This window comes from Streptococcus pasteurianus, assembly GCF_004843545.1.
Taxonomy (GTDB): Bacteria; Bacillota; Bacilli; order Lactobacillales; family Streptococcaceae; genus Streptococcus; species Streptococcus pasteurianus.
The window spans coordinates 2,077,302-2,134,972 of the sequence record NZ_CP039457.1 but is presented as its reverse complement, the minus strand read 5'-3'; the positions used below and the strand labels follow the sequence as shown (position 1 = coordinate 2,134,972).

Genomic DNA, 57,671 nt, shown 5'->3' with positions numbered 1-57,671 from the left:
GGGTAAGAGAAAGGAAATAAATTGCTTCTAAGAAATTTGTCTTTCCTTGAGCGTTTTTTCCGATGAAAACATTAAGTCCAGGAGAAAATTCAAGCTCACTAGTCAGATAGTTACGATAATTTTTTAACGTTATTTTTTGAATCCACATGCTTAAGTTCCTGGGAAACGAACGGGTTTACGTTCATTTGTTTGTTTTGTTTTTCCTTGATTTTGTTTTTTAACTTTTTTATTTTTCTGATTGAGCTCTTTGACAATGGCAGCGACACGTTCTTTTTCAGCAATTGCTTCTAGGTGCTCTTGTTTTTCAGCTGATGTTGGTTCGACAATCTGAATCTCAACATTTTCTTCGGGAATGGTGATGGTATCGCCGATACGAATTTTTTTGCCACGACGTTTTTCATCTTGACCATTAAAAAGAACAGTTGTTTCTGCTAAATACCCTTTTATAGCCCCACCACTTTGGATAATACCAAGTTCTTTTAGTAATGCTTGTAATGTGATATAGTCATCAAATAATTTGTATTCCATTGTTTTCTCCATTTTATAATTCAAGTAATTATAACATAAACGTGGTATAATTTTAGCTAATAATGTGTTTTTTAGTAAGGAATTTGCAATGAAATTAGTTGAGGGTGTTGAATTACATCTTATCAAAAGTGAAAAATTTAAAATGAATCACCTAACTTTTCGCTTTTCTGGTGATTTTAGTCAAAAGACGGTTGCACGACGTGTTTTAGTCGCGCAAATTTTAGCGACAGCCAATGCGGAATATCCAACAGCTCAGCGTTTTAGAGAGCGTTTAGCTAGTCTTTATGGTGCAACGTTGTCAACCAAAGTGTCAACCAAGGGACTAGTCCATATCGTTGACATTGAGTTGGCTTTTATAAAAAATCAATTTGTAATGACAGATGAAAATCTGTTGGAAGAAATGATTGATTTTCTTTACCAAAATTTATTTTCTCCACTTGTGACGGTTGAGCAGTATCAGTCTAAACTTTTTAATATCGAGCAGACCAATTTGATTAATTATTTGAACGCTGATAAAGACGATAGTTTTTATAGCAGTGAGTTGGGGCTTAGGAAACTTTTTTATGAAGATTCTGCTTTTCAAACTTCAAAATATGGAACAGCTGAATTAGTAGCTACTGAAAATTCTTACACGGCTTTTCAGGAATTTCAGAAAATGTTGCGGGAAGACCGTTTAGACATCTTTTTATTAGGTGAGTTTGATGATTATCGTATGCTACAGTTGTTTAATCGTTTTCCATTTGAAGAACGTCATAAAGATTTAATATTTGACTACCAACAAGAATTCACAAATGTTATTAGACAACAATTTGAAACAAAAGATGTTAATCAATCAGTTTTACAGCTAGGCTATCATTTTCCAATACGTTATCAAGATGAAGAATACTTTACACTACTAGTCTTTAATGGGCTGTTTGGAGGTTTTGCTCATTCTCGTCTGTTTACAGAATTACGTGAGAAAGAGGGCTTGGCATATACCATAGGAAGTCAATTCGATATTTACACAGGTTTACTGAATGTTTACGCTGGGATTGACAAGAAAAACCGAAATAAAACACTTCAATTAATCAATAAACAATTTTCGGATATTAAGATGGGGCGCTTCTCTGAATCACTTTTAAAACAAACGAAAAAAATGTTAAAGGTTAATTTAAAATTGGCTTGTGATTCCCCAAGAGTAATTATTGAACGTGACTACAATCATCAGTATCTTACAGGTGATTTTAGTGTTGATAAGATGATTGACAAAATTGACAATGTTAGTAAAGAAGATGTTTTAAGATTCACAAGAAAAGTAAAATTACAGGCGCTTTATTTTTTGGAGGGAAAATAAATGACGGAATTAAAGGAGCAAATTTTTTCGGAAATAAATGAAAAAATTTACTCGGCTGAGTTAGAAAATGGATTGAAAATTTTTTTGATTCCAAAACAAGATTTTCAAGAAAGTTGTGGAATGATGATTGTAAATTTTGGCTCTCTTGACACAAAGTTTACATATGATGGACAGCCCAAAGAATACAACGAGGGGATTGCTCATTTTTTAGAGCATAAATTGTTTGAATTGGAAGATGGTCAGGATGTTGCGGAGCTATTTACTAATGCGGGAGCAAATAGTAATGCCTTTACAACATTTGACAAGACTTGCTACTATTTTTCTGCGGTTGACAACCTAGAAGAAAATGTGACACTTCTTCAGCAGTTTATATCAGAAACCTCCTTTACAGAAGCCTCTATTACGCGTGAAAAAGATATTATTGATCAAGAAATTGACATGTATCAAGATGATGCAGACTACCGTCTCTATCAAGGAATTCTTGAAAATTTATATCCTAACACTGCCCTTGCTCAAGATATTGCTGGCACGCAAGAAAGTATTGAAAATATTTCGGTGGCAGATTTAAAAGAGAATCACAATATTTTCTACTCTCCACAGGAAATGACATTGTTGCTTGTTGGAAATTTCGATAAGGACTTGCTATTTAATCAAATCAAAAAAGAGCAAAAAGAAAAGGCAAGTAAAAAACACGTTGTTAAGCGACAAGGTTTGGTGTATGAGCAGGTAGTGCCGAAAAAGAATATTCAAATGGATGTCACTCAACCTAAATTGGCAATTGGTTATAGAGGAGCACAGTTACCCAAGGGAACTTCAAGTTTACGTCAAGAATTGGCGTTGCGATTATTCTTTACCATGTTGCTTGGCTGGACATCAAAACGTTATCAGCAGCTTTATGAAAGTGGACAGATTGATGACTCTTTTGATTTTGAAATTGAAGTTTGTCCAGATTTTCAGTTTTTGATTATTTCTTTAGATACTTTGGAACCAATTGCGATGGCAAATAATATCTGTCAATATTTGAATAAAGTATCCCAATCAAGCAATTTGGATGACTTATCAGAAGAACACTTTGAAATTGTCAAAAAGGAACTGTATGGAGATTTCTTCAAAAGTTTAGATTCTATTGATAACTTATCAGCACAATTTATTAATCATTTATCAGCAAATGAAACTTATTTAGATGTTCCAAAAATATTAGCAACGTTGGGTTTTGCAGAAGTCTTGAAAATCGGTAATGATTTTTTAGCACATGCTGATGCAACAGAATTCACAATCTTACCAAAATAAATCGAAATACTTTCTAAAATTTGCTATAATAGACTTGATTACATTTTATTAAAGGAAACCCGCATGAGAGAACAAACGATTGGTGAGATTTTAAGAGAAGCTCGGGTGGCAAAACACCTGACATTAGAAGATGTTGAAGAAAAAGCAGCGATTCCTTCGCCACATCTTTTGGCTTTGGAGCTTGAACAATTTAAATTAATCCCTAAGGATAAGGTTGAAACTTACCTACAACAATATGGCGAAGCTGTTGAGCTTGACACTGCTGATTTGTTGGAAAAATATCATGAGCAAGAAGTTGGTTCATCAGATGAGGAGCAAGAAGAGCATGTAGTAGAATCTACTACTAATATTGAGAGCATTGTGAAAACACCACAAGATGAAACAATTAGCATTGCAAAATCAGTTAGCGATGATAGTATCATTATTGGTTCACGCTCAAGCCGCTACAAAGGAAAGGAAAAAACAAATTCTTACCTTCCGATTGTGATGCTTTGTTTGGTAGCCTTGGGAATTTTAGCTTTTGTTTCTTTCGTGACTTGGAATCAATTACAAAGTGATAGCAAGAATGCAAGTACAAGCTACTCCGTTGTTCATAGTAGTAGTGCAACAACGACAGACTCAACATCCTCAGAAAGTGCTTCTTCAACAAGTGAGTCATCATCTTCTAAGGAAGATACTTCTTTGAAAATGTCCACTGAAGGAAGTGGTAACAGCTTGACGGTAAATTTGTCAAATGTGACAGATAGTTTAACTGTTGAAATTAGCTTATCTGGTGCAAACAGTAGTTGGGTATCTGTGACAAATTCAGAATCTAATGACTCTGGGACGCTTCTTTCATCAACTGGAACAACAAGTTACACTGCAGTGCTTCCTTCTGGAACAACAAGTTCTTTAATTACTTTGGGGGTTACTGAAGGTGTGACAGTAACCATTGATGGACAAGAAGTTGATACTTCTGCATTAACAAGTACAGCACTAAGTTATATTACAATTAATATTCAGTAGGTAGAAAAATGAAAATCGATTTTACAAAAAAAGAAAACATTCCTAATTTATTAACATTAGGACGTATCGTGATGATTCCGCTCTTCATTCTCATCCTTTGTTTCTGGAAGAGTTCGACAGGACATGTTGTTGCTGCAATTGTTTTTGCATTGGCAAGCATTACAGACTATTTAGATGGTTATCTTGCAAGAAAGTGGAAAGTTGTTACTAACTTTGGTAAATTCGCTGACCCATTAGCTGATAAAATGTTGGTAATGACAGCATTTATTATGCTTGTTGAATTAAAAATGGTTCCTGCTTGGATTGCTGCTATCATTATTTGTCGTGAATTAGCTGTTACAGGACTTCGTCTTTTACTTGTTGAAAATGGTGGAACAGTCTTAGCAGCCGCTATGCCTGGAAAAATCAAAACATTTACACAAATGTTTTCAATTATTTTCTTACTATGCCACCTTTCAATCATTGGTACACTCTTGCTTTATGTAGCATTGATTTTTACTGCTTATTCAGGATATGATTACTTTAAGGGGGCAGGATTCCTTTTTAAGGATACATTTAAATGACATTGAATAGCATTGACGTTAAACATTTAAAATTCAAATATGATGACAATCAGGATAATTACACCTTGGATGACTTATCGTTTCACGTGAAACAAAGTGAATGGTTGTCTATTATTGGGCACAATGGTTCAGGAAAATCAACAACAGTTCGTTTGATTGATGGGCTATTAGCCGCTGAATCAGGCGATATTTTTGTTGAAAACGAACTTTTAACGGAAGACAATGTATGGAACATTCGTCAGAAGATTGGAATGGTTTTTCAGAATCCGGATAATCAATTCGTTGGAGCAACTGTTGAAGATGATGTCGCCTTTGGACTTGAAAATAAAGGAATTCCTCTTGAGGAAATGCAGTCACGTGTTAAAGAGGCACTTCAATTGGTTGGAATGTCTGACTTTGCTGACCGTGAGCCGTCACGTCTTTCTGGTGGACAAAAACAACGTGTTGCGATTGCTGGAGCAATTGCTATGCGTCCCAATATTATTATTTTGGATGAGGCAACAAGTATGCTGGATCCAGAGGGACGTTTAGAATTAATTCAGACGATAAAAGAGATTCGTGATCAGTATAATATGACGGTTATTTCTATCACTCATGACTTAGATGAAGTTGCGTTGAGTGACCGTGTGTTAGTTATGAAAAGAGGAAAAGTTGAGTTCAGCTCAACACCGCGAGAACTCTTTGCTAGAGGAGAAGAATTATTGACGTTAGGACTAGATATTCCTTTTTCAGCCAATCTTATCTCTACTTTAAAAAATAAAGGGTTTGAATTTACAGCGAATTATCTTACGGAAAAGGAATTAGAAGATCAGTTATGGGAATTACTCTTGAAAGCGTAAACTATACTTATCAAGCGGGGACACCTTTTGAAGGGCGTGCCCTTTTTGACATTAATCTTAGTATTAAAGAGGGGTCTTATACTGCTTTTATCGGACATACTGGATCAGGTAAGTCAACGATTATGCAGCTGTTAAACGGGCTTAATGTGCCTACGGAGGGCGCCGTTATCGTAGATGATATAAAAATTACAGCTGACTCTAAAAATAAAGATATCAAACCTGTGCGTAAAAAAGTAGGACTTGTTTTTCAATTTCCTGAAAGCCAACTTTTTGAGGAGACTGTTCTTAAAGATGTCGCTTTTGGTCCACAAAATTTTGGTGTTTCCATAGAAGAAGCTAAACAACTAGCGCGTGAAAAACTAGCTATGGTTGGCATTAGTGAGGAATTTTTTGAAAAAAATCCATTTGAATTATCAGGTGGTCAAATGCGCCGTGTTGCGATTGCTGGTATTTTAGCCATGGAACCAGAGGTGCTAGTCTTAGATGAGCCAACAGCAGGCTTAGACCCTAAAGGACGTCGTGAGCTTATGAGTTTATTTAAGGAATTGAATCAAAATGGTATGACGATCGTTTTAGTAACTCACTTGATGGATGATGTTGCTAACTATGCAGATTATGTCAATGTCCTTGAAAGTGGAAAATTAGTTCGTTCTGGTTATCCTAAAGAGGTTTTTCAGGATGTTGATTTTCTTGAAAGCAAACAGCTTGGTGTGCCTAAAATCACCAAATTTGCTCAGCAGCTTGTCAAACGTGGTTTACAGCTAGAAAGTTTACCAATTACTATAGAAGAATTTGCAGAGGTGGTGAAACATGGATAAATTAATACTCGGACGTTATGTTCCAGGAAAATCTTTGATTCATCACCTAGATCCACGTAGCAAACTTTTAGCAATGATTTTGTACATTGTTATTGTTTTCTGGGCTAATAATGTGGTGACAAACATTATTATGGTTGCATTTACCTTGATAGTTGTTTTGCTATCAAAGATTAAGTTGAGCTTTTTCTTAAAAGGTGTTCGGCCAATGATTGGTATTATTTTATTCACGACTTTGTTTCAAATGTTTTTTACACAAGGTGGTCAAACCTATTTTCAATTTGCTTTTCTTAAAATAACAAGCTACGGTTTTAGCCAAGCAGTTTTGATTTTTATGCGTTTTGTATTAATCATCTTCTTTTCAACGTTGCTGACTTTGACAACAACACCGTTAAGCCTTGCAGACGCTGTAGAATCGCTTCTAAAGCCATTTGTTCGTTTTAAGGTGCCTGCACATGAAATTGGTTTAATGCTCTCACTAAGCCTGCGATTTGTTCCTACGTTGATGGATGACACGACACGTATTATGAAGGCACAGCGAGCGCGTGGTGTGGATTTTGGGGAAGGAAATCTGATTCAAAAGGTAAAATCAATCATTCCAATTCTTATTCCACTTTTTGCATCGAGTTTTAAACGAGCAGATGCTCTTGCTCTTGCTATGGAAGCACGTGGCTACCAAGGTGGAGATGGACGAACTAAGTACCGAGTTTTGCAATGGCACCTAAAAGATACTTTGGTTTTAATAGTGTTAGTTATTTTAGGAATTTTGCTATTTTGGCTTAAGAAAAGCTAAAGCCCACTATTTGTATGCGCTTTCTTTATGTTAACACAATCTAATTGTAATAATTTTAATAAAAGACTAAAGTTCAGGTAACATTAACCTTGTATTATATATCCTATACTAATTTGTAAAAAGGAGCATATAATGCAAAAAAATACTTTAAAAAGTAAATCGAAAGCTATTAAGTTAGGAGTTGCTAGCGCAGCTTTTGCAGCAGCACTGATTGCCCCAGCAGTTGCTAATGCAGATTCTTACACAGTTAAATCAGGTGATACTCTTTCTGAAATTGCCTCAACTTACAATACGACAGTTGAACAATTATCAGCCTTAAACGGTATCTCTAACGTTGACTTCATTACTGTTGGTCAAATCTTAGAATTGGATTCAACAGCTTCAACAACAGAAACTACAACTTCAGCAGCTACTACTGATGATTCATCATCAGCAACATCTGCCGCTGAAAGTACAGATACAACTACTACAAGTTATTCATCAAACTTGAGCTCATCAGATGCAGCTGCTAAAGAAACAATCGCACAACGCGAATCAAGTGGTAGCTACACAGCTCAAAATGGTCAATACTACGGACGTTACCAATTAACGATTTCTTACTTGAATGGTGACTTATCAGCTGAAAACCAAGAACGTGTTGCAGATGCATACGTTGCAAGCCGTTATGGTTCATGGTCAGCTGCCCTTGCCTTCTGGAATGCAAATGGTTGGTATTAAGATTTTAGATAATTAGTTAAAAAGATTTGAGAGTTTCTCTCAAATCTTTTTTGTTTGCTCAAAATGGCTTTAAAACAGTATTTTTTAGGAAAATTAGGGTAAGTTTCAATGTTTTTGTAACATTTTTAACATATTTTCAATCTCCGAGTAACAATTAAATTATATGATAGCAAAAGGAGTTCTAGAGAGGTATATAGTTTATATTTATGTATAGTAGGATTGCTAAAGCAAAACAAAGAAAAATAAGAAATATTATCGTTAGTGTGCTCGGAGCAACTTTGAGCTTGGCTATGATTATTTTACTTATTCCTAAAATAGAATTATTCTCAGATACGTTTACAACACGTGCTGAGGCAGAAGTTGTAAAAGCAACATCTACAAGTTTTTCATCGACTTTAAACGAAACATCAATAAGCACGATATCATCTGAATCTAGTTCGGTAGAAGTCAGTGAAGTGTCTGAAGAACCTGCTATCGAAGAAGTTTATACAGAATCAGAAGAGCCGGTTGGTGAAGAGACAACTGTTACAGATTCAGAAGTAGCTGATACAACAACATCAAATGGAAACACTGCTGGTACTGTCGGTACAGCAGCTGCAGCGCAAATGGCAGCGGCAACAGGTGTTCCTCAATCAACTTGGGAAGCAATTATTGCACGCGAATCTAACGGTGATCCAAATGTGACAAATGCTTCTGGGGCATCAGGGTTATTCCAAACAATGCCTGGTTGGGGATCAACAGCAACTGTTCAAGATCAGATTACAGCTGCTATAAACGCCTATAATGCTCAAGGCTTATCTGCTTGGGGTTATTAAGCTAAATAAAAAAGAAAGCACTAATCATCTTATAGTGATGATAGTGCCTTTTTTATGTCCTGTGGATGATGACAGATTATTTCAGCACCATATTCTTGTAAACTTTCAGCAGAACCAAAGCCCCAAGTAATACCAAGCCTTCTAACACCTGTTTTCTGACCACCAATCATATCAAATTTTGTATCACCGATGATGACAGCTTCGGCTGCTTTGATTCCTTGTTCTGTAAGACAAGTGTTAATCACATCTGCTTTGTGAAAATGTTCAGGAGTTGAACCATAAACTTGCTTAAAGTTTGAAATGACACCAAGATCGGTTAACATTAGTCTTGCCATTGGTTCATGTTTACTTGTTGTGACATAGAGAGAGTAGCCTGACTTATTTAATTCTTTTAGTAGGTCGGAAATACCAGCATAAAGCGAAACTTGATGAACACCTTTAGCGTTGTAGTATTCTCTAAAAGTTTTTATTGCATGGTCAATATCAGCTTTCTCAGTGAAATAATTAGCAAAGGTAACTTCTAAGGGTGGACCGATGAATGTTGACAATTGCTTGTCAGTCTGTAAAGGTAACTGTAATCTTTCAAAAGCGTAATTAAATGCTGCTTTGATTCCTGGACTGGAATTTACCAAGGTTCCGTCGAGGTCAAACAAGATAGATTTCATATTTACTCTCCTGTAAAATAGTGTCAAGTTTCATTGACGATTTTGTCAATATCGAATGTTTTGCTACTATAGTATTAAAATACTAAATGCTTAGCAAACTATTCTCCAAAAATTTGAGTTTGTAATCGTCGTCCTGTTGGTGTGGCAGCTAAGCCACCTTCGGCAGTTTCACGAAAGGCAGTTGGCAGACTTGCTCCAACTTGATACATAGCATCAACAACTTCGTCAACTGGAATTTGAGATTCAATGCCAGCAAGTGCCATGTCAGCAGCCACAAGTGCAAAACTTGAACCAAGAGCATTACGTTTAACACATGGGACTTCAACAAGCCCTGCAACAGGGTCACAGATAAGCCCAAGCATATTTTTGATAACAAAAGCAACTGCTTGGCTGGCTTGGAAAGCAGAGCCACCAGCAGCCTTAACCAAAGCTGCGGCACTCATTGCAGAAGCAGAGCCAACTTCAGCTTGACAGCCACCTTCAGCGCCAGAGATTGAAGCATTATTTCCAATAACGAGTCCAAAAGCACCAGCAGTGAATAAAAAGTTCAACTGTTCTTCTTCAGAAAGTTTTAATTTGTCAATAGCAGTTGTCAGAACGGCAGGTAAACAACCAGCAGAGCCAGCTGTTGGTGTAGCACAAACAAGTCCCATTTTGGCATTCAGTTCATTGACAGCAATGGCATTGCGGACAGCGGTCAAGATAGTGGTATCTGACAAAGTCTTACCCGATTTAAGGTAGGTGTCCATTTTGACGGCGTCTCCACCAGTTAGACCACTAATTGATTTACTAGGTGTTAGTCCGTCAGTAACAGAATTTTTCATGACTTGAAGGTTTTTCGTCATGATGTGAATGATTTCGTCACGGCTACGTCCACTTAATTCCATTTCGGTGGCAATCATCAGTTCAGCAATATTACCGTTAAAATCTTTATCGGCTTGCTCAACCAATTCTTTAATAGAATAAAACATTCTTTTCCTTTCTAATCAAAGAAATTAACATTGTGCAAATGTGGAATTTGTTGAATCTGTTCAACAGCTTTGTGACAATCACGAGAGTCAACTTCGATAATCATGATTGCTTTTTCACCAGCACGTTCCCGAGTCACATTCATTTGGGCGATATTGATATTATGTTCAGACAGAATATCTGTTACTTTAGCAATCATTCCAGGAATGTCTTGGTGAACAATAATTAAAGTTGGTGTATTCATTTTCAGCGATACAGAGAAACCATTTAGTTCAGTTACCTCAATATTTCCTCCGCCGATTGATACGCCAGTAATACTCATGCTTTTGTCACCTTTTTCAACGGTAATTTTAGCGGTATTTGGATGTGGAGCGTTACTATCTTTAAGAATATCCCAATAAATGCGAACCCCTTTCTGGTGAGCGATTTCTAATGAATTTTTGATGTCAGGATTGTCAGTATCCATACCAAGAATACCTGCAACGAGAGCTTTATCAGTTCCATGGCCACGGTAAGTCTTAGCAAATGAATTGTACAAATGAAAGGTTACGGAATCGGGAATTTCTCCGAAAATAGAGTTAACAATTTTTCCAATACGAACAGCCCCAGCCGTATGGCTACTAGACGGACCAATCATCACGGGACCGATGATGTCGAATACGGATTGGAATTTTAGATTTTTCATATCTACTCCTTTAAGAATCTATGCTTACTTATTATAACAGAGGAAGGCAAAAGGGTAAATGAGAAAAAGCATTAGAATTAAGTGTAAAAGACTTACATAAATAAAATTTCGTGTTATAATAGTTTTCGCGTGGTTTCATGCATTCAAAATCGACCTTCAAATCGATTTTTGAAAAACTAGGCCCTTCAAGCCTATGTTCGAAAAAAATATCTTGATGGGAGGATTATCATGTCAGATAATTCAAAAACACGTGTTGTTGTCGGTATGAGTGGCGGCGTTGATTCGTCTGTAACGGCTCTCCTTTTGAAAGAGCAAGGTTATGACGTTATCGGTGTCTTTATGAAAAACTGGGACGACACAGACGAATTCGGTGTTTGTACAGCAACCGAAGATTATAAAGATGTGGCAGCTGTTGCTGACCAAATCGGTATTCCTTATTACTCTGTCAATTTTGAAAAAGAGTATTGGGACCGCGTCTTCGAATATTTCCTAGCGGAATATCGTGCAGGACGTACACCAAATCCAGACGTTATGTGTAACAAGGAAATCAAGTTTAAAGCTTTCCTTGACTATGCTATGACGCTTGGAGCTGATTATGTAGCAACTGGACATTATGCGCAAGTTTCTCGTGACGCAGACGGTACTGTTCATATGTTACGTGGAGCAGATAATAATAAAGACCAAACTTACTTCTTGAGTCAATTATCACAAGAACAATTGCAAAAAGTAATGTTTCCACTTGGACATTTGGAAAAAACAGAAGTGCGTAAAATTGCAGAACGTGCAGGTCTTGCGACAGCTAAGAAAAAAGATTCAACAGGAATTTGCTTTATCGGTGAAAAGAATTTTAAAGAATTCCTTAGTCAATATTTACCAGCACAAAAAGGTCGTATGATGACTGTTGATGGTCGTGATATGGGTGAACATGCTGGATTGATGTATTATACAATCGGTCAACGTGGCGGTCTTGGTATCGGTGGACAACAAGGTGGTGACAATCAACCTTGGTTTGTTGTCGGAAAAGATTTGTCAAAAAATATTCTTTACGTTGGTCAAGGTTTCTATCATGAGTCACTAATGTCAACTAGCCTTGACGCCTCAAGTATTCACTTTACACGTGATATGCCTGAAGAATTTACAATGGAAGTTACAGCAAAATTCCGTTACCGTCAACCAGACTCTAAAGTTACAATACATGTCAAGGTTGACAAAGCAGAAGTTGTCTTTGCTGAACCACAACGTGCCATTACACCAGGTCAAGCCGTTGTTTTCTATGATGGTAAAGAATGCCTAGGTGGCGGAATCATTGATATGGCTTATAAAAATGGAGTCGCTTGTCAATATATCTAGTTGACAAAGTTGTAAAGATAAGTTGACGGGCTTGGCTTATCTATATAATCAACTATTGCTCGAAAAATTATCGGCAATTAAATTGACATTTTAACTTAATTTGATACAATAATCGTAACAATAATCATGATGGTCAAAGCTCATGAGAATTGTGCGTTTTTGCCGCACAATTTTCGAGGGTTTTGGCTGTTTTTTGTGCAGTTAAGGAGTTTTAAATGGATTTTAGAACTAGAATTGGTGAGCAGAGCTTTGGTGTTAGAGCATCAGCCTTAATTATTAAAGATGAAAAAATATATTTAGCAAAATCTCCTAAAAATGAATATTATTTGTTAGGCGGAGCAATCTTAGTAAATGAATTAACTGAAGATGCCATAATACGCGAAATGAAAGAAGAACTTAATATCGATATTGAAGTTAAACAGTTGGCTTTTGTTGTTGAAAATCAGTTTTCTTTGGATCTCACAAAACATCATCAAATTGAATTTCTTTACTTAGTGAACCCACTTTCTGACCTTAATAAAGAGATATATGAGGGAGGTCAGAAGCGTATGTGTGAGTGGATTTCGTTTGAAGAACTCAGTAAGATTAACCTAAATCCAAGCTTTTTAAAAATTACCCTAAAAAACTGGGATGGTCAAGTCAAACATTTTGTAAATAAGAATAAGGAGAAATAAAATGACACACGAATTTGCTGAAAATTATGATGTAATTGTTGTTGGTGCTGGGCATGCTGGTGTTGAAGCTAGTTTGGCTGCGGCTCGTATGGGTTGTAAAACGATGCTGGCAACAATTAATTTGGAAATGTTGTCCTTTATGCCATGTAACCCTGCAATTGGGGGTTCTGCCAAAGGGATTGTTGTTCGCGAAATTGACGCTCTCGGTGGTGAAATGGGTAAAAACATTGACAAGACTTACATTCAAATGAAAATGCTCAATACTGGTAAAGGTCCTGCGGTCCGTGCTCTTCGTGCGCAAGCAGATAAGGCTCTTTACTCTCGTACAATGAAGCATACGGTTGAGCAACAAGAAAATTTGACATTGCGTCAGTCAATGATTGAAGAAGTTTTAGTCGAAGATGGTAAAGTTGTCGGTGTTCGCACAGCTACTAATCAGAAATTTTCAGCTAAAGCAGTTGTTATCACAACAGGAACAGCCCTTCGTGGCGAAATTATCCTAGGTGAGCTTAAATATTCTTCTGGTCCAAATAACAGCTTGGCTTCTATCGGACTTGCAGATAATTTGAAAGAATTAGGTCTTGAAATTGGTCGTTTCAAAACAGGAACACCACCACGTATCAAAGCAAGTTCTATCAATTACGATGAAACAGAGATTCAACCAGGTGATGAAAAACCAAATCATTTTTCATTCATGTCCAATGATGAAGATTACCTCAAAGACCAAATTCCTTGCTGGTTGACTTATACGAACCAAACAAGCCACGATATTATCAATAAAAATCTTTACCGTGCACCAATGTTTTCAGGGATTGTCAAAGGGGTAGGACCTCGTTATTGTCCATCTATCGAAGATAAAATTGTGCGCTTTGCGGATAAAGAACGTCATCAACTTTTCCTAGAACCAGAAGGTCGTGAAACAGAAGAAGTTTACATTCAGGGGTTGTCAACAAGCCTTCCTGAAGATGTTCAAAAAGAATTGATTCATTCTATTAAAGGGCTTGAAAATGCCGAAATGATGCGTACAGGATATGCAATTGAGTATGATATCGTTTTGCCACACCAATTGCGTGCAACGCTTGAAACGAAGAAAATTTCAGGTCTCTTTACGGCTGGTCAAACCAATGGTACGTCAGGTTACGAAGAAGCTGCTGGTCAAGGAATTGTTGCTGGTATCAATGCTGCTTTGAAAGTTCAAGGCAAGCCAGAAATGATTCTTAAACGTAGTGATGCTTACATCGGTGTTATGATTGATGACTTGGTAACGAAAGGAACGTTGGAACCTTATCGTCTGTTGACAAGTCGTGCGGAATATCGTTTGATTTTGCGTCATGATAATGCTGATATGCGTTTGACTGAGATTGGTCACCGTGTCGGTTTGGTTGATGATGAACGTTATCAACGTTTCTTGAATCGTAAACGTCAGTTTGACAATGAATTGACAAGATTGTCAACTCTTAAAATCAAGCCAGTTAAAGAAACTAATGCACGTATTGAAGCACTTGGTTTCAAACCATTGACAGATGCTTTGACAGCAAAAGAATTCATGCGTCGTCCTGAAATCAATTATGACATTGCGACAAGCTTTGTTGGTCCTGCTGAAGAAAAACTTGACAGCAAAGTGGTTGAACTTTTGGAAACTGAAATCAAATATGAAGGTTATATCAACAAAGCCCTTGATCAAGTAGCCAAAATGAAACGTATGGAAGAAAAACGTATTCCTGCTAATATTGACTGGGATGATATTGATTCTATCGCAACAGAAGCACGTCAAAAATTCAAGAAAATTAACCCAGAAACAATCGGTCAAGCAAGCCGTATTTCAGGTGTTAACCCAGCAGATATTTCTATTTTGATGGTTTACCTAGAAGGCAAGCAAAAACATCATAGAAAAGCGAATGATTAAGTCATCAAATTGTAATCTTTAAACCAATGACAGCTCTATCAAATAGGGCTGTTTTATGGTATAATTATAAGCTAAGAGGTTAACCAATGAAAAGATTTCGATTTGCAACTATTCACTTAGTCATGATAGGCTTGATTTTATTCGGGATTTTGGCTATTTGTGTCAGACTTTTTCAGACGGAGTCAGCTACTTTAGCTGCAATCTTTTTGGCGCTGTCTTTGCTTGTTGCATTGCTTTATTATCAAAAAGAAACATATGAGTTATCAGAACTTGAACAAATTGAATTACTAAACGACCAAACAGAAGTTAGTTTGAAAAGTTTATTAGAACAGATGCCTGTTGGTGTTGTTCAATTTGAGCAATCTACAAATGAAGTTGAGTGGTTTAATCCATATGCTGAACTTATCTTCACTAGTGAAGAAGGAGAATTTGAGGATGAACTCATCCAAAAAATTATTGGCAATAAGCGTGAAGGAGATGCCAGCCAAACTTTTGAGTTAAACGGTAATAAATACTCGTCTTATATTGATTCATCTTCAGGGATTTTTTATTTCTTTGATACATCAATGGGAAATCGTCAATTAGGCGATGCTGCGCTTTTGCGACCAGTTATCGGGATTATCTCAATTGATAATTATGATGATGTGACAGATGATTTATCTGATGCGGAAGTTTCTCAAATCAATAGTTTTATTGCTAATTTCATCTCGAATTTCACGAAGTCTAACAATATTTTTTATCGTCGTGTGGATATGGACCGTTTTTACTTTTTCACAGACTATGCTGTTTTAAGTAGTCTAATTGACGATAAGTTTACAGTACTAGAAGCTTTTCGCAAGCAGGCTAAAGAAGGAAGTGAGTTACCGCTGACTTTGAGTATGGGGGTTGCTTATGGTGATGATAATCATCAGCAAATTGGGCAAGTAGCTCTCCAAAACTTGAATACGGCACTTGTGCGTGGTGGTGACCAAGTTGTTATTTGTGAAAATGATGAACATAAGAAACCATTGTATTTTGGTGGTGGGTCAGTATCTACCGTTAAACGTACCCGTACGCGTACCCGTGCGATGATGACTGCTATTTCAGACCATATAAAAAATGTGGACAGAGTATTTGTTGTCGGACATCGTAATCTCGATATGGATGCTCTTGGTTCAGCGATTGGGATGCAGTTCTTTGCAAGTAATATCATTGAGGATGCTTATGCGGTTTACAATCCAGATGAAATGAGCCATGATATTGCAAGAGCAGTCAGAAGATTACAAGAAGATGGAAAAACGAATCTAATTTCAGTCAACAAAGCTTTACAACTAGTGACAAGCCAATCACTGTTGATAATGGTTGATCATTCTAAGGTTGATTTAACGTTATCGCAGGAACTTTACAACATGTTTACAGATGTCATTGTTGTTGATCATCATCGTCGTGACAATAATTTCCCAGAAAAAGCCATATTAACATTTATTGAAAGTGGAGCAAGTAGCGCTAGTGAATTAGTAACCGAATTAATTCAATTCCAAAACGCAGGCAAACGCTTAAGTAAAATTCAAGCTAGTATTCTAATGGCAGGGATTATGTTGGACACGAAGAATTTTTCGGCTAGCGTTACAAGTCGAACATTTGATGTTGCAAGTTATCTTAGATCTCAAGGAAGTGATAGCATTGAAATTCAAAACATTTCTCAAACAGATTTTGAGGAATATCGATTGGTTAATGAACTTATTCTTAAAGGGCGTAAACTTTATGACAACATTATCATTGCTAGTGGTGGTGATAATGTTGTTTACAGTAAAGTAGTTGCCAGTAAAGCTGCAGATACCATGTTATCTTTAGCTGGCATTGAAGCAACGTTTGTTATTGTTCAAGTTGCTCCTAATAAAGTAGCTATTTCGGCACGTAGCCGCAGTAAAATCAATGTTCAACGCATAATGGAAGAACTTGGTGGCGGTGGGCATTTTACCCTAGCAGCTTGTCAATTATCAGATATAACTGTTAGTCAAGCCGAACACTTATTATTTGAAATAATTGAAAATGATTTAAGAGAAAATATGGAGGTAGAGTGATGAAAGTTATTTTTCTAGCAGATGTTAAGGGTAAAGGGAAAAAAGGTGAGATCAAAGAAGTCCCGACAGGTTATGCCCAAAACTTTTTAATTAAGAAAAATTTAGCTAAAGAGGCGACTAATCAAGCTATTGGTGAATTAAAAGGTAAACAAAAATCAGAAGAAAAAGCACAAGCTGAAATTTTAGCAGAAGCTCAAGCGCTTAAAGCAGAGCTTGAGAAAGAAGTCACAGTTGTTAAGTTTACCGAAAAAGTTGGACCTGATGGACGTACATTTGGTTCAATTACAGCTAAGAAAATTGCTGAAGAATTGGCTAAACAGTTTGGTTTAAAAATCAACAAACGTTCTATCGAGTTAAATCATCCAATTCGTGCAATTGGTTCTGTCGAAGTCCCTGTTAAGTTACATAAGGAAGTAATTGCTGAAATTAAATTAAGCATTAAGGAAGCATAGTCCTACGTTTAGAGGTTATTAGGGGAGGTGAGGAATTTGGCAGAGGAGCCAGAATTGAGAGTTCAGCCACAAGATTTATTAGCAGAACAGTCTATCTTAGGTTCGATTTTTATCTCGCCAGATAAGCTTATTACTGTCCGTGAATACATTAGCCCAGATGATTTCTATAAATATTCTCATAGAGTTATTTTTAAGGCAATGATTACGCTTAGCGATCGTAATGAGGCTATTGATGCCACAACAGTTAGAACAATTCTTGATGACCAAGGAGATTTGCAAAACATTGGTGGCTTGTCTTACATTGTAGAACTCGTCAATAGCGTTCCTACAAGTGCCAATGCAGAGTATTATGCTAAAATTGTCGCCGAAAAGGCGATGTTGCGTAATATCATCTCTAGGTTGACAGAGACTGTAAACCTTGCATATGAAGGTTCTACGGATTCTGAAGACGTTATTGCAGGAGCAGAAAAAGCCCTTGTTGAGATTAATGAACGTAGCAATCGTAGTGGTTTTCGTAAGATTTCAGATGTTTTGAAGGTCAACTATGAAAATTTGGAAATTCGTTCGCGTCAGACAAGCGACGTTACTGGATTGCCAACAGGCTTTCGCGATTTGGATAAGATTACAACAGGTTTACACCCTGACCAACTGATTATTCTTGCTGCTCGTCCAGCCGTCGGGAAAACTGCTTTTGTTTTGAACATTGCGCAAAACGTTGGGACTAAACAAAATAAACCAGTCGCTATTTTCTCCCTGGAAATGGGTGCTGAAAGTTTGGTTGACCGTATGTTGGCTGCTGAGGGAATGGTTGATTCTCACCACCTTCGAACAGGTCAATTGACTGACCAAGAATGGAACAACATTACCATTGCCCAAGGTGCTCTGGCAGAAGCGCCAATTTATATTGATGATACACCAGGGATTAAAATCACTGAAATTCGTGCACGAGCACGTAAGCTGTCTCAAGAAGTTGAGGGGGGGCTTGGGTTGATTGTCATTGACTATTTACAGTTGATTACAGGAACACGTCCAGAGAATCGACAACAAGAGGTTTCTGATATTTCACGTCAATTGAAGATTTTGGCAAAAGAGCTGAAAGTCCCTGTTATCGCACTTAGTCAGTTGTCTCGCGGTGTTGAACAACGTCAAGATAAACGTCCTGTGTTGTCAGATATTCGTGAATCAGGTTCTATTGAGCAAGATGCGGATATCGTTGCGTTCTTGTATCGTGATGATTATTATCGTCGTGAGGGTGAAGAAAATGATGACGCTATTGAAGACAATACTATCGAAGTTATCTTGGAAAAGAACCGTTCAGGAGCGCGTGGTACAGTGAAATTAATTTTCCAAAAAGAATACAATAAATTTTCTAGCATAGCGCAGTTTGAAGAGCGTTGATAAATATAAAATACTTTATTAAGGAGCACAGTAGAAGATGAGTGATGCATTTGCAGATGTAGCAAAAATGAAAAAAATCAAAGAAGATATTAAAGCCCACGAAGGTCAACTTGTTGAATTGACACTTGAAAATGGTCGTAAACGTGAAAAAAATAAAGTTGGTCGTTTAACGGAAGTTTACCCTTCGTTATTTATCGTTGAATACAATGAAAATTCTGATGTTCCAGGAGCAATCAACAATTCTTATGTTGAATCATACACTTATTCAGATATTTTAACTGAAAAAACATTGATTCGCTATTTTGATTAATCCTTGATTAGAATTATCAGTAATAGTAGATAAAAAGGCTTTACAACGCCTTTTTTTTATGTTAAACTAAACTTTGTGTGAAATAATAGCAGGAGAGTATGAAGCTCGTCAACAGTTGGCTCTTCTACAGTTTTTCTTCTTGTAGAAAAGCTCCTAGAAGTCGGAAAAGTAATCTTGGCTGTTTAGATGAAAGTCAACTGCACGAATCAGGATTCTCTAATTTGTTATTTCCTACAAAATTTTTATTTTATAGGAGGACATTTTTAATGTCACGTTATACAGGTCCATCATGGAAACAATCACGTCGCCTTGGCTTGTCTCTTACAGGTACAGGTAAAGAATTAGCACGTCGTAACTACGTGCCAGGTCAACACGGTCCTAACAACCGTAGCAAACTTTCTGAATATGGTTTGCAATTGGCCGAAAAACAAAAACTTCGTTTCACTTACGGTGTAGGTGAAAAACAATTCCGTAACTTGTTCGTACAAGCTACTAAAATTAAAGGTGGAACTCTTGGTTTCAACTTTATGGTTCTTTTGGAACGTCGTCTTGACAACGTTGTTTACCGTTTAGGTCTTGCAACTACTCGTCGTCAAGCTCGTCAATTCGTTAACCACGGTCACATCCTTGTTGACGGTAAGCGTGTTGATATCCCTTCATACCGTGTAACTCCTGGTCAAGTTATCTCAGTTCGCGAAAAATCAGCTAAAGTACCTGCTATCCTTGAAGCTGTTGAAGCTACTCTTGGACGTCCAGCATTCGTATCATTCGATACTGAAAAACTTGAAGGTTCATTGACTCGTCTTCCAGAACGCGACGAAATCAACCCAGAAATCAACGAAGCACTTGTCGTTGAATACTACAACAAAATGCTTTAATTCTCAGTTGATTGAAGTATTTAAAACCATGGTTTTTACCGTGGTTTTTTTATAAATAGAAAAAGTCGCCAAGGGGCGACTGTAGGAATGGATGATTATAGTGACAGTGGTAAAAGTTTTAAAATGAGGTTAGTCATTTGGCGAGGAGATTCTTTTTTACCATTAGCTATCCAAGATTGGCAGAGACCAAAGAAGGCGTAGGCAAAGTAGATACTACTGTATTCTTTTTCGACAGGGGAAAGTTCTTCACGCCCAAAACGATTTTGAAAATCAGTGTTGATAAAGATGCGCACCTTATTAACAATAAAAGCTTGGAATTCTCGCGTGCCGTTCGCTGAAATCAAAGCAGATAGCAATTGCTCACGTTTTAAAAATTCAAAAATCTCTAAAAACGCTTGTTTTTTATTGCCTTCGTGTTTTTCAAAAATATATTCAACTTGATTGAAAAGGGTCCGTTGACAGGAATCAATCAATTCAAATTTATCCTTATAATGTGTGTAGAAGCTTGAACGGCTAATGCCAGCTTCTTTAGAAATTTTGATGGTGGTAATGTCGTCAAAACTCTCTGTCTTTAAAAGGGTGACCATAGCTTCTTGAATGGCTTTTTTGGTGTTAGCTCTGCGATTATCATTTGTCATAATAAAAATCTTTTGAACACTCTTAGACAGAGTGTCCAAAAATTCCTTCTTTTGTCTTGAAATTATTTTATATCTCTGTATAATATATTTTATCATAATTTTTGAACACTGTGTCCAAATTAGGAGAAAATATGTTAGAAGAATTAAAAGCACTTATAAAAAGCCCAAAACTTTGGGTAACAATGATTGGTGTTGCTCTTGTTCCAGCACTTTATAACTTATCTTTTTTGGGGTCTATGTGGGACCCGTACGGAAATGTTGATGATTTGCCAGTAGCAGTTGTCAATCAAGATAAGTCATCAACTTTAAATGACCAAACGCTATCAATCGGTGATGATATGCTGGACAGCATGTCTAAAAATAAAGCCTTAGATTATCACTTTGTTAGCGCAGAAAAAGCAGAAGAGGGTCTGGAAAATGGTGATTACTATATGGTTATCACATTGCCAGAGGATTTATCTGAAAAGGCAGCTAGCCTTTTGACAGATGACCCTGAAAAAATAACAATTAATTATCAAACAACAGCTGGACGTAGCTTTGTTGCTTCTAAAATGAGCGAATCTGCGATGACCAAGCTTAAAGATACTGTTTCTGAAAATATCACAGAAACTTATACAAAAGCTGTATTCAAGAGCATGTCTAGTTTACAAGATGGTTTACAAGAAGCAAGCGACGGTGGCAATGAGTTGCTCTCAGGAAGTCAACAGCTTGAATCTGGCAGTCAAACCATTACAGATAACCTCAACACAGCAGCATCAGGCAGCCAAACTTTAGCAGACGGAACAGCGACACTTTCAAGCGGCTTGACAACTTATACAAACGGCGTGTCAAGTTTGGCGAGTGGAGCCAATGAATTAGATAGTAACTCAGCAGCACTTGTAAGTGGTGTAGCTCAACTAAAAGAAAGTTCTGCACAAGTACAACAATTAGTTGATGGTGCTAATAGTTTAACCGATGGTTTACAGAAGTTAGCAACAGAGACAACACTTTCAGCAGAAGAATCTGCAAATATTCAGTCATTAATTTCAGGTTTACCTCAATTAAATGCTGGAATTCAACAATTAAATACTTCAGTTTCCAAGATTTCTACTAATGTTGATATCACACAAATTTCGACTGTTTTAAGTGATATTGCTTCACAAGCTCAGGGAATTTTGGAGGCAGAAGAAAAGGACAGTTCAGCCAGATTGACTGCTATTCAAGCAACTGCTGCTTATCAAAGTTTAGAGGCAGCACAACAAGCTGAGTTAGTTAATGCATTGAATACTTCAGGAAATAGTGTTAGTCAACAAGCACAGCAAATTTTAACAGATGTTCAAACAATGAAAACTGCTTTAACAGAGTTATCAAGTAAGGTAACTGAGTTACAAACGAGCGTTTCTCAAATTGCAAATAACTCAAATGTAGCTTTGCCTGGTTCTGTTGAGGCTTTGACAACATTATCTACTGGTTTAAATAAAGTTAATACGGCTGCTACAACAGAACTTGTCCCTGGAAGCAGTAAAATTGCTTCAGGAATCGCAACACTTAATACTAAACTAAGTAGTGGTGCAAGTGAGTTGTTGACAGGAGTAACAACATATACAAGTGCTGTTTCCAAAGTCGCTTCTGGTGCTAATCAATTGGCTGCTAGCAATAGTCAGTTGACCAGCGGAGCTTCTCAATTGCAATCTGGTGCGGAAACATTAGCTTCTGGTTCAAGTCAGTTAGCTTCTGGTAGTGATACGTTGACAAGTGGCTTGACAACCTTGACAAGTGGTATTTCAACATTGACATCATCACTTTCAGAGGCAAGTAATCAATTATCACTCGTTTCTGTAACAAATAAGAATGCTAAATTGGTTTCTAACCCTGTATCAACAAAAGAAACAGATAATGATAGCGTGAAAGTAAATGGTATTGGTATGGCACCTTACATGATTGCAGTATCACTTATGGTAGTTGCCCTTTCAACGAACGTTATCTTTGCAAGCTCATTGTCAGGACGTCCTGTGAAAAATCGTTTTGAATGGGCAAAACAAAAACTCTTTATTAATGGATTGATTTCAACGGTTGGTTCATTAGTATTGTATGGTGCTATTCAATTCCTTGGATTTGAAGCTAACTACGAATGGAGAACAATTTTCCTTATCATCTTAGGTGGTTGGACGTTAATGGCTCTTGTAACGGCTCTAGTTGGTTGGGATAATCGTTATGGTTCATTCCTTTCACTTCTTATGCTATTACTTCAAATCGGTTCTGCGGGTGGTTCATATCCAATCGAGCTTAGTCCTAAGTTCTTCCAAGTGGTTCATCCATATATGCCAATGACTTACATTGTAACAGGCTTACGTCAAACCATTTCGATGACAGGTTCAATTGGTACACAAATCGGTGTTCTTTCAGCACTCCTTGTTGTTTTCATGGTACTTGGACTTATCATTTACAGACAACCAAAAACAGAAAAATAAGATTACTAGATTGAGGAAAACGTTCATTTTGGACAATCTCTTCAATCTTTTTTTGATATGAACGATGTTCTCAGTTTTTACAATCAGATTATTTGAAAAACGAAGGAAACTTTTATACACTTAATGAGTTAACTAGAAATACTGATTACAGCAGTCTTTCTTTACAGTATATTTACAGCGATGTAAATGATTAATTTGCTATTTAGATTGAGGAAACGATGTCACTTATTACTATTATTTTGTCGTTATTGGTAGCTCTGGAACATTTTTACATTATGTATTTAGAAACAGTTGTAACACAATCACCTGCGACAACGCGTGTTTTTGGACTATCGCAAGAAGAGTTAGAACGTGAGTCTGTAAGTAATTTATTTAAAAATCAGGGTGTTTACAATGGCTTGATTGCTGTTTTTCTGATTTACGGTATCTTTACAGCCAATGCTACTTTGGTAACTGTTTTTCTAATAAATGTCGTTCTTGTTGCTCTTTATGGTAGCTTGACAGCAGACCGTAAAATTATTTTAAAGCAAGGCGGTTTAGCCATTTTAGCTTTACTGACGTTGTTATTTTAAAATGATAAAGGCATCGCATTTGCGATGCCTTTTAAGTTTTATTGAACTGTAATGTCACCAACGTTTCCGTTGATTGTCAATGTGTTTTTACTTGATTGATTTAAGTTTGAAGTGATATCAGCATCGCCTAGAAGATTTGTCATTGCTACTTTCAAATCTTTGCTGGCAAGAGTAATGTCAACCTCACCAGTAGTCATTGTTATGATGTTATCATTTTTGAAGGTGGCGGCATTGGCTGAAAAATCTCCCATGCTTAACTCAAAGGTTGTGTCAGAAGCTTGGCTATTTTCTAAATCAATATCACCTGTTGTAATAGAAAAGGCGACGTTTGTTAAGTTGCTGTTCTCAATTTCAGCATCCCCAGAGGTGATGGTTACTGTCCCTGAGCTGAGGGTTGTGTTGGTCATTGTTAGTTCCCCGGCCAGAAGTTCGAGCGTTGTGGTATCAAGTGAAAGCTGACTGACATCCAAATCTCCTGAGCTAAGATTTGCTTTGACTGAAGTGAGTTCTGTATCTTGAGGAACAGATATAACGATTGTATGTGAATTTTCGATAATACCAGTTTTAGCAATGTTAATAATATCTCTTAAACTTAAAAAATGAATGTTTGCATTCCCTAACTGGGTACGAGTTCCTGTTTGCTTTACAGTAAGGGTGTCATCCTTGACTTCGTAGCTGACAGGTGTTTTTTTATTGGCTGAGTAAGAAATAAAGGGCTTGTCAATATTAGCCTTTGAAATGATGACATCAGATGTTGTGCTGTCAATATCAATTTTACTGAAACTGTTAAGGGTAGCTTTTTGATAATCTACATTCCTTACAATATCAGTACTATTTTCTAAATCAGAAAGTCCACCAGTGGCGAAACCATAACCTGCAAGGGCTGCCCCCAATAAGCTACAACTAACGCCAATTCCTAAAATAGTCTTTGTCCACGATTTCATAATTTTCTCCTTTTGTTTTCTGTCTTTCGTGCTAAATTGACAATGCTACGTCCAACTACTTTACAAACAGCCCCTGCAGCAAGGAGAGCCAGTAATGATAAACCGAGAGCTAAAAGTCCTAGGCCAAAACTAAGAGCAGTAGCAGAAAATGAAATGTTAAGGTAAGACCAGCTATCAAATAGCATGTAAATTCCAGAGGTTAGGAAGGCAACCCCAAGGGAAAGAACAACAGCGATAGCCGCCACTCCAAGAGCTAGGATAGTGATGACGGCTAAGAAAAGGAAGAGAGCTAGTGGGAGAGTAACGGGTGCTGATAGAATGGCTAAAATAGCAAGCCAAACCATAGATACTCTGCTTTTAGGTGTCTTTTCTTGATCAATGATTTTTTCGTCAAGTAAACGGCTAATGATGTCTCGCGCCGCTTCTTTTGGTGTTCCAAGTTCGGCGATAACTTGTGCTTCATTTTCTGGACCAGCTTCTTCAAAGTATTCACTAAAGTAGTCCATAGCCTCTTGATAATCCTCTTTGGGTAACTTACGTAGGTATTTATCTAACTTAGCTAAATATTCAACTTTTGTCATCCTCTAATCTCCCTTCAATAATCTCATCGACTTTTTCTTTGTACTGTTGCCATTCTTTTTTGAGAAAGGTCAACTGTTCTTTGCCAGCTGCTGTGATAGCATAATATTTTCGTTTACGTCCTTGGTAGGCTTGTTGATAAGTGGTTAAATAGCCAGCTTTTTCCAGTTTTTTTAAAATTGGATATAAGGTGGATTCTTTGATGTTAGCAATTTGCTTAATGGTTTGGCTGATGGCATAACCATAAGAGTCATCTTTGTCAACAATGGCTAAAATGAGGAATTCGATGACAGTGGCCGAAGTTGGAAAATACATGAAGCTCCTTTCTCTGAATACATATAATTTTAATATATAATTATTTTACATATAGAATATAGAAAAATAAGTAGCAAGTCAAGCATAATGTATCAGAAATACAAGAAAAGGTTAGCGTGATAGCAGCATCTTTACAACAACTTTTCGGTAGCTGAAATTAGATTATCAAGAATGATAAATTCTTGAACACTTTTCTTAAAAATAAGTGAATTTTCCTTTTTGAAGTGCTGCTCTTTGTGATGTTGGATATGTTCAGGATGTTTCAACTAAGCATTGAAATCATCTTGGTTCTTCCAACGTGAAACAGCAGTAAAGGAAACACTATTTGCATCAGAATTATCTTGAATCCAGACTTCATTTCCTAAATATGTTTCCTAATTTTTGAGTGAGATAGTGTCGTTGTGGAATTTTTGTTCAAATTTATCTTTAACAGTAGCTTTGATTTCAAAAGTAACTGTTTTAATAATCATATGTTATTCCTCCTTTGGGTGACTTTCATTATATAAGGAGGAACTAAACTTTCAAAATTTTTGAGATAAAAACACAATAAAAATCTGATTATCCGCTAAAACACAGTATCTATCAGCATTTTCAAGGAAACAAACACATCAATTTACTACTTATTTACTACTAACGAATGAGCCTTGATACGCTAGTTTTCTTAGATATGCAAAGATATGGTACAGCACATCAGTATTGAAACAAGAAAAATTTAATATTTCATAGACTATGGAACGCCTAACATGACGTTCCTTTTCTATTTCCAGCCGTTCTTATTGGACGGCTATTTTATTACTCAAAACGAAAGGAGCATTAGACTTATGAAAAAGATATTAAAGCGATTGTGTACGGGCTTCTTAGCTCTTGCAACTGTCGTTACTGCTTTACCGAGTACACCCGTTCATGCAGAAAGCAAGCAATACTGGACGGAAAGTGCGGAGCGTGTCGGTATCATTGAAAAAGTAATGAATGACGGTTCTATCGGTTCGACATTCAATGAGGGCTATATGAAAGTCGAGGGCGAAACTGCCTATTGTATTGACATCAATACAGATTTTAAGAACGGTTACAAGACCAGAACTGACGCAAGCACCCGTATGAGTGCCGACCAGATTTCAGATGTGGCGTTATCCTTAGAATATGTCAAACAGTATGGCGAAGCTCACAAGGAATTGAATTATAAACAAGTTTATCTGTTGGAACAATGTGTCGTCTGGCAGAGATTGAGCGTACATCTTGGCTGGCAATGTGATAACGTGCGAGCTTCTTATGATGAAATTCCAAAGGCTACGCAGGACGAGGTTTTCGCTGGGGCAAAAGCCTTTGTCAAAGAGAATAAAGGACGCTATAAATGTGGCGGTTATATCTACTCTGGCGAGGGGCAGGAATTGGGGCAATTCTGGGCGAAATTAAATGTCGGAAATGCAAAACTGCAAAAGGTTTCCAGTAATACCAGCATTACAGACGGTAACGGGAATTACTCAATCGCTGGTGCAACATACGGTGTCTTTTCTGATAAGGACTGCACAAAACAGCTTGCCACCCTTACGACTGATGAAAATGGAAATACAGATGTTATAGAGGTAACGGCTGGCACAGTCTATATCAAGGAATTATCCGCACCAGCAGGATATAATGTGGATAAAACTGTCTATCCATTGACAATCAAAGCTGGCGAAACAGCAACCTTAAAAGTATCAGATACGCCAAAAGTAACGGACACTTTGATTGAGCTTTTCAAGATTGACATGGAAACACAGAAAGACAATCCGCAGGGGAACGCTTCTCTAGCAGGTGCGGAATTTACATGGAAGTATTATGCTGGCTTCTATAACAAAGACAATCTCCCTGCCGAAGCTACTCGTACATGGGTTACAAAGACAATCGCTGAAACTGACAGCGACGGGATAACCCACTACATCACAAAATTAGCGGACGCATACAAGGTATCTGGCGACAGTTTCTATATGCAGGATGGTAAAGCCGTTCTTCCTTTAGGAACACTAACCGTAGAGGAAACGAAAGCTCCAAACGGCTACTTGTTAGACGGTGCATATATGCAGACTGGCGATAAGTCCGAACAGATTAAGGGCTTATATGTAACACAGATTACCGGGGACGGCGACCTTGCCGTACTATCTGGAAGTAACCAGTTTTCTGTATCAGACAAGGTTATCCGTGGCGGTGTGAAAATTCAGAAACGAGATTTAGAAACGGGCGATACGAAGCCACAAGGAAGTGCCACTTTGAAAGATACTGCTTTTGACATCATTTCCTTAAATGATAATTCTGTCTTGGTTGAGGGCAAGCTATACAAGAAAAATGAAGTGGTAAAGACAATTCGTACAGATATTGAGGGTATCGCTTCTACTTCTGCTGACCTCTTGCCTTATGGAAAATTCCGTATCGTTGAAAGTGAAGCTCCCAACGGTTACTTAACTGACGGTGCAAAACCGATTGATTTTGTAATCACAGAAAATGGAAAAATCGTGGACTTAACCGACGAAGCCCATTCTATCTACAATCAGATTAAGCGTGGAGATATTGAGGGCGTGAAAATCGGTGCAGGCACACATAAGCGTCTTGCTGATGTTCCCTTTAGGATCACAAGCAAGACGACGGGCGAAAGTCATGTTGTGGTAACTGATGATAACGGGCAATTCTCCACTTCTGCTGACTGGGCTTCCCATAAGCATAATACCAACGCAGGCAAGACCAGCGAGGACGGTGTGTGGTTTGGAACTTCTGAACCAGACGACAGCAAAGGGGCGTTGCCTTATGATACTTACATCATTGAAGAATTACGCTCTGACAGCAACAAAGGTTTTGAACTTATCCCACCTTTTGAAATCGTGGTATCAAGAAATAACCTTGTGATTGACTTAGGGACTTTGACTGATGAATACGAAAAAGAAATCTCTATCCATACCACAGCGACCAGCAAAGACGGCGAAAAGACTATCCTTGCAGGAAAAGAGGTAACAATCGTTGATACAGTCAAATTAGACGGGCTTAAAAAAGGTACAAAGTATCAGCTCAAAGGCTGGCAGATGTTAAAAGAAGAAAATGCCGAGCTTATCATTGACGGGAAACGTGTAGAAAATGATTATACCTTTGTCGCTGACGAGGAAGAAATGAAAGTGGAAATTTCCTATACATTCAATGCGTCTGCTTTAGGTGGCAAGAACCTTGTTACCTTTGAAGAATTGTATGATTTAAGCAATCCAGACGAACCCGTAAAAGTTGCGGAGCATAAAGACATTGAGGACGACGGGCAGACGGTACTTATCACAGAGCGTATTATCAAGATACATACGACTGCTACCGACAAAGACGGTAACAAAGAGCTTGAAGCTGGAAAAGAGGTAACAATCATTGATACCGTAACTTTAGAGGGCTTAGAAGTCGGTACACAATACAAACTTGTGGGCTGGCAGATGTTGAAAGAAGAAAATGCAGAGCTTCTTATCAATGGAAAGCGTGTGGAAAGTGATTACACTTTTACTGCTGACAGCGAAACTATGAAAGTCGAAGTTGCTTTTACGTTTGACGCTACTTCTCTTGACGGCAAACAGCTTGTAACTTTTGAAGAATTGTACGATTTAAGCAATCCAGACGAACCAAAGAAAGTTACCGAGCATAAGGATATTGAGGATAAGGGACAGACGATTACCTTTAAGGAAAAGCCAGAAGAACCAGAGAAACCCGAAACTCCACCGACACCAGAAAAGCCTAACAGACCTAGCGACAGTCCCAAAACGGGCGACAGTACAAATGTAATGGCATTTATCGTGATGTTGCTTGCGTCTGTTGGTGGACTGGCTGGAACATATCTTTACAAACGCCGTAAAATGAAAAAATCATAAGGCAGTAACGGTATGAGAAAAGGAAAATCACGCTCTCCGCCGAAGCTGTCAAACGGCAGACTTTTGCTTATTCTGGCTTGTCTGCTACTTACCTGCAAGAACACGGATAGTCAAGGGTGCGTAAGCATTGATTTTCCCCTTTACTATCGGTGGGATTGCTGATACTTCCCGAACCGCCAGAATAAGAAATCACAATCAAAAAACTTATTAAAAATAGAAAGAAACGAGGTAAAACAATATGGAAATGAAATATGTTGTGCCAGATATGGCACAGTCTTTTGGAACTCTTGAATTTGCAGGCGAAAGCGAGCCAGTCTTTGAAAGAGATAAAAATAATCGCAGGGTCTTAGCCAGACGAAGCTATAACCTTTATTCCGACGTACAGAAAGGCGAAAATGTTGTGGTAGAAATTCCCGTGCAGGCTGGCGAAAAGAAGTTCAAGTATGAGCAGAAAGTAAAACTTGTCAATCCGAAGTTATACGGCAGAGGTTACGCAATCGGGGATATGGGACATACCGATTATGTATTAGTTGCTGATGATATTGTAGCAGTTGAAGAAAAGTAAAGGAGTGAAGAATTTATGAGATTATCAAACGGGTTTGTTATTGACAAAGAGAAAACATTTGGAGAATTAAAGTTTACAGCGGTGCGTGATGTGTTCTTACAGAATGAGGACGGGACACCGAGTACCCAGCTTAAAAAGCGTATCTATGATTTGAAGTGCAGTCTGCATGGTGGAATTATCCCCGTGTCTGTACCGCCAGAAGTACCGCTAAGGGAATTTCCGTACAATGCAGTTGTGGAGCTTGTCAATCCCGTAGCCGATACGGTATCAAGAAAGACGTTTGGTGGTGCAGATGTGGACTGGTATGTAAAGGCAGAGGATATTGTGTTGAAGAATAAAGGCAACCAGAACGCAGGCAATCCACAAAACCATGCACCGCAGGGACAACCGAAAAAATAGACTTGCTGAATAGATTTTCGTTGTAGAGGATATACGGAACTGTTATAATATGGGTATGAAGAAAGCGACAAATTAAAATTTTTAGGGAGTGAGAATAGTATATGGACAGTTGGTTTACCGTCGAACAAATAGACCAAGATACATTCGTCATCAGCGAATACAGACACTGGGAAGAAACACATTGTTATCTATTGTGTGGGACAAAAAGAGCCATTCTGATTGATACAGGTTTAGGTGTTTCCAACATCAGAGAGGTTATTGATGGATTGACGAAACTGCCCGTTACAGTAATCACTACTCATGTTCATTGGGATCATATCGGTGGACATAAATATTTTCGGTCTATTGCAGTTCATGAAGCAGAAAAAGAATGGCTATCGGTCAAATTCCCTATACCTTTGCAAGTGGTAAAAAACAATATTATGTGCAATCCATGTGATTTCCCCTCGGATTTTAATGTAGAGAAATATCAGATTTTTCAAGGGGTTCCGCAAATGATTTTACATGATGAAGATTGTATTGACTTAGGAAACAGAAAGTTGGTAGTTATTCACACGCCCGGTCATTCTCCCGGACATTGTTGTTTCTATGAAGCGGATAGAAAATATCTGTATTCCGGCGATTTGATATATAGCGGTTGCCTTGATGCTTTTTATCCATCAACAAACCCACAAGAATTTTGGAAGTCTGTTAGAAAAATTCAATCTTTAAAGATAAGTCGAATTTTGCCAGGACATCATCATTTATCTATTCCAGTTACTATAATTGACAAGATAGAGACAGCTTTTCACAACTTGTCAAATGAAGGGAAATTAAAACAAGGGAATGGTATTTTCAGCTATGAGGGGTTTCAAATCCATATCTGAAATGCAATCTTAGTTTTACAATTTTATATCCCTACACACAAAGCAGTTAGTCTTAGGATTGACTGCTTTTTTCATCCCCAGAAAGGAGTGATTGATTTATGCGTATGATTTGGAACAAAGGACACCGTATCAGAGCCAGCGACAAGCACCTTGTCTACCACTTTTCCATAGGAATGCTTCTGTTTATATTCGTGACGGTTCTCCTGTTACTGAATATGAAACAGCTCATGTGTACCGATTGGGAGCATTTCAGCTTGTTAGAGAACGGCTTGACGCTTTCCCCTTACAACTTCATAACCATAGGGATAGCGACTGGTGTTTGTGCATTGGTCGCTTTTGGGTATTACCGCTTCTGTTACGACGGTTTCAAGAAGCTCCTGCACCGTCAAAAGCTGGCAAGAATGATACTGGAAAATAAGTGGTATGAAGCCGATACCGTACAAGACAGCGGTTTTTTTACTGACCTGCAAAGCAGATCAAGGGAAAAAATCGTCTGGTTTCCGAAGATTTATTATCAAATGGAAAAGGGACTGCTTCATATCCGCTGTGAAATCACGCTGGGAAAATATCAAGACCAGCTTTTACGGTTAGAGGATAAGTTGGAAAGTGGTTTATATTGTGAGCTGACCGACAAGACTTTGCATGACGGCTATATCGAATATACCCTGCTTTATGATATGATAGCAAACCGCATTACCATTGATGAAGTACGGGCAGAAAACGGCTGTTTAAAGCTGATGAAAAATCTTGTCTGGGAATATGACGCACTCCCTCACGCTCTGATTGCTGGTGGAACTGGTGGCGGTAAAACCTATTTTCTGCTGACGCTCATTGAAGCCTTACTGCATACCAACGCTGTCCTTTACATCTTAGACCCGAAGAATAGCGACCTTGCGGACTTAGGAACGGTCATGCCAAACGTCTACCATACCAAAGAAGAAATGATAGATTGCGTCAATGCCTTTTATGAGGGCATGGTACAGCGAAGCGAGGAAATGAAACGACACCCGAACTATAAGACGGGTGAAAACTACGCCTATCTGGGACTGCCACCCTGCTTTCTTATCTTTGATGAATATGTGGCGTTTTTTGAAATGCTGGGGACGAAAGAAAGCGTGAGTTTACTTAGCCAGTTAAAGAAAATCGTTATGTTAGGGCGACAAGCAGGTTATTTCCTTATTGTTGCCTGCCAGCGTCCAGACGCAAAGTATTTCTCGGACGGTATCAGAGATAACTTCAATTTCCGTGTGGGGCTTGGTCGTATCAGCGAATTAGGCTACGGTATGCTGTTCGGTTCAGATGTGAAAAAGCAGTTTTTTCAGAAGCGTATCAAGGGGCGTGGCTATTGTGATGTGGGAACAAGTGTTATCAGCGAATTTTACACGCCTTTAGTCCCGAAAGGACATGATTTTTTACAAACTATCGGCAGGCTTGCACAAGAAAGACAAGCTATGCCAGAACAACAAGGAAAGGAAGATGTGATTGAATAAGGACACATTAAATATTTATCACGCACCCACAGAGAAAAATTACCTCTGTTTGTGCTTGAATACAGATATTTTTACAGCGGATTGCAGGAAATATATGTTAGATTGTTTCTTAAATTATTCTGTCAATCCAAATTTACGATTTCATTCAAGGATAGATAAAATCATTGATGATGTTATTCGTGAAAAAATCAATATTCCTCATAAGTTTAGAATGAGGTTGGAAAGCAGACATTGCATTGAAAGCAGGATAATTTATTTTCGATTTCGAGTTTTAGATAAGTCTTGTCTGCAATGTAATGTATTTCTTAAAGGATTGTCTGATGAAATGAAAGAAGCACTTTCAGATGAAAGAATAGATTTTGCGGTTCTCTATGAGGGCATACAAGGTTCACAGCAGGACACAGACACGGACGACAAGGACGGGTTTTGCGGTTCTCAACCGCAAGTTCCGTTCTTGGCGGACGGGGCTTGTCCCGTCCGCTGATTAAACCCCTCGGTATCTAACAGGGGGGTACAAATCGACAGGAAACAGTCAAAAAAACATTAGAAAATCCTTTGGTTACAAGGGATTTACAAAATTTCAGCGTATGTCAAATGGGCTTTAAAAGTTGACATACGCCTTTTTGATTGGAGGGATTTTTACTGAATGAACAAACTTGGTTACAGCATTTAAAAGAAAAACGCTTGGCTTATGGACTATCTCAAAACCGTTTAGCTGTTGCGACTGGTATTACAAGGCAGTATCTAAGCGATATTGAAACAGGAAAAGTCAAGCCATCAGAGGATTTACAGCAGTCCCTTTGGGAAGCTCTGGAACGCTTCAATCCCGACGCTCCCCTTGAAATGCTGTTTGATTATGTAAGAATTCGCTTTCCGACAACAGACGTACAGCAGGTGGTCGAAAACATCTTACAACTGAAACTGTCCTATTTTCTTCATGAGGACTATGGTTTCTATTCTTATTCAGAGCATTATGCTTTAGGCGACATATTCGTCCTTTGCTCCCATGAACTGGACAAAGGAGTTCTGGTGGAATTGAAAGGTCGTGGGTGCAGACAATTTGAAAGCTATCTTCTGGCACAACAAAGAAGCTGGTATGAGTTCTTTATGGACGTTTTGGTGGCTGGCGGTGTGATGAAACGCCTTGACCTTGCCATTAACGATAAGACAGGGATTTTAAATATCCCTGTACTCACTGAAAAGTGCCAACAGGAAGAATGTATCTCCGTCTTCCGCAGTTTTAAAAGCTATCGCAGTGGCGAACTGGTACGCAAAGAGGAAAAGGAATGTATGGGAAACACCCTCTATATCGGTTCATTACAAAGTGAAGTTTATTTCTGTATCTATGAAAAGGACTACGAGCAGTACAAGAAAAATGATATTCCCATTGAAGACGCAGAAGTAAAAAACCGTTTTGAGATTCGATTGAAAAATGAGCGTGCCTATTATGCAGTCCGTGATTTACTCGTCTATGACAATCCAGAGCATACCGCCTTTAAAATTATCAATCGGTATATCCGTTTTGTAGATAAAGACGATTCCAAACCTCGTTCTGATTGGAAACTGAATGAAGAATGGGCTTGGTTTATTGGGAACAATCGTGAACGATTAAAACTAACCACAAAACCAGAGCCTTACTCCTTCCAAAGGACGCTGAACTGGCTATCTCATCAAGTTGCCCCGACCTTAAAGGTTGCGATTAAACTTGATGAAATCAACCAGACGCAGGTTGTAAAAGACATTCTCGACCATGCGAAACTGACAGACCGACACAAGCAGATTTTGAAGCAACAGTCAGTAAAAGAACAGGACGTGATAACAACAAAAAAATAACTCAAATACAAATTCATTGAATATAGAGAGGAGAACATTTTTATGAATTTTGGACAAAACCTTTATAACTGGTTTCTATCAAACGCTCAATCACTGGTGCTTTTAGCAATCGTTGTGATTGGCTTGTATCTTGGCTTCAAGCGTGAGTTTAGCAAACTGATTGGCTTTTTAATTATTGCGATTATTGCGGTTGGCTTAGTCTTCAACGCTGCTGGAGTAAAAGACATTTTACTAGAGCTATTCAATCGCATTATTGGTGCTTAAATAAAACCGTTCTTTTGTGGAATATAAGTGGTTTTCTTATGTTCCGCAAAGGAATGGTACACCAAACGAAGTGCGGTAGGGATTTTTGAATCTCTACAAAGAAAGGACGTGAATATATGGACGATATGCAAGTCTATATTGCGAATTTAGGCAAATACAATGAGGGCGAATTGGTCGGTGCGTGGTTTACCTTTCCCATTGACTTTGAGGAAGTCAAAGAGAAAATCGGCTTGAATGATGAATATGAGGAATACGCCATTCATGACTACGAGTTACCCTTTACGGTTGACGAATACACTTCCATTGGCGAACTCAATCGACTATGGGAAATGGTATCGGAATTACCCGAAGAATTACAATCGGAGCTATCTGCTCTGCTCACTCATTTTTCAAGCATTGAAGAACTAAGCGAACATCAAGAGGATATTATCATTCATTCCGATTGTGATGATATGTATGACGTGGCACGCTACTACATTGAAGAAACGGGTGCTTTAGGCGAAGTACCAGCTAGTCTTCAAAACTATATTGATTATCAAGCCTATGGTCGGGATTTAGACCTTTCAGGAACGTTTATCTCAACCAATCATGGGATTTTTGAAATCGTCTATTAAATCTGTCGGTACATTACTACTGGCAGATTTTCTATTTTACGGGGTGGCTCAATCAGCTACCCCTATTTTTTATGAAAGGATTGATTACATGAAGAAAATACGAAGCTATACCAGTATCTGGTCTGTGGAAAAGGTACTGTATTCTATCAATGATTTTAGACTTCCGTTTCCCATAACCTTTACGCAAATGACATGGTTTGTCGTGTCACTCTTTGCAGTGATGATACTTGGCAACTTGCCCCCTCTTTCCATGATAGAGGGAGCATTTCTCAAATACTTTGGGATTCCTGTGGCTTTCACATGGTTTATGTCTACAAAAACTTTTGATGGTAAAAAGCCTTATGGATTTTTGAAGTCTGTCATTGCTTATGCACTGCGACCAAAGCTGACCTATGCAGGAAAAAAAGTAACGCTTGGCAGAAACCAGCCACAAGAAGCCATTACAGCAGTTAGGAGTGAATTTTATGGCATATCCAATTAAATACATTGAAAACAATCTCGTCTGGAATAAAGACGGGGAATGTTATGCTTACTATGAGCTTGTTCCTTACAATTACTCATTTCTAAGTCCAGAACAGAAAATACAAGTGCATGATTCTTTCAGACAGCTTATCGCACAAAATCGTGATGGCAAAATTCATGCTTTACAAATCAGTACAGAATCCAGCATACGTTCTGCACAAGAGCGTTCCAAAAATGAAGTCACTGGCAAGCTCAAAGCGGTTGCCTATGACAAAATCGACCAACAGACAGACGCTTTAATATCCATGATTGGCGAAAATCAAGTGAACTACCGTTTCTTTATCGGCTTTAAGTTGCTTCTCAACGATCAGGAGTTTTCTATGAAAAGTCTTACCGTTGAAGCAAAAAATGCTTTGTCTGATTTTGTCTATGATGTGAACCATAAGCTGATGGGCGATTTTGTTAGTATGAGTAATGATGAAATCCTGCGTTTTCAGAAGATGGAAAAGCTCTTAGAAAATAAAATCTCTCGTCGTTTCAAAATCCGCAGGTTAGATAAGGACGACTTCGGCTATCTGATTGAACACCTTTACGGACAGACAGGCACTGCCTATGAAGAGTATGAGTACCATCTATCAAAGAAAAAGCTGGATAATGAAACGCTGATTAAATACTATGACTTGATTAAGCCTACTCGCTGTTTGGTGGAAGAAAAACAGCGATATTTGAAAATCCAGCAGGAAGATGAAACCGTCTATGTAGCTTACTTTACCATTAACAGCATTGTCGGAGAACTGGACTTCCCGTCCTCTGAAATCTTCTACTACCAGCAACAGCAATTTACATTCCCGATTGATACGTCAATGAATGTGGAAATTGTAGCGAATCGTAAAGCCCTATCTACTGTCCGCAATAAAAAGAAAGAACTGAAAGACTTGGATAACCACGCTTGGCAAAGTGATAATGAAACCAGCTCCAATGTGGCGGAAGCTCTGGAAAGTGTGAATGAGCTGGAAACCAATTTAGACCAAAGCAAGGAATCTATGTACAAGCTGTCTTATGTGGTAAGGGTATCAGCAAATGATCTTGACGAACTCAAACGTCGTTGTAATGAAGTGAAAGATTTTTATGACGATTTAAGCGTAAAACTGGTACGACCATTTGGGGATATGCTCGGCTTACATGAAGAATTTTTACCTGCCAGCAAGCGTTATATGAATGATTATATTCAATACGTGACCTCTGATTTCCTCGCTGGTTTAGGTTTTGGTGCTACTCAAATGCTGGGGGAAAATGAGGGGATTTATGTTGGCTACAGCTTAGATACTGGACGCAATGTCTATCTGAAACCTGCTCTTGCCAGTCAAGGGGTTAAGGGTTCAGTAACCAATGCGTTAGCGTCGGCTTTTGTTGGTTCGCTGGGTGGTGGTAAATCCTTTGCGAATAACCTTATCGTCTATTATGCGGTGCTTTATGGGGCACAAGCAGTGATTGTAGACCCAAAAGCAGAACGTGGCAGATGGAAAGAAACCTTGCCAGAGATTTCCCATGAAATCAATATCGTCACTCTGACTTCTGATGAGAAAAACAAAGGCTTACTTGACCCTTATGTGATTATGAAAAATCCCAAAGATTCTGAATCACTGGCTATTGATATTCTGACATTCCTTACGGGGATTTCCTCTCGTGATGGGGAACGCTTCCCAATCCTTAGAAAAGCCATTCGTGCAGTAACCAATAGTGAAGTACGAGGGTTGATGAAAGTGATTGAGGAATTACGGGTTGAGAATACGCCACTAAGTACCAGTATAGCCGACCATATCGAAAGTTTTACAGACTATGACTTTGCACATTTATTATTCAGTAATGGTTATGTGGAGCAGTCTATCAGCTTAGAAAAACAACTGAACATTATACAGGTTGCGGACTTGGTACTTCCCGACAAGGAAACTTCCTTTGAGGAATATACCACTATGGAGCTTTTATCCGTTGCTATGCTGATTGTCATTAGTACCTTTGCTTTAGACTTTATCCATACAGACCGAAGCATTTTCAAGATTGTAGATTTAGACGAAGCATGGAGCTTTTTACAGGTAGCACAAGGAAAAACACTATCTATGAAGCTGGTTCGGGCTGGTCGTGCTATGAACGCTGGGGTATATTTCGTGACCCAAAATACAGACGACCTCTTAGATGAAAAACTGAAAAATAACCTCGGCTTAAAATTTGCATTTCGTTCCACTGACCTTAACGAGATTAAAAAGACCTTAGCCTTTTTTGGTGTAGACCCAGAGGACGAAAACAATCAGAAGCGATTGCGTGATTTGGAAAACGGGCAATGCCTTATCAGTGATTTATATGGTCGTGTCGGTGTGATACAGTTCCACCCTGTATTTGAAGAACTGCTCCATGCCTTTGATACCAGACCACCTGTGCGAAAAGAGGTGTAAATGTGAAACCATCAATAGTAAACAGAATAAAATCAAACTGGACGCTGAAACGTCTAGGTAAAGTGGCAATGACAGTGGCTTTCACACTTGTGATTGCCATTTTTCTTTTAGCCATGCTGGGAACGGTGGTTCAAGCTGCGGGCTTGGTAGATGATACGGTCAATGTGGCAAATGAATACAGCCGATACCCACTTGAAAACTATCAACTGGATTTTTATGTGGATAATAGCTGGGGCTGGCTTCCGTGGAACTGGTCGGACGGGATTGGAAAACAGGTCATGTATGGACTATATGCCATTACCAATTTTATTTGGACAATCAGTTTGTATGTTTCCAATGCGACAGGTTACTTAGTACAGGAAGCCTATTCCTTAGACTTCATTTCCGCTACAGCAGATTCCATTGGTAAGAATATGCAGACCTTAGCTGGTGTGAGTGCAAACGGATTTTCAACAGAGGGTTTCTATGTTGGATTCCTCTTACTCTTGATTTTGGTTCTTGGGGTTTATGTTGCCTATACGGGACTGATAAAGAGAGAAACCACAAAGGCAATTCATGCCATTATGAATTTTGTGCTGGTGTTTATCCTATCGGCTTCCTTTATTGCCTACGCTCCCGACTACATTAAAAAAATCAATGACTTTTCATCAGACATCAGTAATGCCAGTTTATCACTTGGCACGAAGATTGTCATGCCCCATTCCGATAGTCAAGGCAAGGACAGCGTGGACTTAATCAGAGATAGCCTGTTTTCCATACAGGTTCAGCAACCGTGGCTACTGCTTCAATACAACAGTTCAGACATTGAAAGTATCGGTATTGACCGTGTGGAAAGCCTGCTCTCCACCAGCCCAGATTCCAACAATGGCGAAGACAGAGAAAAAATTGTTGCGGAAGAAATTGAAGACAGAAGCAATACCAATCTAACCATTACAAAGACCATTAACCGTTTAGGTACAGTCTTCTTCCTATTTGTCTTCAATATTGGGATTTCCATATTTGTATTCCTATTAACAGGAATCATGATTTTCTCGCAGGTACTTTTTATCATCTATGCTATGTTTCTGCCTGTGAGCTTTATTTTAAGCATGATTCCATCATTTGATGGTATGTCAAAACGAGCCATAACAAAGCTCTTTAATACCATTTTGACACGAGCTGGAATCACATTGATTATTACGACAGCATTTAGTATTTCAACCATGCTCTATACCTTATCGGCTGGTTATCCGTTCTTTTTGATTGCTTTTCTACAGATTGTGACCTTTGCAGGAATCTACTTCAAGCTGGGCGATTTAATGAGTATGTTTTCTCTACAGAGTAACGATTCTCAAAGTGTGGGAAGTCGTGTGATGAGAAAACCTCGTATGCTTATGCACGCTCACATGCACCGTCTACAGCGGAAACTTGGACGTTCCATGACTACTCTAGGGGCTGGGTCTGCCATTGTTACAGGTAAAAAAGGACAGTCGGGTTCGGGGAGTTCTGCAAGGACACAAGCAGATCACTCCCGACCAGACGGAAAGGAAAAATCAACACTTGGAAAACGTATCGGTCAAACCATCGGTACAGTAGCTGATACCAAAGACAGAATGGTAGACACTGCTAGTGGTTTGAAAGAACAGGTTAAAGATTTGCCGACCAATGCAAGATATGCAGTATATCAAGGAAAATCCAAAGTAAAAGAGAATGTCCGTGATTTAACCAGTAGTATTTCTCAAACCAAAGCGGACAGAGCCAGTGGACGCAAGGAACAGCAGGAACAAAGGCGAAAAACCATTGCGAAGCGTCGCTCTGAAATGGAACAGGTCAAACAGAAAAAACAGCCTGCTTCTTCTGTTCATGAAAGACCGACTACAAGACAAGAACAATATCATGATGAACAGACCTCAAAACAGTCTAATATTCAGACTTCATATAAGGAATCTCAACAAGCCAAACAAGAGCGTCCAGCAGTTAAGTCCGATTTTTCAAGTCCAAAAGTGGAACGCCAAGGCAATACCGTTCAAGAAAAAACCGTTCAAAAGCCAGCAACTTCAACCACTACAGCAGATAGAACTTCACAACGTCCAATCACAAAAGAACGTCCGTCTACTGTTCAAAGAGTACCACTACAAAATACAAGAAGTAGACCACCAATCAAAACCGCCACCATTAAGAAAGTCGGTAAGAAACCATGAAGTTGAAAACTTTAGTGATTGGTGGTTCTGGATTATTCTTGATGGTCTTCTCACTGCTTCTGTTTGTTGCCATTTTATTTTCAGATGAACAGGACAGCGGAATTTCCAATATTCATTATGGAGGTGTGAATGTTTCCGCAGAAGTGCTGGCTCATAAGCCTATGGTAGAAAAATATGCCAAAGAATATGGCGTTGAAGAATATGTCAACATACTTCTTGCGATTATACAGGTGGAATCGGGCGGTACTGCGGAAGATGTTATGCAGTCCTCGGAATCCCTCGGTCTTCCACCTAATTCATTGAGTACAGAAGAATCCATTAAGCAAGGTGTGAAGTATTTCAGTGAATTATTAGCCAGTAGCGAAAGGCTCAGTGTAGATTTAGAATCGGTTATCCAGTCCTACAATTATGGTGGTGGTTTCTTAGGGTATGTGGCTAATCGTGGAAATAAATATACCTTTGAACTGGCTCAAAGTTTCTCAAAAGAGTATTCAGGTGGCGAAAAAGTGTCTTACCCCAATCCCATAGCCATACCTATCAATGGGGGCTGGCGATACGTTTACGGTGGAGCTTCCCCGACTACTTCTTTTGATTGTAGCGGACTGACACAATGGACGTATGGAAAAGCTGGAATTAACTTACCACGAACCGCACAACAGCAATATGATGTGACCCAGCATATCCCACTATCGGAAGCACAAGCTGGCGATTTGGTTTTCTTTCATTCTACCTATAACGCTGGCTCTTATATTACTCATGTTGGGATATACCTTGGCAATAACCGTATGTTTCATGCAGGCGACCCAATCGGTTATGCCGACTTAACAAGCCCCTACTGGCAACAGCATTTAGTGGGAGCAGGACGAATCAAACAATGAGAAAGGAAGATTTAATGATGAAATTTAGAAAAAATCAGAATAAAGAAAAACAGATACCAAAGGAAAAGAAACCTCGTGTCTACTATAAGGTCAATCCTCATAAAAAGGTTGTGATTGCCTTGTGGGTACTTTTAGGGCTTAGTTTCAGCTTTGCGATATTCAAGCACTTTACAGCTATAGATACTCATACTATTCACGAAACAACTATCATAGAAAAGGAATACGTTGATACTCATCATGTAGAAAATTTTGTAGAGAACTTTGCGAAAGTCTACTATTCATGGGAGCAATCCGATAAGTCCATTGATAATCGAATGGAAAGTCTAAAAGGCTATCTGACAGATGAACTTCAAGCTCTCAATGTTGATACAGTACGCAAAGATATTCCTGTATCGTCTTCTGTAAGAGGATTTCAGATATGGACGGTAGAGCCAACTGGCGACAATGAGTTTAATGTAACCTACAGTGTAGACCAGCTCATTACAGAGGGAGAAAATACAAAGACCGTCCACTCTGCTTATATAGTGAGTGTCTATGTAGATGGTTCTGGAAATATGGTACTGGTTAAGAATCCGACCATTACCAACATACCTAAGAAATCAAGTTATAAACCAAAAGCCATTGAAAGTGAGGGGACGGTTGATTCCATTACAACCAATGAAATCAATGAGTTTTTAACGACGTTCTTCAAGCTCTATCCTACAGCGACAGCCAGTGAACTTTCCTACTATGTGAATGACGGGATATTAAAACCAATCGGAAAAGAGTACATCTTTCAAGAACTGGTAAATCCTATTCACAATCGTAAGGATAATCAAGTCACGGTATCGCTGACAGTGGAGTATATCGACCAGCAGACCAAAGCAACGCAGGTATCTCAATTTGATTTGGTACTTGAAAAGAACGGGAGTAATTGGAAGATTATAGAATAACAAATATTGGTACATTATTACAGCTATTTTGTAATCACGTACTCTCTTTGATAAAAAATTGGAGATTCCTTTACAAATATGCTCTTACGTGCTATTATTTAAGTATCTATTTAAAAGGAGTTAATAAATATGCGGCAAGGTATTCTTAAATAAACTGTCAATTTGATAGTGGGAACAAATAATTGGATGTCCTTTTTTAGGAGGGCTTAGTTTTTTGTACCCAGTTTAAGAATACCTTTATCATGTGATTCTAAAGTATCCAGAGAATATCTGTATGCTTTGTATACCTATGGTTATGCATAAAAATCCCAGTGATAAAAGTATTTATCACTGGGATTTTTATGCCCTTTTGGGTTTTTGAATGGAGGAAAATCACATGAAAATTATTAATATTGGAGTTTTAGCTCATGTTGATGCAGGAAAAACTACCTTAACAGAAAGCTTATTATATAACAGTGGAGCGATTACAGAATTAGGAAGCGTGGACAAAGGTACAACGAGGACGGATAATACGCTTTTAGAACGTCAGAGAGGAATTACAATTCAGACAGGAATAACCTCTTTTCAGTGGGAAAATACGAAGGTGAACATCATAGACACGCCAGGACATATGGATTTCTTAGCAGAAGTATATCGTTCATTATCAGTTTTAGATGGGGCAATTCTACTGATTTCTGCAAAAGATGGCGTACAAGCACAAACTCGTATATTATTTCATGCACTTAGGAAAATGGGGATTCCCACAATCTTTTTTATCAATAAGATTGACCAAAATGGAATTGATTTATCAACGGTTTATCAGGATATTAAAGAGAAACTTTCTGCCGAAATTGTAATCAAACAGAAGGTAGAACTGTATCCTAATATGTGTGTGACGAACTTTACCGAATCTGAACAATGGGATACGGTAATAGAGGGAAACGATGACCTTTTAGAGAAATATATGTCCGGTAAATCATTAGAAGCATTGGAACTCGAACAAGAGGAAAGCATAAGATTTCAGAATTGTTCTCTGTTCCCTGTTTATCACGGAAGTGCAAAAAACAATATAGGGATTGATAACCTTATAGAAGTGATTACGAATAAATTTTATTCATCAACACATCGAGGTCAGTCTGAACTTTGCGGAAAAGTTTTCAAAATTGAGTATTCGGAAAAAAGACAGCGTCTTGCATATATACGTCTTTATAGTGGCGTACTGCATTTGCGAGATTCGGTTAGAATATCGGAAAAGGAAAAAATAAAAATTACAGAAATGTATACTTCAATAAATGGTGAATTATGTAAAATCGATAAGGCTTATTCCGGGGAAATTGTTATTTTGCAGAATGAGTTTTTGAAGTTAAATAGTGTTCTTGGAGATACAAAGCTATTGCCACAGAGAGAGAGAATTGAAAATCCCCTCCCTCTGCTGCAAACGACTGTTGAACCGAGCAAACCTCAACAAAGGGAAATGTTACTTGATGCACTTTTAGAAATCTCCGACAGTGACCCGCTTCTGCGATATTATGTGGATTCTGCGACACATGAAATCATACTTTCTTTCTTAGGGAAAGTACAAATGGAAGTGACTTGTGCTCTGCTGCAAGAAAAGTATCATGTGGAGATAGAAATAAAAGAGCCTACAATCATTTATATGGAAAGACCGTTAAAAAAAGCAGAGTATACCATTCACATCGAAGTTCCACCGAATCCTTTCTGGGCTTCCATTGGTCTATCTGTAGCACCGCTTCCATTAGGGAGCGGAGTACAGTATGAGAGCTCGGTTTCTCTTGGATACTTAAATCAATCGTTTCAAAATGCAGTTATGGAGGGGATACGCTATGGCTGTGAACAAGGATTGTATGGTTGGAATGTGACGGACTGTAAAATCTGTTTTAAGTATGGCTTATACTATAGCCCTGTTAGTACCCCAGCAGATTTTCGGATGCTTGCTCCTATTGTATTGGAACAAGTCTTAAAAAAAGCTGGAACAGAATTGTTAGAGCCATATCTTAGTTTTAAAATTTATGCGCCACAGGAATATCTTTCACGAGCATACAACGATGCTCCTAAATATTGTGCGAACATCGTAGACACTCAATTGAAAAATAATGAGGTCATTCTTAGTGGAGAAATCCCTGCTCGGTGTATTCAAGAATATCGTAGTGATTTAACTTTCTTTACAAATGGACGTAGTGTTTGTTTAACAGAGTTAAAAGGGTACCATGTTACTACCGGTGAACCTGTTTGCCAGCCCCGTCGTCCAAATAGTCGGATAGATAAAGTACGATATATGTTCAATAAAATAACTTAGTGTATTTTATGTTGTTATATAAATATGGTTTCTTGTTAAATAAGATGAAATATTTTTTAATAAAGATTTGAATTAAAGTGTAAAGGAGGAATTAATTATGAAGTGTAATGAATGTAACAGGGTTAAATACAACCAAATTTTAATTTGGCTTTGCGTTTTATCTTTTTTTAGCGTATTAAATGAAATGGTTTTGAACGTCTCATTACCTGATATTGCAAATGATTTTAATAAACCACCTGCGAGTACAAACTGGGTGAACACAGCCTTTATGTTAACCTTTTCCATTGGAACAGCTGTATATGGAAAGCTATCTGATCAATTAGGCATCAAAAGGTTACTCCTATTTGGAATTATAATAAATTGTTTCGGGTCGGTAATTGGGTTTGTTGGCCATTCTTTCTTTTCCTTACTTATTATGGCTCGTTTTATTCAAGGGGCTGGTGCAGCTGCATTTCCAGCACTCGTAATGGTTGTAGTTGCGCGCTATATTCCAAAGGAAAATAGGGGTAAAGCATTTGGTCTTATTGGATCGATAGTAGCCATGGGAGAAGGAGTCGGTCCAGCGATTGGTGGAATGATAGCCCATTATATTCATTGGTCCTATCTTCTACTCATTCCTATGATAACAATTATCACTGTTCCGTTTCTTATGAAATTATTAAAGAAAGAAGTAAGGATAAAAGGTCATTTTGATATCAAAGGAATTATACTAATGTCTGTAGGCATTGTATTTTTTATGTTGTTTACAACATCATATAGCATTTCTTTTCTTATCGTTAGCGTGCTGTCATTCCTGATATTTGTAAAACATATCAGGAAAGTAACAGATCCTTTTGTTGATCCCGGATTAGGGAAAAATATACCTTTTATGATTGGAGTTCTTTGTGGGGGAATTATATTTGGAACAGTAGCAGGGTTTGTCTCTATGGTTCCTTATATGATGAAAGATGTTCACCAGCTAAGTACTGCCGAAATCGGAAGTGTAATTATTTTCCCTGGAACAATGAGTGTCATTATTTTCGGCTACATTGGTGGGATACTTGTTGATAGAAGAGGTCCTTTATACGTGTTAAACATCGGAGTTACATTTCTTTCTGTTAGCTTTTTAACTGCTTCCTTTCTTTTAGAAACAACATCATGGTTCATGACAATTATAATCGTATTTGTTTTAGGTGGGCTTTCGTTCACCAAAACAGTTATATCAACAATTGTTTCAAGTAGCTTGAAACAGCAGGAAGCTGGTGCTGGAATGAGTTTGCTTAACTTTACCAGCTTTTTATCAGAGGGAACAGGTATTGCAATTGTAGGTGGTTTATTATCCATACCCTTACTTGATCAAAGGTTGTTACCTATGGAAGTTGATCAGTCAACTTATCTGTATAGTAATTTGTTATTACTTTTTTCAGGAATCATTGTCATTAGTTGGCTGGTTACCTTGAATGTATATAAACATTCTCAAAGGGATTTCTAAATCGTTAAGGGATCAACTTTGGGAGAGAGTTCAAAATTGATCCTTTTTTTATAACAGGAATTCAAATCTTTTTGTTCCATTAAAGGGCGCGATTGCTGAATAAAAGATACGAGAGACCTCTCTTGTATCTTTTTTATTTTGAGTGGTTTTGTCCGTTACACTAGAAAACCGAAAGACAATAAAAATTTTATTCTTGCTGAGTCTGGCTTTCGGTAAGCTAGACAAAACGGACAAAATAAAAATTGGCAAGGGTTTAAAGGTGGAGATTTTTTGAGTGATCTTCTCAAAAAATACTACCTGTCCCTTGCTGATTTTTAAACGAGCACGAGAGCAAAACCCCCCTTTGCTGAGGTGGCAGAGGGCAGGTTTTTTTGTTTCTTTTTTCTCGTAAAAAAAAGAAAGGTCTTAAAGGTTTTATGGTTTTGGTCGGCACTGCCGACAGCCTCGCAGAGCACACACTTTATGAATATAAAGTATAGTGTGTTATACTTTACTTGGAAGTGGTTGCCGGAAAGAGCGAAAATGCCTCACATTTGTGCCACCTAAAAAGGAGCGATTTACATATGAGTTATGCAGTTTGTAGAATGCAAAAAGTGAAATCAGCTGGACTAAAAGGCATGCAATTTCATAATCAAAGAGAGCGAAAAAGTAGAACGAATGATGATATTGACCATGAGCGAACACGTGAAAATTATGATTTGAAAAATGATAAAAATATTGATTACAACGAACGTGTCAAAGAAATTATTGAATCACAAAAAACAGGTACAAGAAAAACGAGGAAAGATGCTGTTCTTGTAAATGAGTTGCTAGTAACATCTGACCGAGATTTTTTTGAGCAACTGGATCCAGGAGAACAAAAACGATTTTTTGAGGAAAGTTATAAATTATTTTCCGAACGATATGGCAAGCAAAATATTGCTTATGCAACAGTTCATAATGATGAGCAAACCCCTCACATGCATTTAGGTGTTGTGCCTATGCGTGATGGAAAACTGCAAGGAAAAAATGTGTTTAATCGTCAAGAACTGTTATGGCTACAAGATAAATTCCCCGAGCATATGAAAAAACAGGGTTTTGAGTTGAAGCGTGGTGAACGTGGCTCTGACCGTAAACATATTGAGACAGCTAAATTTAAAAAACAAACTTTGGAAAAAGAGATTGATTTTCTAGAAAAAAATTTAGCAGTTAAAAAAGATGAATGGACTGCTTATAGCGATAAAGTTAAATCAGATTTAGAAGTACCAGCGAAACGACACATGAAAAGTGTTGAAGTGCCAACGGGTGAAAAGTCCATGTTTGGTTTGGGAAAAGAAATAATGAAAACAGAAAAGAAACCAACCAAAAATGTTGTTATATCGGAGCGTGATTATAAAAACTTAGTGACTGCTGCGAGAGATAACGATAGGTTAAAACAGCATGTTAGAAATCTCATGAGTACTGATATGGCGAGAGAATATAAAAAATTAAGTAAAGAACATGGGCAAGTTAAAGAAAAATATAGTGGTCTTGTAGAGCGATTTAATGAAAATGTAAATGATTATAATGAGTTGCTTGAAGAAAACAAGTCTTTAAAGTCTAAAATAAGCGATTTAAAGCGTGATGTGAGTTTAATCTATGAAAGCACTAAGGAATTCCTTAAGGAACGTACAGACGGCTTAAAAGCCTTTAAAAACGTTTTTAAGGGGTTTGTAGACAAGGTAAAGGATAAAACAGCACAATTCCAAGAAAAACACGATTTAGAACCTAAAAAGAACGAATTTGAACTAACTCATAACCGAGAGGTAAAAAAAGAACGAAGTCGAGATCAGGGAATGAGTTTATAAAATAAAAAAAGCACCTGAAAAGGTGTCTTTTTTTGATGGTTTTGAACTTGTTCTTTCTTATCTTGATACATATAGAAATAACGTCATTTTTATTTTAGTTGCTGAAAGGTGCGTTGAAGTGTTGGTATGTATGTGTTTTAAAGTATTGAAAACCCTTAAAATTGGTTGCACAGAAAAACCCCATCTGTTAAAGTTATAAGTGACCAAACAAATAACTAAATAGATGGGGTTTCTTTTAATATTATGTGTCCTAATAGTAGCATTTATTCAGATGAAAAATCAAGGGTTTTAGTGGACAAGACAAAAAGTGGAAAAGTGAGACCATGGAGAGAAAAGAAAATCGCTAATGTTGATTACTTTGAACTTCTGCATATTCTTGAATTTAAAAAGGCTGAAAGAGTAAAAGATTGTGCTGAAATATTAGAGTATAAACAAAATCGTGAAACAGGCGAAAGGGTTCTGTTGCAAAGTTTTAAATAAAGAATAAAATCCCTTACGGTATCTATGATTTAAGCTGGGATTCCCAATAATACCTTGATTTCAGTACAGACCGAAAACCCGAAGAGAGTGCCTTCTTTTCGGGTTTTCTTATATAATCCTCGAATGGCTTCCATGCCTTTAATCGTGGTAGAGGCAGTGCGTAAACTTCGATAGAATTTATTGCGTCTCTTTACTGGACGATGGTCTTGTTCAATCAAATTATTCAGGTATTTAATGGTACGATGTTCTGTCCCTTGATAAAAGCCGTATTCTTTTAGTTTCTTAAAGGCACTTGTAATAGAGGGGGCTTTATCTGTGACTACAACCTTCGGTTCATCAAACTGCTTCACTAACCGCTTAAGAAAAGCATAGGCTGCTTGTGTGTCCCGTTTTTTACGTAACCAAATATCCAAGGTTAAACCATCTGCATCGATGGCTCGATACAAATAATGCCATTTTCCTTTAATTTTGATGTACGTTTCATCCATTTTCCATGAATAAAAGGATTTTTTATTTTTCTTTTTCCAAATTTGATAGAGTAGTTTGCCATATTCTTGCACCCAACGATAAATCGTCGTATGAGAAACGTTAATGCCACGATCATATAAGATTTCTTGAACTTCACGATAGCTAAGGTTATAACGAAGATAGTAGCCCACGGCTACAATAATCACATCCTGCTGAAATTGCTTTCCTTTAAAATGATTCATCGTCATTCCTCCTGCTATCTTTTTCTATTATTCTACCTTATTTGATAGTAGATTTAAAACTTTGCAACAGAACCTGGCAATCAAAGTATGGTCGTTGATGAAGTCTTACGTGGAAGAATGGAAACCAGACTGATTACAAAGATTTTGTCATTTGAAATTAAGTAATATCCTCTCTCCTTTCGTGGAAGCGTGCTAAACCATTCCACGCTTCCCGAACAGGGAGGTTTGTTATTCCACCAAAGCATATTGAGCTTTCAATGTGTTTTGATAGGCTAACGAGCCATTGTTCTTTGAAAACTGAATAAAAGTAATCGAATACGTTTCGATAAGAAAAGAGCCAACGGAACTAACCGCCATGACCTATCTTATAAAGATAGCGAGCGATTCATGTTAGTGATCCGAGAAGCAATCTTTAGCAGGATTGCCTGCAACGACATTCTTATCGTGATAATGATACTCCCATACAGTCAATAGTCCGAGCGTGATAAAACCGTCGCAGGCAATGAGTATGGCTACATGAGAACCATGCAGGGGTGGAACTCCCGTGAGCTTTGCTAAAGCTGTTCGATTGCTGGTAAAACAACTTTTATGAAATCCAAATAAGTGATTTGGAAAGGAGGATTTTATGAAGCAGACTGACATTCCTATTTGGGAACGTTATACCCTAACCATTGAAGAAGCGTCAAAATATTTTCGTATTGGCGAAAACAAGCTACGACGCTTGGCAGAGGAAAATAAAAATGCAAATTGGCTGATTATGAATGGCAATCGTATTCAGATTAAACGAAAACAATTTGAAAAAATTATAGATACATTGGACGCAATCTAGCGTCGCCAAAGGGTCTTGTATATGATAAAATAGTATTAAGTCGTATCAAGGCTCTTTCCATAAAGGAAAGGAGCAAATGCCATGTCAGAAAAAAGACGTGACAATAAAGGTCGAATCTTAAAGACTGGAGAGAGCCAACGAAAAGACGGAAGATACTTATACAAATATATAGATTCATTTGGAGAACCGCAATTTGTTTACTCGTGGAAACTTGTGGCTACAGACCGAGTACCAGCAGGAAAGCGTGATTGTATCTCACTTAGAGAGAAAATCGCAGAGTTACAGAAAGACATTCATGATGGTATTGATGTTGTAGGAAAGAAAATGACACTCTGCCAGCTTTACGCAAAACAGAACGCTCAAAGACCAAAGGTTAGAAAAAACACTGAAACTGGACGCAAATATCTTATGGATATTTTGAAGAAAGACAAGTTAGGTGTAAGAAGTATTGACAGTATTAAGCCATCAGACGCTAAAGAATGGGCTATTAGAATGAGTGAAAATGGTTATGCTTATCAAACCATCAATAACTACAAACGTTCTTTAAAGGCTTCATTCTATATTGCTATACAAGATGATTGTGTTCGGAAGAATCCATTTGACTTTCAACTGAAAGCAGTTCTTGATGATGATACTGTCCCTAAGACCGTACTAACAGAAGAACAGGAAGAAAAACTGTTAGCCTTTGCAAAAGCTGATAAAACCTACAGCAAAAATTATGATGAAATTCTGATACTCTTAAAAACAGGTCTTCGTATTTCAGAGTTTGGTGGTTTGACACTTCCAGATTTAGATTTTGAGAATCGTCTTGTCAATATAGACCATCAGCTATTGAGAGATACTGAAATTGGGTACTACATTGAAACACCAAAGACCAAAAGTGGCGAACGTCAAGTTCCTATGGTTGAAGAAGCCTATCAAGCATTTAAGCGAGTGTTAGCGAATCGAAAGAATGATAAGCGTGTTGAGATTGATGGATATAGTGATTTCCTCTTTCTTAATAGAAAGAACTATCCAAAAGTGGCAAGTGATTACAACGGCATGATGAAAGGTCTTGTTAAGAAATACAATAAGTATAACGAGGATAAATTGCCACACATCACTCCACATAGTTTGCGACATACATTCTGTACCAACTATGCAAATGCAGGAATGAATCCAAAGGCATTACAGTACATTATGGGACATGCTAATATAGCCATGACGCTGAACTATTACGCACATGCAACATTCGATTCTGCAATGGCAGAAATGAAACGCTTGAATAAAGAGAAGCAACAGGAGCGTCTTGTTGCTTAGTAGTACAAATGAATTTACTACTTATTTACCACTTCTGACAGCTAAGACATGAGGAAATATGCAAAGAAACGTGAAGTATCTTCCTACAGTAAAAATACTCGAAAGCACATAGAATAAGGCTTTACGAGCATTTAAGAAAATATAAAAAGATAATTAGAAATTTATACTTTGTTTATAATAAAAAATGATTTGGTTTGATATTCAATCAGCCAGAAATGCTATTTTTGAACTAAAAAAGCCTAGAAACGTTGGTTTCGTAGGCTTTTGATGTATTCAATTATTTAACTTCAGTAAAGATTACGTGTTTACGCAATTTTGGTGAGTATTTTTTCAATTGAAGACGGTCTGGAGTGTTACGTTTGTTTTTTGAAGTAAGGTACAAGCGTTCACCAGATTCTTTGTGTTCAAGTGTAATATTTACGCGCATGGTATCTCCCTTCTATTATTTAGCTGCTTTAGCGATTTTACGTCCTTTGTAGTATCCTTTAAGTGATACACGGTGAGAACGTGAGTAATCTCCAGTAGTTTCGTCAAATTTAACTGATGGAGCAGTCAATTTGTAGTGTGTACGACGTTTGTTTTTCTTCGCTTTTGAAGTGTGACGTGCAGGTACTGCCATGTTTTATCTCCTCCGATAATATTTTTTTGTTCTTGATTTTTAATCAACTTTAACATAATAACATATCTTTTTTGTAAAGTAAAGTTACTTGACAAAAAAATTATAAATAGGTGCGAGTGTGGTTATTAACGCTTGGCTGTTCGTTAAAAACGAAAGTCCTCAAGGAATAATTCATAAGAAAATCCTAAAAAAGAACAGACTATTCTTCTGTATAACTTGTTTTTGTGATAAAATAGAAATGATTGAATCGCTACAATAGTAGAAAGGAATTAGGGGCTAAATTTGTTTAAATTTGGTGCCAATATGTCTTAAATTTATGAAATTACAAAAACCTAAAGGAACACAGGATATTTTACCTAGCGAAAGTGCTAAGTGGCAATACGTGGAAGCTGTTGCGCGTGAAACATTTAAAAAATACAATTACAGCGAAATTCGTACACCAATGTTTGAACATTATGAGGTTATCAGCCGTTCTGTTGGTGACACAACGGACATCGTGACAAAAGAAATGTATGATTTCCACGATAAAGGTGACCGCCATATTACTTTGCGTCCAGAAGGTACAGCTCCTGTTGTGCGTTCTTTTGTAGAAAATAAATTATTTGCACCAGAAGTTCAAAAGCCAGTTAAGATGTACTACATCGGCTCAATGTTCCGCTACGAACGTCCACAAGCTGGTCGTTTGCGTGAATTCCATCAAGTTGGTGTTGAGTGTTTCGGTTCAGCAAATCCTGCCACAGACGTTGAAACAATCGCGATGGCTTACCAATTGTTCCAAATACTGGGCATTAAAGATGTTACACTTCATTTGAATACTTTGGGAAGTGCAGTTAGCCGTTCGGCATATCGTCAAGCTTTGATTGATTACCTTACGCCAATGCGTGAGCAATTGTCAAAAGACAGTCAACGTCGTTTAGATGAAAACCCACTCCGTGTCCTTGATTCAAAAGAAAAAGAAGACAAGATTGCTGTTGAAAACGCACCATCAATTCTTGATTATCTTGATGACGAAAGCCAAGCTCATTTTGATGCTGTGCGTAGTATGCTTGAAACCCTCAATATCCCATATGTCATTGATACAAACATGGTTCGTGGTCTTGATTACTATAACCACACTATCTTTGAATTCATCACAACTGTTGATAAATCTGAATTGACAATTTGTGCTGGTGGTCGTTATGACAGTCTCGTTGAATACTTTGACGGACCAGAAACACCAGGTTTTGGTTTTGCACTTGGTCTTGAACGTTTGCTTCTTATCCTCGAAAAACAAGGTATTGAATTGCCAGTTGAAAAAGAAATGGACGTTTACATTGCTGTTTTGGGACAAGGTGCAAACCTTAAAGCGTTGGAACTTGTTCAAGCTGTCCGCAACCAAGGTTTCTCAGCAGAACGTGACTACCTTGGACGTAAAATCAAAGCGCAATTCAAATCAGCAGACGCCTTTAATGCTAAAACAATTATCACTTTAGGTGAAAGTGAAATTGAAGCAGGTCAAGTAGCTGTGAAAAATAATAAAACTCGCGAAGAAGTGACCGTAAGCTTTGACGAAATTGCAAACAACTTCGCTGAAGTATTGAATAAATTAGATTAAACGACAACAACTAGCTAATAACTGTGTACTCACAGTTCATTAACTAGTTGTTTTATATTGTAAACTTTAGTTGCGAGAATGGAAGCTACTGTAACCTTGCTAGGTAGGTGAAAGTTTCATATAATGTATATACAAAATCGTCGGAGAAAAGTTAAAACAATTAAGAAAACCTAATCATCTTTCACAAGAAAAATTATCTGAACATATCCATGTTTCTAGAGAAACTATTTCAAATGGGAACAAGGAGTTTCCCGAACAAAAAGATATTAAGGAATGACCTGTGTTTACCTGCTTGCGAATAAAAGAATATTGCTACTAAGTTAGAGATACTGCATAAATGTGCTGGTATCTCTTTTTTGTTGGCTTGAAACAACAGACTACTTCATTTCTGCTTGATTACGTTAAATTTATCGGGATATGATTTGTCAAGGACTTGTTGCGTAAGCAATGCTTTAGCACCCTTTACAAATCATAGACAGATAAGTAACTTCTTAAAAGCAGAAAAGAAATGACTGTATTATTTTTGTGTAGTATAATGATAACTAGTTAAGCTACAAATACAGTTGAGGTGGAATATATGCAAGCATTGTTTACATTACAATATGGGGAGTTTGCGGTTGCAGATTATTTGGCAAAAGAAGTAAAAGGAACATCTGTATTTATCCCCACTTCTGCACAAGAAAAAGGAATTGATTTGCTATTATATAAGTTTTGTGATGGCATAAATAAAGTATTGACATTTCAAGTAAAAATGTCTAGAGCTTATTATTATCCCAATAAAAAATATCAAGGCACTCTATGGCTTAATCGTTTTGAACCGCAAGAAAATGCTGATTGGTTTGTAATAGTAGGAATTTATGCAAAATATCCTAATGAAATACATAGTGCTAAATCGTCTGATACAAAGTGGGATACAATAATGTTGGCGTTTAAAAAAGAAGAAATGATAAATTTCATGGAAGAAGTTAGGCTAAAGAAAAATCCAGATAAGTATGACAAAATGTTCGGATTTGGATTTAATGGTAAATTAGAAATCAAACAAACTAGAGGATATAAGGAAGAAAGGGATATGACTAAATATTTGATTGAAAATCGAATTGAGGAAATTATGGAATATTTTGATTGAATTTAAACATATGAGAATTGTTTGAAAGGATTGACATGTATATGAGTAAAGAAAATAAGAAAGCAATAGTTTCGCAAGAAGATATATCCTTTACTGATTAAATGTTATGATTTGGTCAAAAGGAATTTGAAAGTTTACTAGATTTTGGAGTGTGGTAACAAAAGACATCTCAAATAGGAGTTTAATATCATTTTGAACCTTTCAAATTTTTGATATTTCTCAAAAAAATTAAAAAACTCCCCCGCATGGGTGGGGTTTTTACGTGCTTTTTGCTATAATAGGTGGGAATGAATAAATTAAAAAACGGAGAAACATATCAATGAAACGTACAATGTATGCTGGTCGTGTTCGTAGTGAACATATCGGCCAAGAAATTACTTTAAAAGGTTGGGTTGGTCGTCGTCGTGATTTAGGTGGGCTTATCTTTATCGACCTTCGTGACCGTGAAGGTATCATGCAATTAGTCATTAATCCAGAGGAAGTTTCAAGTGATGTTATGACCACAGCTGAAAGCCTTCGTAACGAATTTGTTATCGAAGTTACTGGTGAAGTCGCACAACGTGAACAAGAAAATAAAAACTTGCCAACTGGTGCTGTTGAATTGAAAGTATCAGCATTGACAGTTTTGAATACGGCTAAAACAACACCTTTTGAAATTAAAGATGATGTTGAAGTTAGTGATGAAAATCGTTTACGCTACCGTTATTTAGATCTTCGTCGTCCAAAAATGCTTAACAACTTTAAATTACGTGCAAAAGTTACTCACTCAATCCGTAACTATTTGGATGAGTTAGAATTCATTGATGTTGAAACACCAATGTTGACAAAATCAACTCCAGAGGGTGCGCGTGACTACTTGGTACCAAGTCGTGTGAGCCAGGGTCACTTTTACGCTTTGCCACAAAGTCCACAAATCACAAAACAATTGTTGATGAATGCTGGCTTTGACCGTTACTACCAAATCGTTAAATGTTTCCGTGATGAAGATTTACGTGGTGATCGTCAACCTGAGTTTACACAGGTCGATATGGAAACATCATTCTTGTCAGACCAAGATATCCAAGATATCACTGAAGGAATGATTGCTAAAGTCATGAAAGATACAAAAGGAATTGATGTCACATTGCCATTCCCACGTATGTCTTATGATGATGCAATGAACAACTACGGTTCAGACAAACCTGATACTCGTTTTGAAATGCTTTTACAAGACTTGACAGAAGTTGTCAAGGATGTTGATTTCAAAGTATTCTCACAAGCTCCAGTTGTAAAAGCTATTGTTGTTAAGGGGAATGCGGATAAATACTCACGTAAAAACATTGATAAATTAACAGAATTTGCAAAACAATTTGGTGCCAAAGGTCTTGCATGGGTCAAATTTACTGATGGTGCGATTACTGGACCAGTTGCTAAATTCTTAACAAGTATCGAAGATAAGTTGACAGTAAGTTTACAACTCGAAGAAAATGATTTGGTTCTTTTCGTTGCCGATACTCTTGAAGTTGCTAATAATACTCTTGGTGCTCTTCGTACTCGTATCGCTAAAGAACTTGACATGGTTGACAACTCTAAATTTAATTTCCTTTGGGTTGTTGATTGGCCAATGTTTGAATGGTCTGAAGAAGAAGAACGTTATATGTCTGCTCACCACCCATTCACATTGCCAACTGAAGAATCCGCTCATGAATTAGAAGGTGACCTTGCTAAAGTACGTGCAGTTGCTTACGATATCGTTCTTAACGGTTATGAACTTGGGGGCGGTAGCTTGCGTATCAACCAAAAAGAATTGCAAGAACGTATGTTTAAAGCGCTTGGCTTTACAGCAGAAGAAGCAAATGACCAATTTGGTTTCTTGTTAGAAGCTATGAACTACGGTTTCCCACCACATGGTGGACTTGCTATTGGTCTTGACCGTTTCGTTATGCTTCTTGCTGGTGAAGATAACATTCGTGAAGTCATTGCATTTCCTAAAAATAATAAAGCTGCGGATCCAATGACACAAGCACCAAGTCTTGTTGCAGATAAACAATTAGATGAATTAGCTTTAGCAATCGAAACTAATGATTAAGAAAACATCTTTGAAAAAGAAAACAAAGTTTATTGTTAGCCGTTGGGCAGAAAGATATGGTCTGTTAAAGACAATGCAGAGCATTTCAAGAGAGAAGTATGCGGAAAAAGTTTCCGCTTCTCTTTTTTATGGTTTGCTATCGGCAATCGCGGTTAATTTCTTCTTTCAACCAGGACACGTTTATTCAAGTGGTGCAACTGGTTTTGCACAGGTTTTATCGGCAGTTAGTGAGCGATTAATTGGCTTCAAGTTGCCAGTTTCAGTTGTTTTTTATGTGATTAATGTGCCATTGCTCGTTTTAGCTTGGTATAAAATCGGACATAAATTCACTGTTTTTACGCTCATTACAGTTTCGATGAGTTCTTTCTTCATTCAAATTGTTCCTGAAATTACTCTGACGACTGATCCTCTGGTTAATGCCATTTTTGGTGGTTTGGTCATGGGGACTGGTGTTGGCTTTAGTTTAAAATCTCGTATTTCAAGTGGTGGTACTGATATCATCAGTCTGACCATTCGGAAAAAGACAGGCCGTGATGTGGGAAGCATTTCTCTCATGGTTAATGGTGTTATCATGATTTTTGCTGGCATTTTATTTGGTTGGCAATATGCCCTTTATTCTATGGTGACTATCTTTGTCTCTAGCCGTGTGACAAATGCTATTTTCACTAAGCAGAAGAAAATGCAAGCAACGATTGTGACCAATCGTCCTGAAAAGGTAATTGCGATGATTCACACCAAATTACATCGTGGGGTGACACAAATCAATAATGCCGAAGGAACTTATAATCATGAGAAAAAAGCGGTTTTGCTGGCTATCATTACTCGTGAAGAATATAACGACTTTAGGTATCTGATGAAAAAAACTGACCCCAATGCCTTTGTTTCAGTTGCTGAAAATGTTCATATTATTGGACGTTTTGTTGATGATTAAGAGGTTGAGAAAGTTCTCAGCTTCTTTGTTTATGGCGTTATAATTTACAAGACGCAGAAAATTTTGTTTTGGAGGTA

Annotated in this window: 56 protein-coding genes and 2 pseudogenes (1 of these 58 only partly in view); 46 read left to right on the top strand and 12 right to left on the bottom strand. The window is 37.7% G+C overall.

Annotated elements, in window-relative coordinates:
* Nucleotides 1-148 carry the 5' portion of a DNA replication/repair protein RecF gene (gene recF / locus E8M05_RS11125; protein ID WP_003067011.1) on the bottom strand. It extends 947 nt beyond the left edge of the window, so only the first 148 of its 1,095 coding nucleotides appear in the window; its start codon is at nt 146-148; the stop codon falls past the left edge of the window.
* A gap of 2 nt (nt 149-150) precedes the next feature.
* On the bottom strand, nt 151-528 hold the full coding sequence (gene yaaA / locus E8M05_RS11120; protein ID WP_013852366.1) for a S4 domain-containing protein YaaA: 378 nt from the start codon (nt 526-528) through the stop codon (nt 151-153).
* 88 nt (nt 529-616) lie between these two features.
* Between yaaA and yfmF the strand changes: the two genes are divergently transcribed.
* The 9 genes from yfmF (at nt 617) to E8M05_RS11075 (ending at nt 8,698) form a co-directional block, all read left to right on the top strand.
* On the top strand, nt 617-1,861 hold the full coding sequence (gene yfmF / locus E8M05_RS11115; protein WP_041972964.1) for an EF-P 5-aminopentanol modification-associated protein YfmF: 1,245 nt from the start codon (nt 617-619) through the stop codon (nt 1,859-1,861).
* Entirely contained in the window at nt 1,862-3,151 is a 1,290-nt protein-coding gene (yfmH, locus tag E8M05_RS11110) for an EF-P 5-aminopentanol modification-associated protein YfmH (RefSeq protein ID WP_048791415.1), read from the top strand.
* Nucleotides 3,152-3,214: 63 nt separating this feature from the next.
* Complete coding sequence (locus E8M05_RS11105) at nt 3,215-4,156, top strand: helix-turn-helix domain-containing protein (RefSeq protein ID WP_003067002.1); 942 nt, start codon at nt 3,215-3,217, stop codon at nt 4,154-4,156.
* 8 nt (nt 4,157-4,164) lie between these two features.
* Nucleotides 4,165-4,719: a CDP-diacylglycerol--glycerol-3-phosphate 3-phosphatidyltransferase gene (pgsA, locus tag E8M05_RS11100; RefSeq protein WP_003066999.1), complete on the top strand. Its 555-nt coding sequence runs from the start codon at nt 4,165-4,167 to the stop codon at nt 4,717-4,719.
* Nucleotides 4,716-5,558 (top strand): energy-coupling factor ABC transporter ATP-binding protein, encoded by an 843-nt coding sequence (locus E8M05_RS11095; protein WP_048791416.1) that lies wholly within the window; start codon nt 4,716-4,718, stop codon nt 5,556-5,558. Before pgsA ends, E8M05_RS11095 begins: the two co-directional genes overlap by 4 nt.
* The gene (locus tag E8M05_RS11090) at nt 5,534-6,376 is read left to right on the top strand and encodes an energy-coupling factor ABC transporter ATP-binding protein (RefSeq protein WP_013852358.1); all 843 of its coding nucleotides are present in this window, start codon (nt 5,534-5,536) and stop codon (nt 6,374-6,376) included. Before E8M05_RS11095 ends, E8M05_RS11090 begins: the two co-directional genes overlap by 25 nt.
* Complete coding sequence (locus E8M05_RS11085; protein ID WP_003066993.1) at nt 6,369-7,166, top strand: energy-coupling factor transporter transmembrane component T family protein; 798 nt, start codon at nt 6,369-6,371, stop codon at nt 7,164-7,166. The genes E8M05_RS11090 and E8M05_RS11085 overlap by 8 nt, the downstream gene beginning before the upstream one ends.
* 132 nt (nt 7,167-7,298) lie before the next feature.
* Entirely contained in the window at nt 7,299-7,883 is a 585-nt protein-coding gene (gene apf, locus E8M05_RS11080) for an aggregation-promoting factor (RefSeq protein ID WP_013852357.1), read from the top strand.
* A 206-nt stretch (nt 7,884-8,089) separates the two neighbouring features.
* Complete coding sequence (locus E8M05_RS11075; RefSeq protein WP_048791417.1) at nt 8,090-8,698, top strand: transglycosylase SLT domain-containing protein; 609 nt, start codon at nt 8,090-8,092, stop codon at nt 8,696-8,698.
* A 29-nt stretch (nt 8,699-8,727) separates the two neighbouring features.
* Here E8M05_RS11075 and E8M05_RS11070 read toward each other — a convergent pair whose 3' ends face one another.
* The 3 genes from E8M05_RS11070 to sdaAB form a co-directional block, all read right to left on the bottom strand.
* Nucleotides 8,728-9,363 (bottom strand): HAD hydrolase-like protein, encoded by a 636-nt coding sequence (locus E8M05_RS11070; protein ID WP_048791418.1) that lies wholly within the window; start codon nt 9,361-9,363, stop codon nt 8,728-8,730.
* A 98-nt stretch (nt 9,364-9,461) separates the two neighbouring features.
* Nucleotides 9,462-10,334 carry an L-serine ammonia-lyase, iron-sulfur-dependent, subunit alpha gene (sdaAA, locus tag E8M05_RS11065; protein ID WP_003066983.1) on the bottom strand — a complete coding sequence of 291 codons (873 nt, stop codon included), beginning with the start codon at nt 10,332-10,334 and terminating at the stop codon, nt 9,462-9,464.
* Between the two features lie 11 nt (nt 10,335-10,345).
* Entirely contained in the window at nt 10,346-11,017 is a 672-nt protein-coding gene (gene sdaAB, locus E8M05_RS11060; protein ID WP_003066981.1) for an L-serine ammonia-lyase, iron-sulfur-dependent subunit beta, read from the bottom strand.
* A 228-nt stretch (nt 11,018-11,245) separates the two neighbouring features.
* On the opposite strand from sdaAB, the gene mnmA reads away from it, so the two are divergent.
* From mnmA to rpsD, 8 genes are all read left to right on the top strand, one after another.
* The gene (mnmA, locus tag E8M05_RS11055) at nt 11,246-12,367 is read left to right on the top strand and encodes a tRNA 2-thiouridine(34) synthase MnmA (RefSeq protein WP_048791419.1); all 1,122 of its coding nucleotides are present in this window, start codon (nt 11,246-11,248) and stop codon (nt 12,365-12,367) included.
* Between the two features lie 215 nt (nt 12,368-12,582).
* Nucleotides 12,583-13,041, top strand: a complete 459-nt coding sequence (locus tag E8M05_RS11050) for an NUDIX hydrolase (protein ID WP_003066976.1) — start codon at nt 12,583-12,585, stop codon at nt 13,039-13,041.
* 1 nt (nt 13,042) lies between these two features.
* On the top strand, nt 13,043-14,947 hold the full coding sequence (gene mnmG / locus E8M05_RS11045) for a tRNA uridine-5-carboxymethylaminomethyl(34) synthesis enzyme MnmG (protein WP_048791420.1): 1,905 nt from the start codon (nt 13,043-13,045) through the stop codon (nt 14,945-14,947).
* A gap of 86 nt (nt 14,948-15,033) precedes the next feature.
* Nucleotides 15,034-17,010: a DHH family phosphoesterase gene (locus E8M05_RS11040; RefSeq protein ID WP_003066971.1), complete on the top strand. Its 1,977-nt coding sequence runs from the start codon at nt 15,034-15,036 to the stop codon at nt 17,008-17,010.
* Nucleotides 17,010-17,462: a 50S ribosomal protein L9 gene (rplI, locus tag E8M05_RS11035; RefSeq protein ID WP_003066969.1), complete on the top strand. Its 453-nt coding sequence runs from the start codon at nt 17,010-17,012 to the stop codon at nt 17,460-17,462. The genes E8M05_RS11040 and rplI overlap by 1 nt, the downstream gene beginning before the upstream one ends.
* A gap of 36 nt (nt 17,463-17,498) precedes the next feature.
* Entirely contained in the window at nt 17,499-18,860 is a 1,362-nt protein-coding gene (dnaB, locus tag E8M05_RS11030) for a replicative DNA helicase (protein WP_013852353.1), read from the top strand.
* Between the two features lie 37 nt (nt 18,861-18,897).
* A complete protein-coding gene (locus E8M05_RS11025; RefSeq protein WP_003066965.1) occupies nt 18,898-19,170 on the top strand; it encodes a Veg family protein in 273 nt (90 codons plus the stop codon).
* A 266-nt stretch (nt 19,171-19,436) separates the two neighbouring features.
* The gene (rpsD, locus tag E8M05_RS11020; RefSeq protein ID WP_003066963.1) at nt 19,437-20,048 is read left to right on the top strand and encodes a 30S ribosomal protein S4; all 612 of its coding nucleotides are present in this window, start codon (nt 19,437-19,439) and stop codon (nt 20,046-20,048) included.
* Nucleotides 20,049-20,143: 95 nt separating this feature from the next.
* Here the strand turns inward: rpsD and E8M05_RS11015 are convergent, their stop codons facing one another.
* On the bottom strand, nt 20,144-20,686 hold the full coding sequence (locus tag E8M05_RS11015; protein ID WP_013852352.1) for a TetR/AcrR family transcriptional regulator: 543 nt from the start codon (nt 20,684-20,686) through the stop codon (nt 20,144-20,146).
* Between the two features lie 131 nt (nt 20,687-20,817).
* Between E8M05_RS11015 and E8M05_RS11010 the strand changes: the two genes are divergently transcribed.
* Together E8M05_RS11010 and E8M05_RS11005 are read left to right on the top strand one after the other, a co-directional pair.
* Nucleotides 20,818-23,136, top strand: a complete 2,319-nt coding sequence (locus E8M05_RS11010) for a YhgE/Pip domain-containing protein (RefSeq protein WP_048791421.1) — start codon at nt 20,818-20,820, stop codon at nt 23,134-23,136.
* A gap of 218 nt (nt 23,137-23,354) precedes the next feature.
* The gene (locus E8M05_RS11005) at nt 23,355-23,708 is read left to right on the top strand and encodes a DUF1304 domain-containing protein (RefSeq protein WP_003066957.1); all 354 of its coding nucleotides are present in this window, start codon (nt 23,355-23,357) and stop codon (nt 23,706-23,708) included.
* Between the two features lie 38 nt (nt 23,709-23,746).
* On the opposite strand, the gene E8M05_RS11000 is transcribed toward E8M05_RS11005, so the two are convergent.
* The 3 genes from E8M05_RS11000 to E8M05_RS10990 are packed head-to-tail and all read right to left on the bottom strand — an operon-like array spanning nt 23,747 to nt 25,546.
* Nucleotides 23,747-24,652: a DUF4097 family beta strand repeat-containing protein gene (locus E8M05_RS11000; protein WP_048791422.1), complete on the bottom strand. Its 906-nt coding sequence runs from the start codon at nt 24,650-24,652 to the stop codon at nt 23,747-23,749.
* Nucleotides 24,649-25,233, bottom strand: coding sequence for a DUF1700 domain-containing protein (locus E8M05_RS10995; RefSeq protein WP_003066952.1), 585 nt, complete (start codon nt 25,231-25,233; stop codon nt 24,649-24,651). Before E8M05_RS10995 ends, E8M05_RS11000 begins: the two co-directional genes overlap by 4 nt.
* Entirely contained in the window at nt 25,220-25,546 is a 327-nt protein-coding gene (locus E8M05_RS10990) for a PadR family transcriptional regulator (protein ID WP_003066950.1), read from the bottom strand. The genes E8M05_RS10995 and E8M05_RS10990 overlap by 14 nt, the downstream gene beginning before the upstream one ends.
* A gap of 821 nt (nt 25,547-26,367) precedes the next feature.
* On the opposite strand from E8M05_RS10990, the gene E8M05_RS10980 reads away from it, so the two are divergent.
* From E8M05_RS10980 to E8M05_RS10875, 19 genes and pseudogenes are all read left to right on the top strand, one after another.
* A complete protein-coding gene (locus tag E8M05_RS10980) occupies nt 26,368-29,412 on the top strand; it encodes an SrtB-anchored collagen-binding adhesin (protein WP_010723737.1) in 3,045 nt (1,014 codons plus the stop codon).
* Nucleotides 29,413-29,650: 238 nt separating this feature from the next.
* Nucleotides 29,651-29,977, top strand: a complete 327-nt coding sequence (locus tag E8M05_RS10970) for a YdcP family protein (protein WP_005339720.1) — start codon at nt 29,651-29,653, stop codon at nt 29,975-29,977.
* A gap of 15 nt (nt 29,978-29,992) precedes the next feature.
* Entirely contained in the window at nt 29,993-30,376 is a 384-nt protein-coding gene (locus E8M05_RS10965; protein ID WP_010723736.1) for a YdcP family protein, read from the top strand.
* 101 nt (nt 30,377-30,477) lie between these two features.
* Nucleotides 30,478-31,242 (top strand): MBL fold metallo-hydrolase, encoded by a 765-nt coding sequence (locus E8M05_RS10960; protein ID WP_010723735.1) that lies wholly within the window; start codon nt 30,478-30,480, stop codon nt 31,240-31,242.
* Nucleotides 31,243-31,349: 107 nt separating this feature from the next.
* Complete coding sequence (locus E8M05_RS10955) at nt 31,350-32,732, top strand: FtsK/SpoIIIE domain-containing protein (protein ID WP_425319285.1); 1,383 nt, start codon at nt 31,350-31,352, stop codon at nt 32,730-32,732.
* Nucleotides 32,725-33,216 carry a hypothetical protein gene (locus E8M05_RS10950; protein WP_025481229.1) on the top strand — a complete coding sequence of 164 codons (492 nt, stop codon included), beginning with the start codon at nt 32,725-32,727 and terminating at the stop codon, nt 33,214-33,216. Before E8M05_RS10955 ends, E8M05_RS10950 begins: the two co-directional genes overlap by 8 nt.
* Nucleotides 33,217-33,359: 143 nt before the next feature.
* Nucleotides 33,360-34,565: a MobT family relaxase gene (gene mobT, locus E8M05_RS10940; protein ID WP_000398284.1), complete on the top strand. Its 1,206-nt coding sequence runs from the start codon at nt 33,360-33,362 to the stop codon at nt 34,563-34,565.
* Between the two features lie 42 nt (nt 34,566-34,607).
* Complete coding sequence (locus E8M05_RS10935) at nt 34,608-34,829, top strand: hypothetical protein (RefSeq protein ID WP_001009056.1); 222 nt, start codon at nt 34,608-34,610, stop codon at nt 34,827-34,829.
* A 116-nt stretch (nt 34,830-34,945) separates the two neighbouring features.
* The gene (locus E8M05_RS10930; protein ID WP_000342539.1) at nt 34,946-35,443 is read left to right on the top strand and encodes an antirestriction protein ArdA; all 498 of its coding nucleotides are present in this window, start codon (nt 34,946-34,948) and stop codon (nt 35,441-35,443) included.
* Between the two features lie 88 nt (nt 35,444-35,531).
* Complete coding sequence (locus E8M05_RS10925; protein ID WP_000723888.1) at nt 35,532-35,924, top strand: conjugal transfer protein; 393 nt, start codon at nt 35,532-35,534, stop codon at nt 35,922-35,924.
* Entirely contained in the window at nt 35,908-38,355 is a 2,448-nt protein-coding gene (gene tcpF, locus E8M05_RS10920) for a conjugal transfer ATPase TcpF (RefSeq protein WP_000331160.1), read from the top strand. The genes E8M05_RS10925 and tcpF overlap by 17 nt, the downstream gene beginning before the upstream one ends.
* A 2-nt stretch (nt 38,356-38,357) precedes the next feature.
* Nucleotides 38,358-40,535, top strand: a complete 2,178-nt coding sequence (locus tag E8M05_RS10915; protein ID WP_000804748.1) for a CD3337/EF1877 family mobilome membrane protein — start codon at nt 38,358-38,360, stop codon at nt 40,533-40,535.
* A complete protein-coding gene (locus tag E8M05_RS10910; RefSeq protein ID WP_006150747.1) occupies nt 40,532-41,413 on the top strand; it encodes a bifunctional lytic transglycosylase/C40 family peptidase in 882 nt (293 codons plus the stop codon). Before E8M05_RS10915 ends, E8M05_RS10910 begins: the two co-directional genes overlap by 4 nt.
* Complete coding sequence (locus E8M05_RS10905; RefSeq protein ID WP_001224320.1) at nt 41,410-42,345, top strand: conjugal transfer protein; 936 nt, start codon at nt 41,410-41,412, stop codon at nt 42,343-42,345. The genes E8M05_RS10910 and E8M05_RS10905 overlap by 4 nt, the downstream gene beginning before the upstream one ends.
* A 313-nt stretch (nt 42,346-42,658) precedes the next feature.
* Nucleotides 42,659-42,706: pseudogene (locus tag E8M05_RS11905) on the top strand (hypothetical protein); the annotation flags it as partial.
* A 15-nt stretch (nt 42,707-42,721) separates the two neighbouring features.
* Entirely contained in the window at nt 42,722-44,641 is a 1,920-nt protein-coding gene (gene tet(M), locus E8M05_RS10895; protein WP_041972879.1) for a tetracycline resistance ribosomal protection protein Tet(M), read from the top strand.
* A 97-nt stretch (nt 44,642-44,738) separates the two neighbouring features.
* The gene (gene tet(L) / locus E8M05_RS10890) at nt 44,739-46,112 is read left to right on the top strand and encodes a tetracycline efflux MFS transporter Tet(L) (RefSeq protein WP_002345004.1); all 1,374 of its coding nucleotides are present in this window, start codon (nt 44,739-44,741) and stop codon (nt 46,110-46,112) included.
* Nucleotides 46,113-46,675: 563 nt separating this feature from the next.
* The gene (gene mobV, locus E8M05_RS10880) at nt 46,676-47,938 is read left to right on the top strand and encodes a MobV family relaxase (RefSeq protein ID WP_000119405.1); all 1,263 of its coding nucleotides are present in this window, start codon (nt 46,676-46,678) and stop codon (nt 47,936-47,938) included.
* 291 nt (nt 47,939-48,229) lie between these two features.
* Complete coding sequence (locus E8M05_RS10875) at nt 48,230-48,418, top strand: hypothetical protein (RefSeq protein ID WP_455678368.1); 189 nt, start codon at nt 48,230-48,232, stop codon at nt 48,416-48,418.
* Nucleotides 48,419-48,447: 29 nt separating this feature from the next.
* Here the strand turns inward: E8M05_RS10875 and E8M05_RS10870 are convergent, their stop codons facing one another.
* Nucleotides 48,448-49,128 (bottom strand): IS6-like element IS1216 family transposase, encoded by a 681-nt coding sequence (locus E8M05_RS10870; protein ID WP_001015311.1) that lies wholly within the window; start codon nt 49,126-49,128, stop codon nt 48,448-48,450.
* A 69-nt stretch (nt 49,129-49,197) separates the two neighbouring features.
* Between E8M05_RS10870 and E8M05_RS10865 the strand changes: the two are divergent.
* The 3 genes and pseudogenes from E8M05_RS10865 to E8M05_RS10850 all read left to right on the top strand — a co-directional run.
* A pseudogene (locus E8M05_RS10865) lies at nt 49,198-49,293 on the top strand (helix-turn-helix domain-containing protein); the annotation flags it as partial.
* Nucleotides 49,294-49,753: 460 nt separating this feature from the next.
* Nucleotides 49,754-49,957 carry an excisionase gene (locus E8M05_RS10855; protein WP_000814511.1) on the top strand — a complete coding sequence of 68 codons (204 nt, stop codon included), beginning with the start codon at nt 49,754-49,756 and terminating at the stop codon, nt 49,955-49,957.
* An 81-nt stretch (nt 49,958-50,038) separates the two neighbouring features.
* Entirely contained in the window at nt 50,039-51,256 is a 1,218-nt protein-coding gene (locus tag E8M05_RS10850) for a tyrosine-type recombinase/integrase (RefSeq protein WP_001291561.1), read from the top strand.
* Between the two features lie 277 nt (nt 51,257-51,533).
* Here the strand turns inward: E8M05_RS10850 and rpmG are convergent, their stop codons facing one another.
* Together rpmG and rpmF are read right to left on the bottom strand one after the other, a co-directional pair.
* Nucleotides 51,534-51,683, bottom strand: coding sequence for a 50S ribosomal protein L33 (rpmG, locus tag E8M05_RS10845; RefSeq protein WP_002262412.1), 150 nt, complete (start codon nt 51,681-51,683; stop codon nt 51,534-51,536).
* A gap of 15 nt (nt 51,684-51,698) precedes the next feature.
* Nucleotides 51,699-51,875, bottom strand: a complete 177-nt coding sequence (gene rpmF, locus E8M05_RS10840) for a 50S ribosomal protein L32 (RefSeq protein ID WP_003066947.1) — start codon at nt 51,873-51,875, stop codon at nt 51,699-51,701.
* A gap of 316 nt (nt 51,876-52,191) precedes the next feature.
* Here rpmF and hisS point away from each other — a divergent pair, with 316 nt between their 5' ends.
* From hisS to E8M05_RS10815, 5 genes are all read left to right on the top strand, one after another.
* Nucleotides 52,192-53,469, top strand: a complete 1,278-nt coding sequence (gene hisS, locus E8M05_RS10835) for a histidine--tRNA ligase (protein ID WP_003066945.1) — start codon at nt 52,192-52,194, stop codon at nt 53,467-53,469.
* A 127-nt stretch (nt 53,470-53,596) separates the two neighbouring features.
* Nucleotides 53,597-53,746, top strand: coding sequence for a helix-turn-helix transcriptional regulator (locus E8M05_RS10830; RefSeq protein ID WP_310590920.1), 150 nt, complete (start codon nt 53,597-53,599; stop codon nt 53,744-53,746).
* 300 nt (nt 53,747-54,046) lie between these two features.
* On the top strand, nt 54,047-54,595 hold the full coding sequence (locus E8M05_RS10825) for a hypothetical protein (protein ID WP_003066943.1): 549 nt from the start codon (nt 54,047-54,049) through the stop codon (nt 54,593-54,595).
* A gap of 319 nt (nt 54,596-54,914) precedes the next feature.
* Nucleotides 54,915-56,663: an aspartate--tRNA ligase gene (aspS, locus tag E8M05_RS10820; RefSeq protein ID WP_003066942.1), complete on the top strand. Its 1,749-nt coding sequence runs from the start codon at nt 54,915-54,917 to the stop codon at nt 56,661-56,663.
* A complete protein-coding gene (locus E8M05_RS10815) occupies nt 56,656-57,594 on the top strand; it encodes a YitT family protein (RefSeq protein WP_003066940.1) in 939 nt (312 codons plus the stop codon). Before aspS ends, E8M05_RS10815 begins: the two co-directional genes overlap by 8 nt.
* The last annotated feature ends 77 nt before the right edge of the window (nt 57,595-57,671 follow it).

Bases quoted from the DNA above. Each gene is read 5' to 3' on its own strand.
- E8M05_RS11105 (WP_003067002.1), top strand. From the start codon at position 3,215: ATGAGAGAACAAACGATTGGTGAGATTTTAAGAGAAGCTCGGGTGGCA.
- E8M05_RS10850 (WP_001291561.1), top strand. From the start codon at position 50,039: ATGTCAGAAAAAAGACGTGACAATAAAGGTCGAATCTTAAAGACTGGA.
- E8M05_RS10965 (WP_010723736.1), top strand. From the start codon at position 29,993: ATGAGATTATCAAACGGGTTTGTTATTGACAAAGAGAAAACATTTGGA.
- E8M05_RS10855 (WP_000814511.1), top strand. From the start codon at position 49,754: ATGAAGCAGACTGACATTCCTATTTGGGAACGTTATACCCTAACCATT.
- apf (WP_013852357.1), top strand. From the start codon at position 7,299: ATGCAAAAAAATACTTTAAAAAGTAAATCGAAAGCTATTAAGTTAGGA.
- rpmG (WP_002262412.1), bottom strand. From the start codon at position 51,683: ATGCGCGTAAATATTACACTTGAACACAAAGAATCTGGTGAACGCTTG.
- E8M05_RS10925 (WP_000723888.1), top strand. From the start codon at position 35,532: ATGAAGAAAATACGAAGCTATACCAGTATCTGGTCTGTGGAAAAGGTA.
- E8M05_RS11005 (WP_003066957.1), top strand. From the start codon at position 23,355: ATGTCACTTATTACTATTATTTTGTCGTTATTGGTAGCTCTGGAACAT.
- E8M05_RS10910 (WP_006150747.1), top strand. From the start codon at position 40,532: ATGAAGTTGAAAACTTTAGTGATTGGTGGTTCTGGATTATTCTTGATG.
- mobV (WP_000119405.1), top strand. From the start codon at position 46,676: ATGAGTTATGCAGTTTGTAGAATGCAAAAAGTGAAATCAGCTGGACTA.
- E8M05_RS10825 (WP_003066943.1), top strand. From the start codon at position 54,047: ATGCAAGCATTGTTTACATTACAATATGGGGAGTTTGCGGTTGCAGAT.
- rplI (WP_003066969.1), top strand. From the start codon at position 17,010: ATGAAAGTTATTTTTCTAGCAGATGTTAAGGGTAAAGGGAAAAAAGGT.
- hisS (WP_003066945.1), top strand. From the start codon at position 52,192: ATGAAATTACAAAAACCTAAAGGAACACAGGATATTTTACCTAGCGAA.
- E8M05_RS10960 (WP_010723735.1), top strand. From the start codon at position 30,478: ATGGACAGTTGGTTTACCGTCGAACAAATAGACCAAGATACATTCGTC.
- E8M05_RS11085 (WP_003066993.1), top strand. From the start codon at position 6,369: ATGGATAAATTAATACTCGGACGTTATGTTCCAGGAAAATCTTTGATT.
- E8M05_RS10870 (WP_001015311.1), bottom strand. From the start codon at position 49,128: ATGAATCATTTTAAAGGAAAGCAATTTCAGCAGGATGTGATTATTGTA.
- aspS (WP_003066942.1), top strand. From the start codon at position 54,915: ATGAAACGTACAATGTATGCTGGTCGTGTTCGTAGTGAACATATCGGC.
- E8M05_RS10905 (WP_001224320.1), top strand. From the start codon at position 41,410: ATGAGAAAGGAAGATTTAATGATGAAATTTAGAAAAAATCAGAATAAA.
- E8M05_RS11015 (WP_013852352.1), bottom strand. From the start codon at position 20,686: ATGACAAATGATAATCGCAGAGCTAACACCAAAAAAGCCATTCAAGAA.
- rpmF (WP_003066947.1), bottom strand. From the start codon at position 51,875: ATGGCAGTACCTGCACGTCACACTTCAAAAGCGAAGAAAAACAAACGT.
- E8M05_RS11070 (WP_048791418.1), bottom strand. From the start codon at position 9,363: ATGAAATCTATCTTGTTTGACCTCGACGGAACCTTGGTAAATTCCAGT.
- mnmA (WP_048791419.1), top strand. From the start codon at position 11,246: ATGTCAGATAATTCAAAAACACGTGTTGTTGTCGGTATGAGTGGCGGC.
- E8M05_RS10930 (WP_000342539.1), top strand. From the start codon at position 34,946: ATGGACGATATGCAAGTCTATATTGCGAATTTAGGCAAATACAATGAG.
- E8M05_RS10815 (WP_003066940.1), top strand. From the start codon at position 56,656: ATGATTAAGAAAACATCTTTGAAAAAGAAAACAAAGTTTATTGTTAGC.
- E8M05_RS11050 (WP_003066976.1), top strand. From the start codon at position 12,583: ATGGATTTTAGAACTAGAATTGGTGAGCAGAGCTTTGGTGTTAGAGCA.
- rpsD (WP_003066963.1), top strand. From the start codon at position 19,437: ATGTCACGTTATACAGGTCCATCATGGAAACAATCACGTCGCCTTGGC.
- E8M05_RS11095 (WP_048791416.1), top strand. From the start codon at position 4,716: ATGACATTGAATAGCATTGACGTTAAACATTTAAAATTCAAATATGAT.
- E8M05_RS11010 (WP_048791421.1), top strand. From the start codon at position 20,818: ATGTTAGAAGAATTAAAAGCACTTATAAAAAGCCCAAAACTTTGGGTA.
- E8M05_RS11025 (WP_003066965.1), top strand. From the start codon at position 18,898: ATGAGTGATGCATTTGCAGATGTAGCAAAAATGAAAAAAATCAAAGAA.
- E8M05_RS11040 (WP_003066971.1), top strand. From the start codon at position 15,034: ATGAAAAGATTTCGATTTGCAACTATTCACTTAGTCATGATAGGCTTG.
- E8M05_RS10995 (WP_003066952.1), bottom strand. From the start codon at position 25,233: ATGACAAAAGTTGAATATTTAGCTAAGTTAGATAAATACCTACGTAAG.
- yaaA (WP_013852366.1), bottom strand. From the start codon at position 528: ATGGAATACAAATTATTTGATGACTATATCACATTACAAGCATTACTA.
- pgsA (WP_003066999.1), top strand. From the start codon at position 4,165: ATGAAAATCGATTTTACAAAAAAAGAAAACATTCCTAATTTATTAACA.
- yfmF (WP_041972964.1), top strand. From the start codon at position 617: ATGAAATTAGTTGAGGGTGTTGAATTACATCTTATCAAAAGTGAAAAA.
- E8M05_RS11090 (WP_013852358.1), top strand. From the start codon at position 5,534: ATGGGAATTACTCTTGAAAGCGTAAACTATACTTATCAAGCGGGGACA.
- mnmG (WP_048791420.1), top strand. From the start codon at position 13,043: ATGACACACGAATTTGCTGAAAATTATGATGTAATTGTTGTTGGTGCT.
- E8M05_RS10970 (WP_005339720.1), top strand. From the start codon at position 29,651: ATGGAAATGAAATATGTTGTGCCAGATATGGCACAGTCTTTTGGAACT.
- E8M05_RS10980 (WP_010723737.1), top strand. From the start codon at position 26,368: ATGAAAAAGATATTAAAGCGATTGTGTACGGGCTTCTTAGCTCTTGCA.
- tcpF (WP_000331160.1), top strand. From the start codon at position 35,908: ATGGCATATCCAATTAAATACATTGAAAACAATCTCGTCTGGAATAAA.
- E8M05_RS10935 (WP_001009056.1), top strand. From the start codon at position 34,608: ATGAATTTTGGACAAAACCTTTATAACTGGTTTCTATCAAACGCTCAA.
- E8M05_RS11075 (WP_048791417.1), top strand. From the start codon at position 8,090: ATGTATAGTAGGATTGCTAAAGCAAAACAAAGAAAAATAAGAAATATT.
- E8M05_RS11000 (WP_048791422.1), bottom strand. From the start codon at position 24,652: ATGAAATCGTGGACAAAGACTATTTTAGGAATTGGCGTTAGTTGTAGC.
- sdaAB (WP_003066981.1), bottom strand. From the start codon at position 11,017: ATGAAAAATCTAAAATTCCAATCCGTATTCGACATCATCGGTCCCGTG.
- E8M05_RS10990 (WP_003066950.1), bottom strand. From the start codon at position 25,546: ATGTATTTTCCAACTTCGGCCACTGTCATCGAATTCCTCATTTTAGCC.
- yfmH (WP_048791415.1), top strand. From the start codon at position 1,862: ATGACGGAATTAAAGGAGCAAATTTTTTCGGAAATAAATGAAAAAATT.
- sdaAA (WP_003066983.1), bottom strand. From the start codon at position 10,334: ATGTTTTATTCTATTAAAGAATTGGTTGAGCAAGCCGATAAAGATTTT.